This is a genomic window from Uliginosibacterium sp. TH139, from assembly GCF_002855595.1.
Taxonomy (GTDB): domain Bacteria; phylum Pseudomonadota; class Gammaproteobacteria; order Burkholderiales; family Rhodocyclaceae; genus Uliginosibacterium; species Uliginosibacterium aquaticum.
The window spans coordinates 454,403-511,055 of the sequence record NZ_PKRR01000001.1 but is presented as its reverse complement, the minus strand read 5'-3'; the positions used below and the strand labels follow the sequence as shown (position 1 = coordinate 511,055).

Sequence of the window (56,653 nt, the reverse complement as noted above, 5' to 3'; positions counted from 1 at the left end):
CTGGGCCTGCCCAAGGCCAGCGTTTCGGCCGCCGTGCAGCAGCTCGAGAACCTGCTCGGCACCCGCCTGCTGCACCGGACCACGCGCCGCGTCCAGATGACCCAGGACGGCCAGGTGTTCTACGAGCGCAGCCGCGACATGCTGGCCGACATGGAAGAGCTGCAGGGCCTGTTCCGCGCCGGCCCCACGGAGCTGCGCGGGCGCTTGCGGGTGGACATGCCGCAGGCTGTCGCGCGCGATCTGGTCATCCCGCAGTTGCCGGCCTTCCTCGCCGAGCACCCGGGGCTGGAGATCGAGCTCTCTTCCACCGATCGGCGCGTCGATCTGGTCCGCGAAGGTTTTGATTGCGTACTGCGGGTGGGCACCCTGAGCGACTCCAGCCTGATCGCGCGGCCGCTGGGCCACTACCGCATGGGCAACTTCGCCAGCCCGGCCTACCTCGCCCGCTACGGCACGCCGCACACGCTGGCCGAGCTGGCCGGCCACCAGCTGGTGAATTACGTGCCGACCCTCGGCGCCCGCCCGGACGGTTTCGAGTATGTGGATGCACAGGGCCACACCCAGAGCATTCCCCTGCCCGGCGCGTTGAGCGTCAACGCCACCTTTTCCTACGAAGGCGCCTGCCTTGCCGGGCTGGGCATCATCCAGGTGCCGCGTGCCGGCGTGCGTGGCCACCTTGAGGCCGGTCGCCTGATCGAGATCCTGCCGGCCTTCACGGCGCCGGCCATGCCGGTCTCCCTGCTCTACGCCAATCGCCGCCACCTGCCGCGCCGGGTCCAGGTGTTCATGCACTGGCTGGCCGGCCTGATGGCCGAAAGACTGGCAGTCGACTGATCCAGCGCAAAGCTTGCAGCGCGCCACCAGACTGACACTAAAGTCGTAGCAGGCAGGGTCGATATACCTGCCGGCAGCGGCCAATGAGCGCGCGGCTACAAGCCCCCGCCGGATCGCCAGAGCGGGTGACGACAAGAACGCAGGACGAGTTGCAGACGGGGGGAAAGCGGCGGCCAGGGCCAGCCGCTTTCGGCAGCAATGAAGGAAAGCATCAACTACTGGACGGTGGCTTGCCACAAGCCGCAGCAGGGCAACAAGATGCCTCGCCTGAGCGACTGCCGCTTCATCTCGGTCAGCGGCGAAGTGCGCGACTACTCTGCCCACGCCATGATCGACAACGCCCAGGTCGCGCTGAACTTTGCCGAAGCAATCCGGGCCGAAGGGCTGCCGGCATCAGTGGCGGGGCAGCAACTGGTGGTCGAGCCGGTGCACATCCTGATCTGCCCGCAGGAAAAACGTCGCCTGCTCAAACGCATCGAGGAGCAGTCCAAAGCCGTCGATGGTTTCCTGACCCGCCGCGCCCTGGCGATGCTTTAGAAGCTGTTCACGATCTGTCGCGAGAGGCCGTCAGCAGAGTGAAGCGCCGCACAGGAACCGGAGTTTATGTTGATAAATCAGGATTCCGAGCAGCGCATGAGCCCTGATCACGGCCTCGCAGTAAGATCGTGAAGAGCTTCTTAGGGTCGCCTTCAGCCGGCCGGACGAGGACGGAAAAAGGCCTGCGGCTCAGCCGCTGCGACGCATCCGCCGCTGTGTTCTGCCGCCTCCAGGGCCCGAACGCCTGCTTCAGGATGAGCGCGCCGCCCTGTGGCAGAACGCCCGGCCGCCTCACAAGCGGAACTGGGCGACCAGCGCCTGCAGTTGCTGCGAGAGCTGATGCAGTTGCGCGGCATTGCCCGCGGCCGACTGGACGGCCACATCGGTCTCCGTTGTCATCCGCGTCACCTGCTCCGCCGCCCGCGCCATCTCGTTGGTGGCGGCCGACTGCTCGCGGGTGGCCTCGGCAATGTCACGGATGCCGCGCACCACCTGGTTCATCTGCGCATCGATGCCGCCCATGCGCTGCGCCACCTGGTGCGAGGTGCTGACGCCCTCCACCACCGAGCGCCGCGTGCTGTCCATGTCATCGAGCGCCGAAGCGATCTCGCGGTGATTGGATTCGATGAGCTGGCCGATCTCCACGGTGGCCTTGCCGGTGCGCTCGGCAAGCTTGCGCACTTCATCGGCCACCACGGCAAAGCCCCGCCCCTGTTCGCCCGCGCGTGCCGCCTCGATGGCCGCATTCAGGGCCAGCAGATTGGTCTGCTCGGCGATCTCCTTGATCACGCCGATGATGCTGGTGATCTGGGTGGAGCTGGTGCCAAGGCGGCCGAGCGTGGCCGAGAGCTGTTCGACCGAGCCGGATATGCGGTCGATGCCGGCCGCCAGTTCATCCACAGCGGCGGCCGATTCCTGCGAGATGCGACCCGTGTTGATGGCGGTCTGCTCGGCTTCCTGGGCGTTATCGGCGATGTGGTTGATGCTCACCGTGATTTCTTCGATCGTCGCTGCCGTCGAGGTCGACAGATCTGCTTGCTTCACCGAATCGGTCGACAAGGTGCGGGTCGCCTGCTCAAGGCTGTGAACGGCACTTCCCATCTGGGTGGATTGCTCACGCACGGCGAGGAACATCTCGCGCAAGCTCGCCGTGAAGCGGTTGAAGGCCTCCGCCGTGAGGCCGATTTCATCGCGATGCGCAATCGGCAGGGTGCGCGTCAGGTCGCCGCCGCCGGAGGCGATCTCGATCAGCGCATCGCGCAGGCGGTTGAGGCCTCCCAGCAGACGTGCCAGGGCCAGATTCGCCACGCCTACCGCTACGCCGCCAAGGATCACGCCCAGCGCCAGCAGCAAGACCAGCATGCCCTTGAGCGGCGCGAAGATCTTGTCGCGGTCGATCACCGTTCCCAGCAGCCAGTCCGTACCAGCGACCGGCGTGATGCTGACGAGGCTGGCACGGCCATTGATCTGCATCTCCTCCAGCTTCCGGGCGCCGGCAAGGCGCAGCAGATCCTCGCTCGCCAGCCCTGGCAGAATCTCGCTCACCGGCTTGAGCGTGCTTTCGCCGGCCGGGTGCGCCACGATCTTGCCGTCACGCGTCACGAGGAAGGCATAGCCCTCGCCGTTGAGCTTGATGTCCTGGGTCAGCTTGATGATGTCTTCGAGCGCTATATCGCCGCCCACAACCCCCACCACACTCTGATTCTCAAGCACCGGCGCAGCGAAGGTCACGCCGAGCTTCTTGGTCGACGAGAACACGTAGGGCGCGGTAAGAACGGCCGTTTTCTCCTCACTGGCCTTCTTGTACCAGGCGCGCGAAGTCGGGTCATAGCCTTCGGGAGGCTTCTTCTCCGGGTTGTGATAGTGCATGCGCTTGTCGGCAAAGCCCGCGAAGGTCTGGTCAAAACGCCCGCCCTCCTTGCCGATCTGGAGCGGCAAATAGGGTTCGGTGCTGCTGCTGACATGGCTGGCCGCGGCCTGGATCGCATCGCTGCGCTGCACGGCCCAGCGGCTCAGCGCCTCGCCACTGCCCACCACAGCAGCCTGGATCTCGCGTTCGACCCCGTTGGTGATCTCCTCCTGCATGCGCAGATAGGCCGCGGTGGACAGGATCAGGATGATGGCCGTCACCAGTGCGGTGACGAAGAGGATCAGGCGGGAGCGGAGAGTCATGGCTGTACGCGGTGAATTGAACATACGGGGAAGCATGTATTCACGGCAGCACCTCATCCTGCCTTGAGCAGAATCGTCGCCTTTTTTGGCTGCCGATCCTCCCCCCACAGGCCAGCGCCGCGCAATTGCGGCGCATGAGCGAGAATGCAGCCCGCGACTTCTCCTCCTGGACACCATGAACCAGACCCCACCCCTCCCGCCGGACAGCCTGCAAGCCTGGTCCGCCCGCCCGCTGAGCAGCGCCGAGCGCGAGGGCTATCTCGACTGGGCGCTGGATTTCTTCACTGACGAGACGGTGGCGCAGGACCCCTTCGTCGACATCACCCTGCAGCTGGACGTTACTGAAGCACATGCCGCCTATCGCGCGCAAAGCCTTGCCGGCCTGAGCTTCTTTTCCTTCCTCATCTGGCATCTGGCCCAGGCGATGCAGGGCCAGCCCGATTTCCAGCTACGCCGGTTTCATGCCGAATGGTGGGTGCTGGAGAATGCCCCGATCGTGGTGCCGGTGGCCATCGGCGGCGCCCAGCGCTTCACCGAACTGCTGCTCGAGAACACCACCCGCCTCAGCCTTGCCGACTTTGCCGGGCACTATCGCCAGCAGCTCGATGCAGCCCGGCGTGGCGAACTGCCGCGCCTGCCAGAAACCACCTTTCTCGCGGCCTGCTTCATCGGCAATCTGCCGCAGCTACGCTTCAGCGGGCTGAGCCTGCACTGGCGCCAGAGCCGGATCCAGTGTCAGCCCGGCTTCTACTTCGGCCAGCGCTACGAGCAGGGCGGCCGCCTGCTGATCCCGATGGCCGCCAAGCTGCACCACGCCTGCACCGATCCGCACGTGCTGAATGCACTGATCACGGATTTCCAGCAGCGCTTCGCCTGAGGCCGCAGAATCCGCCTGAAAGGCGGAAAAATTCCGCCTTTCAGGCCTCATTGCGCCGCATGTTGATGGCTTGAAAACGATATATTCACGGCAAACACCGAATCCGTCAGTGTCCGCCGGAAGCTCCTGCGCAGGGCATCTCGACTTTTTGATCCAGACAGGTCTGCACATGCCCCAGGAAAAGACGCTTTACGATTTGCTCGAAGTGAGCCAGAGCGCTTCGGCCGATGCCATCGAATCCGCCTATGACCGCCTGAAAGCCAGGTATCTGGAAGGCAAGCTGAAGTCGGACACACTGGATCCGGACACCCACTTCAATCTGATCAAGGACGCCTGGCAGACCCTCTCCAATCCGCAGCGCCGTGAGCGCTACGACGCCCGCCGCAATCCACCTGCGCAGGAAGTGGCCTACAGCTATGCACCGGTCGAACCAGAAGCAGGCATTGGCAATGGCCTCAAGTGGGCGGCCGTGATTCTGCTAGCCATTGGCGTGGGCAGCTACTTCTACTTCAACCACAAGGTCGAACTTGAGCGGCAACGCGTGGCCGCCGAAGTGCTGAAGCTGGAACAGCAAAGGCTGGAGGACGAAGCCCGGGCACGCGCCGAAGCCGCAGAGCTGGCCGCCCAGCGCGATGCGCGCCGCGCTCAGGAACAGGAAGAGGCGCGCCGCCTCGCCGAGCAGCGCCGCTTCGAATCCGAAGCCCGCAGCATCAGCCGGGAAGTGGACCGCAACCTCGCCAGCCAGGAATCCCAGCAACGCCGCGAAGAACTCGCCGCCCAGCGCTCCCAGCAACGCCTCCAGAGCGAGCAGGAATCCCTGCGCCGGCGGGAGGAAAGCGATGCCAGAAATCGCCTCGCCAAGGAGCAGGCCTATCTGCGCCAGCTCGAGCGGGATAACCGGCGCACCTCGGGCGGCATCCCGAGCAGCCAGTCCTCATCCTCGCCCTACGGCTATTACCCGCGCTGAGTGAAGGCCAGACGGGCGCGCGAGCGCGCCCCTTGCCTGCCTCCTATACCCCGATATCCTCGTTCCACAGCTCCGGGCACGCCGCGATGAACTCGCGCATCAGATGCACGCAGCGTGCGTCCTGGCGCACGTCCACCTCGACCCCACGCGCGCGCAGCCAGCCTTCCTCGCCCATGAAGGTCTCGTTCTCACCCACGATCACCTTCGGAATGCCATACAAGGCAATCGCGCCGCTGCACATCGGACAGGGTGAAAGCGTGGTGTAGAGCACAGCCTCGCGATAGACACGGGCCGGCAAGCGGCCGGCATTTTCCAGCGCATCCATCTCGCCGTGCAGGATCGCACTGCCCTGCTGCACTCGGCGGTTGTGCCCGCGGCCGATGATGCGGCCCTCATGCACCAGGACCGAACCGATCGGAATGCCGCCCTCGGCACGCCCCTTCTCGGCCTCTTCGATGGCGGCCTGCATATAGATATCCATGGCAATTCCTTTCACGCTGCGGGGCTGAAAAACCTGCTCACGGAATGATTGTGCCGCAGCCTGCTCCAGCTGTGCAGCAGATCGACGCCCGCGCTTCCTGCGCTGCACGCAGAGCTCACTCATCCGCGCCGGGCAACAGGTCGTAGCATGATCTGGAAAAGCTCACTCAGCGGGCGGCGTCTTCGCTCGTGCAAAGCAGAATGATCCTCGCCACCTGCGCGCTGGAGGGCAGGAAGGTGTGGACGACCGGCATCAGGACGGTTTCGTTGATCCAGGGCGCTGAAGTTTCTGCACACGCCACCACGCCATCGTTGGGCTCGCCGCCAAAGCACCGTGAAGTCAGCGCGATCCCGCGATCTCCGCAGATGCGGGTGGTGGGCGCCGCCACCGGCGACAGGGCGCCCATCCGATCATCTGAAGCCAGCAGCTGGCCGCAATCACCGGTCGCGATCCGGAAGACGACATTGCGTTCAAGCATCCGGGCCAAACGCGCAGCCCGGGTGGGAGAGCCAAGCAGAAAGACCCTCAGAGGCTGGCGCGTGGCGGCCGGGAGCGAAGCCAGTGCCGAACGGAGCAACACGCCTCCCAGTGAATGGCCGATCAGGATGTAATCGCCCCTGGCGGCGAGCATCTGAATGCGTTCGGAGAGCCGGCGGGAGATCTGTTCAAAATCCTGCAGCGCAGTCGAGTAAGCAAATGTGCCGGTTGCGATTCCGTTCGCCTGAAGCGTGCGCAGCATCCGCCATCCCGACAAGGGGGTGCGCCCCATGCCGTGGATGAACAATGCCTGCAGGGCGTCCGCTGGCGCCCTCGCGGCGGGGCGAATAGCCTGCGACGGCGCGCAGCGTTCATCGCTCACTGACGGTCCTCAGCAGCGGAGATTCGAAGATGGCTGCCGGCGCGATGACGGGCTCGGCAAGCGGCAGTCTGTTTCCATAGCGCTCCTTCAGTTTGGTTTGAACCGAAGGGTGGCTGAGATCAAAGTCGCCCAGTTTCGACAGCGGCGCCAGTTCAATTCCGGCCGCCGATTTGTAGAGTTTCCACACCAGTTCGGAACAATAGATCCGGTTGTCAGACCATTCGAAAGCGAGGTCATAAGGCTTGCCTTCATAACGCCTGCTGTCCTGCTGCAGCCTCTTGATGGCCGCCTCCGACCAGGGGGTCTTGAGCCGTTTGATGACATAGCGGCGGTCCTTTCCTCGATCCAGCCACTGCTGTAAGGGGGTGTATCTGACCGGCTGTACCGCCTCCAGGACAAACGCTTGTCCATTGCGGAACAGCACAATCCCCATATGGCTGTAGCGGGATTTTGTCGCCAGCTGCACCGCTCTGCTCTGACTCGACAGGGAGGTGTGAAAAACGATGTCGCCTGCTTGTGGCGAATAGCCCTGGACAGATTGCCCCATCAGCAGAGCGAACAAAACGAAGGCTGTGCGACCCATCTGATACTCCTGATTCAAGGGCAGACAGGCCGACTTCTCCCTCTGCACGGGCTGCCTCATGTGGCAAGTGCCGGATGCTCGGCCACAACACATGACGCGTCAAACCTCCGCTCGCCTGGACGCAGGCTGCGGCCAATACGTCCGCCACCTCAGGCGGGGTGCTCCAGCCGCCGGCTCCAGCGCAAGCACACCACCAGGCTCCGCCACCACAGCAGCAACAGTCCGCCCAGAGCACCTGCCAGATGCATCAACGGCACGCTGGGCCAGGCGGTGCTAACGACGAGGGACTGACCGGCGCTGATCTCCAGCAGCAGCTTCACGACCAGCCCGCAGCCTGCGAGCACGAACACCGGATGCCGGTGCGTCCACCACAGGTCGGCCAGAGCCACCACGAACAATCCATTCAGCATGCCGGAGAGGCCGCAGTAGCGCGCCAGCTCGGGCATGCCGAACCACAGGCCGAGATCCACTGCGAGCAGGCCGAGCACGGCGGCGACCAGCATGCGGCAGCGGCCGTGCGTTTCCATCAGGCTGCCGATGATCGCCAGCGCACTGATATCCCAAAGCGCGTGGCCGCCATCGCTATGCACGAAGTGCGCGGTGAGGAGGCGCCACCACTCGCCATCGGCGATGGCGCCCCGGTCATACACCAGGGCCGCCGGGGCCGGGCCGAAGCCCAGCCACAGCAGAATGGCCAGCGCCACCCCGAGGGCACTGAGCCAGGGCCAGCCACGCCAGCCCGGCTCTGCTTGCGAAAGGGATGACTCGCTCATGCCGCGCGGCGCAGACGCAGGCTCAGGACCAGCAGGCCCAACAGCGCAGCCACGCTCCAGCCATCCAGCGCACCGCCGCCACTCCCCCCACCGCTGTGACTGGCACGCGGAGCCTGGCTGATCGGCTGCTGGGTATCGACCCGGCGCGACACCGGGCCACCCTGTGCGCGTTGCTGGCGCGCCGCGTCCTCCGCCGCCACGCGCGCCTGATTGCGGCGCTCGATCTTGTTGGCGGCGAACTGGTCTTCGCGCAGCACCAGCATCGAGGTGTAGTCGGTCACCAGCGAGTACTCCAGGGCCAGATCGGTGGCCGCACGCTTGAGGTCGGCCTTCTCGCCGAAGTCCGCCATCTCGGCTTGCAGCGCTTCGATCGAAGCATAGGCCCACAGGCGTTCCAGCTCCGGGTGCTGAGCCGTTTTCGCCGGGAAGGCGAATTCGGTGCGATAGGTTTTCGGGTTGCCGGAAACGCGCCCAGTGAGCTCCACCTTGGCCGGCCCGTCGCCCCAGTAGTGGCCGATCAGCACCAGTTGCTGGCCACGGTAGAGGCTGCCGATCTGGGCCGGGGTGAGGTCGTCCGTCTTCACGCCGTTGATCTTCACCTGCACGCCGTGCAGGGCTTCGTGGCTCACCTTGCTCACCGCCGTCAGCAACTGGCCGACGATGTCGTCGCTGTTCGAGATGCTGATCGCAAAGCCGTTGGAGGCACGGGTCAGTGCTTCGAGCAACGGGCGATTGGCGCTGTTGCCCATGATGAAGGTGAACAGGCGCACATCCTTCTTCTGGATCAGCTCGATGAACTTGCGCTGCGCGGTTTCACCCACGTTGGCTACGCCATCGGTGACCAGCACGATGGCGCTGGTGCGGTCGGCTTCCAGCGCGTCCATCCCGACTTGCAGACCCGCAAAGAGATTGGTGCCGCTGCTCGGGCGCACCGCGGCCACTTCGGCGCTGTAGCGCTTGACCATCTCCGGCGTGGCATTCACGTAGCCCCCGGTCAGCTCGGTGGCGCGGTCGTTGAACAGCACGATGCGGAAGCGATCATTCGGGCGCAGCTTGCCCAGCGAGCGCTGCACGCCATCAGCCAGGGTGGCGTACTTGCCCGTCATGGAGCCGGACACATCCAGCACGAAAATCCAGTCACTGCCCTCGGTGATCGGCTTGAGGTCGTCACCCGGCGTCACGGTCAGCATGAAAGTGCCACGCTTAGCCGCATCCGGCTTGTAGGTGACCAGATCGACACTGCCCGGCAGGCCAGCCTTGTGGCGCCAGTACACCACCAGGTCCTTGTCCAGCGAAAAGGCCGCACCGCCGCTCTGCGGGTTGAAAGCCGCTGGCGCCGAGGCGCTGGCCGGCTTGCCGCTCTCACTGGCGGCCGGGCCGGTAGCGCCCTGGCTGCTGAGGCTCACCTTCCATTCGCCGGGGCCGATCTGGCTCACCTGCGCCGCGCCCTGGTTCGGCACGCGGATGCCATCCACCGGATAGCTGGATTTGAGGTGCAGGTTGAAACTGAAGCTGCTGCTCACCTTCGGATTGGCGGTCCAGAAAGCCAGCTTCTGCTCATCCACACCGCCCTCTTCGAGCGGATACACATAGCGGCCGATGCCGGTATCCACGGCGGCGGTCTGCAGATAGACGAGGCGGATGCGCGTGTCCTGGCCGGCGCGCACCGGCGCCACGCTGATGTCGAAGGTCTTGTAGCTGTCCTTCTCGGTCAGGCCGGCATCACGCCCGGCCTTTTTTTCCTGCTCGTAGAGCTGGCGGGCCTGCTGCTTCTCCAGCACTTCGCCGGTGACCGGCTTGCCGTCGATCCACAGCGTGAATTCGCCCACCGCGCCATGCTCCGGCACCGGGAAGGAGTAGATCGCTTCCAGATCCTTGTCATGCGGGTTATGGAACACCTGCTCCACCGTGGTGACTGCAAAGCCATCCTCGATCACCACCTTCACATGCTGCTCGCGCAGATCAAGCGGCGGCTTGCTGCCATCAACAGGGGTCAGCAAACCCGCCGCCTGCGCCGCCGCCCCTGTCAGCATGCCGAGCAGCAGGATCAGCATCCGCCACATTCCCAAGCGACTCTTCCGGATCATGTTCATCTTCGCCTCGCGTAATAAACACCGTTCAATTAACGGTCTGAAAAAAGAACCTGTTCATTTGCGGGGCGCACCAGCCAACGCACCCAAGCTCAATTGAACATCGTTCAAATGCGTTTGTAACACACAAATGAACGTCGTTCAATAAACAGGTAAAATCTTCTCCAACGACATCAGCACCCACGCGGAGACAGCCAGGATGGCCAGGCGCAACGATCACAGCAGGGAAGAAATCCACCAGATGGTGCTGGATGCAGCCGAGCGCATCGTCGTCGCCGAGGGCTACAAGGGCCTCTCGGCACGCAAGCTGGCCGCTGCCATCGACTACACCGTGGGCACCCTCTACCTCGTCTTTGAGAACCTCGATGACATCGTTCGCCAGGTGAACGAGCGCACGCTGGACAAGCTCTACGCCTGGTTGCAGGCGCGCAGCGGCGCCTCCACCCGCCCCGAGGACGCGGTGTTCGCGCTGGCGCGCGCCTACATCGCCTATGCCGAAAACGACGCACCGCGCTGGAACATGCTTTTTGAATACATCGCGGCACAAGGCGGCGCCCTGCCGGCGAGCCACCTGCAGAAAGTCGGCAAGGTGTTCGGGCTGGTCGAAACCGCGCTCGCCCCGCTGGCGGACCGGGCCAGTGCCACCGAAGTAGAGCAGGCCGCGCGCGTGCTGTGGGCCAGCGTGCACGGCATCTGCCTGCTCAAGATCAGCCAGCGCATGGAGCTCGCTGGCGGGCAGGATGCCGAAGCCATGAGCCACATGCTGATCGAGAACTTCCTGCGCGGTTTCCGCAGCACCCACCAGGCCGTCTGAATACCAGGCGGCTTGGCCCGGGAAGGCAGCCCACTCAGCGCTCGAAGGCGCCCAGAGCCGGCGCGGAGCCGGTGTAGCTGAGGCCTACATCGCCCCCCTTTTGTTGATGAGGTCGCTGCTACTGGCCAGGCTCAACTTGCTCAACACCGGCAGGCAGCCCATGCCTGCCAGCGTCGCCTCGATGGCCTCGTCCAGCGGGGTATGCGGCTCCTCGCCCAGCACTTCCAGCAGACGCGCGTTCGTCATGCGCACTTCGGTCTGCCACAGGTAGCGCATCTCCAGCAGCTCGCGCAGCGTCGTCACGAAGGGCGCGGCGAGCCGCATCAGCCACCACGGAAAGGCTTTCAGCCGCGGAACGGCCAGCCCCCGGCGCTGCAACACGCGGCACACCGCCTGCGCCAGGGCACGGCCATCCGGATCCCAGTGACCGGCCATGTTGAAGCGGCTGAAGGCCGGCAAGCGCTCGCGCACTTCGAGCAGACGCCGCATCGTGCGTGCCACATCCGGCAGATAGGCGAACTGGTGGCCCACACCGGGGCGGCCCGGCCATTGCACGACACTGGGCACCCGCCCCGGCTTCAGCATGCCTTGCGAAAACCAGCTGTTGCGCGCCTGCGGCCCGAAGAAGTCGCCGGCCCGCACGATGATCACCCGCAGCTCGCCGGCCTCCGCCGCCGCCTGCAGACGACGCTCAAGCTCGACCCGGATCGCCCCCTTGCGGGTGATCGGCGCCTGCGGCGCATCCTCCGCAATCAGCGGGAAAGTGTCCGGGCCATAGTTGTACACCGTGCCCGGCAAGAGGATCGTGGCGCCCTGCTGACGCGCCGCCGCCAGCGTATTGGCCAGCATCGGCAAGACCAGCTCGCCCCAGTTGCGGTAACCCGGTGGATTCACCGCATGCGCAATCACCGCGCAACCCTCAGCGGCAGACAACACATCGGCCTCCTTCAGCGCATCGCCGTCCAGCCATTCAATTCCGTCACGCAACAGGCGTGGCACGCCCAGCCCGCGCTTGAGGCCACGCACCTGCCACCCCGCCCGCAGCAGCTCGCGCGCCAGCTCACCGCCCACCCCGCCCGAAGCCCCCAGCACCAGCGCCCGCTGGGGCATCTCGCCTTTCCCTGCCGTTTCGTTCTTGTCCATCACGCCGCTCCTGTTCGCCTCGCAGACTTGCGATGCGCTGCATTCTGGGCGCCACCCGATCAAACGGAAATTGCCTTAATGCGTAGCGCAGCTATACATTTATGCATGACTACCGCCATCCCCTGGGATCTCTACCGCAGCTTCCTCGCCGTATTGCAGGAAGGCTCACTCTCCGGCGCCGCCCGCGCGCTGGGCCTGACCCAGCCCACCCTCGGGCGACAGGTCGCGGCACTGGAGCAGCAACTGGGCGTGGCGCTGTTCACCCGCTCGCAGACCGGCCTTGCCGCCACCGATGCCGCCACCGCCCTGCGCGGCCACATCGAAGCCATGCACAGCATTGCCGCCTCACTGGAGCGCGTGGCCGGCGGCCTGGGCGAAAACGTCCGCGGCGCGGTGCGCGTCTCGGCCAGCGAAGTAATGGGCATCGAATGGCTGCCACCGATCCTCGCCCGCCTGCGCCAGACCCATCCCGAACTCGAGATCGAACTGGTGCTCAGCAACCGGGTGCAGGATCTCGTCCAGCGCGAGGTGGACATCGCCGTACGCATGACCCCGCCGCGCCAGGATGTACTCCTCGCCACCCGCGTCGGCAGTGTGACCGTGGGCCTGCACGCCCACCGCGACTACCTCGCGCGCAAGGGCGAGCCGGCGAGCGTGGCCGAGCTGGCGCAGCACGACCTGATCGGCTTCGATCTCGAAATCCCTTTCATCCGGGCCGCCGGCAAAGGCTTCGCGCAATGGCGGCGTGAAGCCTTTGCCCTGCGCTGCGACAGCGATCTTGGTCAGCTCGCCCTGCTCCGTGCCGCGGCCGGCATCGGCTTCTGCCAGCACGGCGTGGCACGCCGCGATGCCCAGCTGCAGGCGTTGCTGCCCCAGATCAGCATAGCGCTGCCGACCTGGGTCGCCATGCACACCGATCTGCGCAACAGCCCGCGCTGCAAGGTGGTGTTCGACGCGCTAGCAAGCGGCCTGCGCGCACTCATAGGCTGAGGCGCGTGCCCCTTGCGTAAGGCCAAACGCGGCTGAAGGCGCCGCTACGGCGTCTGCGCCATCATCTCGTCGAGCAGGCCCTGCATCGCATCGGCCCAGATCGCATAGCCGCGCGCGCCGGGATGGAGCTGATCCGGCATCAGCTCGGCCGGGATACGGCCCTCCACCAGAAAGCGCTCGCCGATATCCAGATAGCGCAGGCGCTGGCCATCATCAAGCTGCGCGAGGCGCGCATTCACGGCGCGGATCACGTCCATCCGCCGCAGCCCGTCATCCATGCTGCCATCGGCATTGCGACGCGGCCCGCGCGGCAGCACGCCGAGCAGCAGCACCCGGCTCTGCGGCGAGCCCGCCTGCAGCGTGGCGAGAATCTCCTGGATGCCGGCCACAATGTAATCCGCGCCCTGCGAAGCGCTGTTGTTGGTGCCGATCATCAGCACCACCACACGCGGCCGGGTCTGTGCCAGCAAGCCATGGTCGAGGCGCCACAGCACATGCTCGACGCGATCGCCGCCCACCCCGCAGTTGGCCGTGCGCCAGGCGCCGTAATGCTTTTGCCATAGCGCCGGCTGCTTCGCCCAGCCTTCAGTGATCGAATCGCCAAGGAAGAGCAGCTCCACATCGCCACGCTGCGTCTGCTGCAAACAGGCCGCATGTTTGCGCAGGAACACGCCGCCATCCTTCTTCTCCAGCGCCGGCACGCTGCGCGCCACGCCCGGCAAGCTCGGCGGCGATTGCGGCGGCAGTGCCGCACAGCCCAGCAGCAGCCCGGCCAGTACCACGCCCACCAGGCCGTGCCGGAAGAAACCACTGCGCACCGCCCGCCTCATGGCAGCAAGGGCGCCGGCCCGAAGCCTGGCAGCAACAGCTCGCCCGCCTCGCCCGACCCGTCGGCACGCTCCCGCGCCAGGTGCTTGGTGGCCGCTTCCGCCACCAGCGGGCGCGCAAACAGATAACCCTGGAAGATCGGGCAGCCCAGCGCGCGCAACCACTCGGCCTGGGCCTGGGTCTCGACGCCCTCGGCGATGATTTCGAGGTTCAGGTTCTGCGCCAGGCGAATCGCGCTGGCGCAGATTTCAAGGCTGGTCTCATCCTTGCCGAGCCCGTCCACAAAGCTGCGATCCAGTTTGAAGGCCTGCACCGGCAGCACCCGCAGATAGCTCAGCGAGGAGTAACCGGTACCGAAATCATCAATGGACAGGCGCAGGCCCAGCTGGCGCAGGGCGTTGAAGCGCGCCACGGTCTGCTCCGGATCCTGGATCAGCACCGATTCGGTGATCTCCAGCTCCAGATCCGCCGGCACCAGACCATGGCCGGCGATGGCGCCGAGCAGCGTGTCTTCCAGATAGGGATCAAGCAACTGGGTGGCCGAAAGGTTCACCGCCATGCGCAGATCGGCATGCCCCGCCTGCCGCCAGGCCGCGAGCTGAGCGCAGGCGGTGTCGATCACCCAGGCGCCGATATGGCCGATCAAGCCGTTGGCCTCGGCCAGCGGAATGAAATGCAGCGGGGAGACGAGGCCCAGCTCCGGGTGTTGCCAGCGGATCAGAGCCTCCATGCCCAGGGTGCGGCCCGTGCTGGCGCTCACCTGCGGCTGATAGCAGAGGAAGAACTGCTTCCGCTCCAGCGCTTCGCGCAGCGCCGATTCGAGGCCAATGCGCTGACGGAAATTCTCTTTCAGCGCCGGATGGAAGCTGCGGATCTGGCTCACCCCGGCATTCTTCGCCTCATGCAGGGCGAGCTCGGCGGCGGACAGCAGCTCGCCGGCGTTTGTCGCGTCATCCGGATAGATCGCCAGCCCGATGCTGGCGCTGAGCTTGAAGTGCTGGCCCTCTACCGCCACCGCCTCGGTCAGCGTGCCGCGGAGCTTCTCGCAGAACACCCCGACGCCCGAGGCCGTCTTGATCTGGCTGGCAATCAGCGCGAAGCCATCGCTGCGCGAGCGGGCCAGCACATCGCTGTCACGGATCCGGCCGCGCAGGCGCTGGCTCACCTGCAGCAACAGCTCATCACTGGTGGCGAGGCCGTGGGTACCCTTGAGCGCGCCGAGGCGGTCGATATCAAACAGCAGCACTGCGATCTTCGTCTCAGGGCTGTGCTGCGCGATCATGTTTTCGAGGCACAGGATGAAGCCAGCCCGGTTCGGCAGGCCGGTCAACGCATCGTGATGCAGGATCTGATCGGCCCGCGCATCGGCCAGCCGCCGCCCCTGCACCTCCTTGGCCAGGGCCCGCGCAATGCGCTTCTCCTGCAGCTCGCGGACCCGCATTTCCTTGCGCACCACCAGCGAGAACGAACCGGCCAGAAACACGAAACCGAAGCCGCCGAGGTAGGGCACGCTGATCACCCCCGAATCGGACATGCTCGAAAGTGCCAGCGTCACCAGCATGATCGCCAGCCCGATCCAGATCAGCGTGCTCGAGAGCCGATCCTTCATGCGCATCAGCGCGAAAGTCACCCCCAGCGTGTAGACCATCACGATCAGCGATACCAGACGCGCTGCCCGGTACACCAGATTCGCCTGGCCCTGAATCATCCGGATGCTCTCGCCCCAGGGCAGGGTCAGCAGCTTGTCCGGGTCCAGCGCATAGAAACGGTAGCCATAAGGCATGAAGAAGTTGTAGCCGATCACCAGCAGCACGAAGCCCATCAGCCACACAAACGGCTGCCGCGAACGCTTCTTCGGATCCAGCGCCGCAGCCGCCAGCGCAATCGGCGGAATCACCAGCACCGAAAAGAAATTCACCCACAGATGCGCCGCCAGTGCGCGCTCGTGATCCGGTGCCGAATACTGCAGCGCATTGCAGAACTGGAAACCGGCAAAACCCACGCAGATCGCCGCGAAGGACCAGTTCACGCGCGCATGCCCGCTGCCCCGCGCCAGGATCGCCGCATGTGCAGCGGCCATCAGCAGGATGCCAACGGAAATCAGATAAGCACTGATCAGTGGGGAGCTCATCGTTAGGGCCTTGAAAAGGCGGGATCTATCTGCCCCGCTCAGGAAGTGAAGAATACTTCCAGATCCGTACGAAAAGGCGAACGACGCAACATCGCCGGCCAGACGGGCGAGCTCCCGGCGCAGTGCAAGCCAGGCAGAACGCAGCCCCGGCGGCTCCAGCGCCTGAGCGGTCTTGATCGGGTTTTAACTGTACGGGATAGGCCCTCGAGCCGATCCGGAAGCCATCGCGCAAGGGGCGCGTCCAATGCCGATGGCAAGAAAATTGTTGGCGGATTTGATATTTCTCACACTTTTAGAGGAAATGGAATTGACGCCGGAATGCGCTGGGCATGATGCTGATTGGGTTGTTGGCTCAGGATGCTCTGATGGTGGCTCAAAGGCCGGGTGGATTGGCTTTGATGTGTGAAGGGGCAGACCTGATCCATTTTCAAAGCTGGTTGTTCTAACTAATATTCCCTCGTTTTGAGGGGTATTTCACGTTATGCGTAAGGTGTTTTCATGAAGCTCTGCTACTGCGATGAAACAGGCACGGGAGAAGAACCATATGCAGTTCTCCTCGGAGTCGTTGTTGACGCAACGCGAATGCACGTTACAAAAGACGACTGGGCTGATTTCCTTAGGCAACTCTCTGAAATTGTTGGCCAAGAGTTTCACGAACTTCATACACGAAATTTCTATTCAGGCTCCGGGATTTGGAAAAACTTAACAGGACCTCAACGATCCGAAGTAATTGATTTTTTTATTAATTGGTTTGCTGATCGAAAACATCACGTTGTATTTAGCGCTATAGACAAGGCGGCACACAAAGACAAGCTTGAGTCTGGAGAGCTGCCCGAAGAAATTAACACCGTCTGGAAGGCAATGGGCTTCCACGTCGCGCTAGCGATACAGAAGTACTTTCAGGGCGAACAGAAAAACAAAGGAAACACCATCTTCATCTTTGACGAAGAAGTAAAAGAAGAAACTCGATTCCAAAAGCTAATACTCAACCCTCCTGAATGGAGCGACAACTATTACGGAAAGACAAAAAAGCAAAAAAGACTTTGCCAAATTGTCGACGCCCCATATTTTGCCGACTCAAAGAATGTAGGGCTTCTTCAAGTAGCGGATTTTCTTGCTTATTTTGTACGCCGATACATAGAAATCGCAGAAGGTGACATCCCCGAGAAATACAAAGGCGAGGGAGAAAAAATCAAAGGGTGGTTTAGTAAGATCAAAGCCAGAAGCATTCCTTACCAAAGCATGTATCCAAAGAAGCAAAGAAGCGAGGCCGCTGATGTTTTTTAGGAAATCGCTCCAAATAGCATACGAAACGCATAACAATTCCGTCGAGATGGACCGCCCACAAGCTGCGCTTGGGGGCTCCCTTCGCGGCTTCGCCGCTATGGCGGCCCCTCACGCCAAACGTTAGCTTTCACATCATGACCATCATTACGCCGAAGAATGCCATCGAATTGGTCCTCGCTAAGAAGACTAAGGAGGCAAAGTTTCAGCCATACGAGACGGCAACTCAAAAGTGGTGCCTTAGAATTTCACTTGGAAGCTTTTGCATAGGTATTGTTCTCGCGCTGAGTACGCACATATGGGAAAACAAGTATTTCTTGCTTGGAGCCTTGCTTTCTGTGCTTGCTTCATCGCTGTTTGCCATGGCGTATCAGATCGCATCCATCGTGCCGGAGCTTGAGAAGCTTCGAAACGTTGAGCGGGAAATATCTAAGCCGTTCTTAGCCGTGTTCAACGATGATATCGATCTCATAAGCGAACTCTCACAGACCTACGAGGTTCACCATTTAAGTTTTGCGAAGGCAAATTTCACTCTGATGGCGAAACAACTTCGCGAGAGAATCGGAATTTTGGTTGGTGCACTTGAGAAAGTTGGACTTATACCAATCGCGACTTCCGCTTACTTTGCCTTTATTAAATTTAGAAAAGATGGATTGGAACCATTCAACGGAATTGACTGGGTATTCGCCGCCTTTGCGTTCTTATACATTCTTGCGGTCAGGATGACGGGAGCCGCTCAGTGGATGGAAAAAATTTCTGAAATCTACGAGCAAGCGATTGCGCTCAAATCGAAACGTGAAAGCTAATCCTACGGCCAAGCAGACAGCAAACAGCTGTGCTGTTGGCTCCCTCCGCGCTCCGGCAGCCGGCTACCTCTACGTTAGGAGTTAATACATTCTGTCTGGAGTAAAACTCCACCGCATGCCTGAATATAAATGGCGGAGTTGGCACTCCGCCCTACGCCACACGACTCACGGTTTTTCACGCTGCTCGCCATTCAATCCATGAGAAAAGATTCCGCACGGGTGTGGGCGATTGTCGGGGCCATTGCAGTGCCACTGGCGGCGCTGCTGGGGCTGGAATATCTGGGGCGCATGCCTGCATCGCCGGAAATCTCCACGCCGCCTGCTGCAACGGCGATGGCAAATCCGCGCAGCCCCCTGCCCGAACCCGCCTTGCTTGCACCGCCGCCCGCACCGGCAACACCGCGCTATGCGCCCGGTACCTACCGCTGCATGAGCCAGGGGCACGCCGTATATACCGACAAGCCGGAGCGCGATTGCGCCGCCAGCGCTGAAGTGAGGCCGGTGAATGCGGCGCCGGCGGCTGCCGGCATCGCGCCCGCTAAGCCTTATCAGCAGCAGCTGGCCGAACTGGAGCAGGCCCAGGCTGCGGAAGCGGCGCGCACCGCCGTGGCCGCCCCGTCGCCGCCCCCTGCGTCGCAGCCGCCGCGTGCGGAGCGGTGTCAGGCGCTATGGGCCGATATCCAGCGCCTCGATTCGCTGCTGCGCTTGCCACATTCCGCCGCCATGGGCGATCACTGGACGACTGAGCGCCGCAGGCTCTCGGACCTGCGCTACGCAGAGCACTGCTGAGCAGCCTGCAGCGCCAAAGCGGACACCCCCGGTACCCGTTGCGATATGCGTCAGAGGCGAGCCCTGTAGGCAGACAAGCCGGAGTGGGATTGCGCTGCCAACACTGAAGGCAGGCGGGGAAGTTCCGTGCCGGCCGCCTCCGCCGTGATGCCCCCGGCACGCTCCTGCGCCAGATGCGCGGTGGCCGCTTCCGCCATCAGCGGGCGTGCAAACAGGAAGCCCTGGAAGATCGGGCAACCCAGCGTGCGCAGCCACTCGGCCTGGGCGGAGGTCTCGACGCCTTCGGCCACGATATCGAGGTTCAGGTTCTGCGCCAGACGGATCGCGCTGGCGCAGATTTCGAGGCTGGTTTCGTCCTTGCCGAGCCCTTCCACAAAGCTGCGATCCAGTTTGAAGGCCTGCACCGGCAGCACGCGCAAGTAGCTCAGCGAGGAGTAGCCGGTACCGAAGTCGTCGATGGAGAGGCGCAGACCCAGCTTGCGCAGGGCGTTGAAGCGCAGCACCGTCTGATCCGGATCCTGGATCAGCACGGATTCGGTGATTTCCAGCTCCAGATCGGCCGGCACCAGGCCATGACTGGCGATGGCGCCGAGCAAGGTGTCTTCCAGATAAGGGTTGAGCAACTGGGTGGCCGAGAGGTTCACCGCCATGCGCAGATCGGCGTGCCCGGCCTGCCGCCAGGCTGCGAGCTGGGCGCAGGCGGTGTCGACCACCCAGGCGCCGATGTGGCTGATCAAGCCGTTGGCCTCGGCGAGCGGAATGAAATGCAGCGGGGAGACGAGCCCAAGCTCCGGGTGCTGCCAGCGAAGCAGCGCTTCCATGCCCAGGGTGCGGCCCGTGCTGGCGCTCACCTGCGGCTGATAGCAAAGGAAGAACTGCTTCCGATCCAGCGCTTCGCGCAGCGCCGATTCGAGGCCGATACGCTGGCGGAAATTCTCTTTCAACGCCGGGTGGAAACTGCGGATCTGGCTCACCCCGGCGCTCTTCGCCTCGTGCAGGGCCAGCTCGGCGGCAGACAGCAGCTCGCCAGCGCTGCTTGCGTCATCCGGATAGATCGCCAGGCCAATGCTGGCGCTGAGCTTGAAGTGCTGGCCTTCTAGTTCCACCGCTTCGGCCAGCATGCCGCTGAGCTTTTCGCACAAGACGCTGACGCCCGTTTTGGCCTTGATCCGGCTCGCTATCAGCGCAAAGCCATCGCTGCGGGAGCGGGCCAATACATCGCGGTCGCGGATCCGGGCACGCAGGCGCTGGCTCACCTGCAGCAACAGCTCATCGCCGGTGGCAAGGCCATGAGTGCCCTTCACCGCACCGAGGTGGTCGATATCAAACAGCAGCACGGCAATCTTCGTTTCAGCAGATCCGTGCTGCTCAATGGCGTGTTCGAGGCGCTGGATGAAACCGGCCCGGTTCGGCAGGCCAGTCAGCGCGTCGTGATGCAGGATCTGATCCGCCCGTGCATCGGCCAGCAGCCTCTCCTGCACCTCCCTGGCCAAGGCCAGGGCATTGTGTTTTTCCTGCAACTCGCGCACGCGCATTTCCTTGCGCACCACGAGCGAAAACGTCCCCGCCAGAAACACGAAACCGAAGCCGCCAAGATGGGGCAGGCTGATCACCCCGAAATCGGACAGACTCGAGAGCGCCAGCGCCACCAGCATGATCGCCAGCCCGACCCAGATCAGCCTGCTCGAGAGCCGGTCCTTCATGCGCATCCGATCGAAAGCCACTCTCAGCACGTAGGCCAATACGATGAGCCAAACTAGGCGTGTCGCCTGGTACACCAGGCTCGCCGGGCCCTGGATCACCCGGATGCTTTCGCCCCAAGGCAGACTCGCCAGTGCGTCCTGCTTCAGCGCAAGGAAACGGTAGCCGTAAGGGGTGAGGAAGTTGTAGGCGATCACTAGCAGTGCAAAGCCTGTGAGCCAGAGAAAGGGCTTCCGGGAACGCTTCTTCGGGTCCAGCGCTGCAGCGGCCAGCGCAGTGGGCGGGATCACCAGTACCGAGAAGAAATTCACCCACAGATGCGCCGCCAGCGCACGCTCGTGATCCAGCGCTGAATACTGCAACGCGTTGCAGAACTGGAAGCCGGCAAAGCCCACGCAGACCACAGCGAAGGACCAATTCACGCGCGCATGCCCGATGCCTCGCGCCAGAATCGACGCATGTGCAGCGGCCATCAGCAGGATGCCTACGGAAATCAGGTAGGCGCTGATCAGTGGGGAACTCATTGTTGGGGCCTTCAGAAGGCGGGATCTATTTGCCCCGCTCAGGGGGTGAAGAATACTTCCAGATCTGTACGAAAGGGCAAACGACGCAATATCTCGGGCGGGCAACTTCGGATTCCGCCCAGCCACATGCGATACGCGGCTGGGTGCCTGTGGCTTGCCGCAAGCGGGCTGGAGTCCAGTATTGGCAGGGCTGCCGTGGGTGGATGCCGACAATTCCTTTCGTTGCCCAGGTGGCTTTGCCACAAGCCTGTCGGCTTGGCGACAGGCTTGTGGCGCCTGACGTCGAAGCCTGAGGGGCTGCCCGGCCCGCTCTTGTCGCTGCAGAGGCCCGAAACGGTCTCGTTGCACGCCACCATCATCCCCGCAAGCCTTGTGCCGTGGCCGTTTCCGGCTCATGCGGATTCCCGCAGCCGGGGTATAAGCCATCGGGCATGGCCTCTGGCATGGTGGCTGCGTGGTGTAGGGCGGTGCTGTTCACCATGCATGCATGGCAATCACCGTGGTTCCCGGCCAGGAGTTGGTACTGCCAGTCGTAGCGAATCAGGTGGAATTGCGTGCCGGCCGGTTCTGCCTGAACCCGCTGCGCAGGATGACAGGCCGCCGGCGCCCTCCCCAGCCGTTGTAGCAATCAGGAGCTTCCTGCTCCTGAAGGGAATGAGCGCCGCCCATTCCCGTTTTCTCATGCCTTTTTTCGGGGGCCTCATTCCGCTTTGAGGCCCCGGTGTGTCTGTAGCTTCTGCGATTCCTTCCGTGTGTGACGGCTCCGACTTTGAACCATTCAGACGAGGAAGAAGAATCATGGAAGCAGTACGACATCATTTGGTCATCCGGGTCCTGCACTGGGCCGTGGCACTCATGGTCACCGCCGCGCTGGTGATGAGCACTTTCATCATGTCGCAGATTCCGGACGATGATCCGGAGAAGATGGCCTCGGCCCTGCGCCACATGAGCGTGGGGGTGCTGATCTGCGGCGGAACCCTGCTGCGCCTGTTCTGGCGGCGGCGCAGCAAGCGCCTGCCGGGGCTTTCGTCCGGCATGGGTTGGGCCGATGTGCTGGCCGGGATCGTGCACCGCGGGCTGGATCTGCTGGTGCTGACGATGATCGTGAGCGGCGCAGCGATGGCACTGCAGACCGGCCTGCCGCTGATGGCCCTGCGCGGGGAGGCGTTCCCGGCGGAGATCGTGTCGCTGTTTGCGTTCACGGTGCATGTGGTGGGGGCCTGTGTGCTGAGCGGGGCGCTGGTGCTGCACATCGGCGGCGCGCTGTTTCACCAGTTCATCCTGAAGGATGGCCTGCTCTCGCGGATGGGCTTCGATCTGCCGCAGCCGCAGCGCCGTAGCGTGCCGCAGACCGAGGGGCGGGACGCCTGAGGGCTGTCAGGGGATGGCTCTGGGTGGGGTTGCCGTAGGTGCGGCTTCAGCCGCATGTGCCCCACGCCACCCCGGGCCCCGCCGGCTGAAGCCGGCCCTACGGGGCACTGATCGGAGACGAGTGGGTTTTCGTAGGTGCGGCTTCAGCCGCATCTGCCCCACGCCACCTCGGGCCCCGCCGGCTGAAGCCAGCCCTACGGGGCATTGATCAGAGACGGGTGGCGTTTTTGTAGGTGCGGCTTCAGCCGCATGCGCCCCACGCCACCTCGGGCTCCGCCGGCTGAAGCCGGCCCTACGGGGCACTGATCGGAGACGGATGGGTTTTCGTAGGTGCGGCTTCAGCCGCATGTGCCCCACGCCACCTCGGGCTCCGCTGGCTGAAGCCGGCCCGACGAGGGACTGATCGGAGACGGGTGGGTTTTTTGTAGGTGCGGCTTCAGCCGCATATGCCCCACGCCACCCCCGGCCCCGCCGGCTGAAGCCGGCCCTACGGGGCATTGATCGGAGATGGGTGGGTTGTCGTAGGTGCGGCTTCAGCCGCATGTGCCCCACGCCACCTCGAACCACGCCGGCTGAAGCCGGCCCGACGAGGCACTGATCGGAGACGAGTGGGTTTTCGTAGGTGCGGCTTCAGCCGCATGTGCCCCACGCCACCTCGGGCCCCGCCGGCTGTAGCCGGCCGGGATGGCGGACAAAGGCGTAAGCTTTCGGCTGTTTTTCTGCTCCAGGAGTGAGGCATGTTTTACGGTGTGACGGATATCTGGACCTATGCGCTGGGCGCGCTGTTCATCGTGCTGCTGCCCGGCCCGAATTCGCTGTACGTGATGGCGGTGGCCTCGCGCGAGGGCGTGGCGGCGGGTTATCGCGGCGCCTGCGGGGTATTCCTGGGCGATACCGTGCTGATGATCCTGTCGGCAGCCGGCGCGGCCTCCTTGCTGAAGACGCATCCGGCGCTGTTCATGCTGGTGAAGTATGCGGGGGCGGCTTATCTGGGCTGGGTGGGGCTGAGCCTGTTGCGCCAGGCGCTGGCGAACTGGCGTGGCGACGCGCCGGCCGGGAGCGAAGCGCAGGCGGAGGCCTCGAAACCCTTTCAGCGTGCGCTGGTGATCAGCCTGATGAATCCGAAGGCGATCCTGTTCTTCATTTCCTTCTTCATCCAGTTCGTGGATCCGCAGGCGGCGCAGCCGGCGGTGGCTTTCCTGATCCTGGGCGTGATCCTGCAGATCCTGAGCGCGCTGTATCTCTCGGCGCTGATCTTCGGCGGGGCTTATCTGGCGGCCCAGTTCCGCAGCCGTCAGCGCCTCGCCGCCGCCGGCACGGCGAGCGTGGGCGGGGTGTTTCTGGGCTTCGGGGTGAAGCTGGCCACGGCCAGCCTGAGCTGATCGGCAGCAGACAGAAAAAGGCCCCGCACTGGCGGGGCCTTTTTCATGCGCTTGCAGTGGCTCAGTAGCCGACCGATGTGGCGTAACTCAGCAGGCTGGAGGCGTAGGCGCCGCCCCAGGAGTAGCCGTAGCGACGCTCGGCTTCGATGGCCATGATGTCGTACTGCTTGCCGGTGCAGGTAGCGAAGGGAGCCGGGGTGCTGCAATCGCTGCCGTTCGGGGTGCGGCCGCTGAAGAAGCCGACATCCTTGTCCAGATCATAGAAGCGGTACCACATCACGCTGCCCGCCTGAGTCTGGATCGGGTTGTAGGTGATGTCGGTGCTGCCGGAGGCACGATTGACGTAGGCGGTATTGGCCACCTGCACGGCGCTGCTGCGAAACCAGGCCAGGCCCGCCTGCACGGCTGCCTTGATCTCGGCGGTTTGCGGCCGGCTCATCAGATAACCGATCACGCCGACCGACTCCTTGCCGCTCTTGGAGGGCCATTCATAGGCGCGACCCTCGCGTGCCACGTAGCTCACCGGGTCGTGCTGGGCGCACCACACCGTTTTCACCCCGTTCTGCACGATCTGGGATTTGAGGATGTAGTCCACGCCCTTGTCGATGGCGGTGGCCAGCTTGGCGTACTGCTCGGCGGTGAACAGGTCGGTGGCATCCAGCGGGGCCGTCTTCTTGGCGACCTGATCGAGCACCAGCATCACCCGGGCCATGGCGTCGTCATTGAAGGTGACGTAGTTGGAATAGGGCGTGTCGCCTGAGCGTGCCGGGTACACCTGTGGAAAGCCACCCGTGGGGTATTGCATCAGGAGCAGGAAATCGAGCGTTCTGCGGGCCGCATCGCGGTATTTGGTATCGCCGCTGCGCTTGTACACGTCGGCCAGGAAGAAGAGCTCAGAGGTAGTGGCGTCGTTGTCGATGGTGCCCAGATCTTCGCCATTCACGCCCAGCCAGGTGGAGGATTTGCTGCCGGCGACCCATTTGGTGACGTACAAGGCGGTCTTGCTGGTGCTGGCGGTGTTCTTGTAGTCAGTGAGGTGCTTGTAGAAGCCACCCTCGGTGGTCTGCCAGGTCAGCATGACGTCGGCCTTGGCCATGTCTGCGGCGAGCTTGGCCGCTGCATCGCCGGTGGTGCTGAGCAGGATCTGGTAAGTCGTCATCTCGCCGCTGGCGGGGTTGCCGCTCTGGCTGAGGATCGGAGCAGCACTGCTGACCGCGGCACTGCTGCTGGAGCTACTGGTGGTGGATCGGTTCGCGCTGCTGCTGGCAGCCGAGCTCGAAACCGCTGCGCTGCTGGCGGCACTGCTGCTCGCCGGGTTGCTGGATGTGCTGGCGGATGTGCTGCCGCCGCCCCCGCAGGCACTGAGGCCGGCGCAAAGCAGCAGGGCAAGCACGCTGTGGCGTGTGGTGATCATGGTTCTCCTCCCAAGGATGTTTCTTGTTTGATCGGGCCGTGCCGGATTGCGGCCAGCCCAGCCGCATTCTGACCATGCGGAGGGCTTCGGGGGCTTCTTTTTTCTGCCGGCCCCGCTTGCGATCTTGAACTGCCGCGCAGCAAAAAGGCCTCGCTTGCGCGAGGCCTTCCGGGTGATGCGGACAGCGCGTCAGGCGGTGAGGCCGCCTGTCATGTGATTACAGGGTGTAGCCGAGCACCTTGGCAAAACCCGAATCCTTGGCCGGACGGGTGAAGGCTTCGCGGGTGAGGCGCGACATCGGCACTTGCAGGCTGGAAGTGTTGAACCACTTGTCGTAGATGCGGTTGATCTCGCCGCTGGCGTAGAGCTCGACGAGGGTCTTGTCGATGGCGCTGCGCAGTTCGTTGTCGTCCTTTCGCACCATGATGGCGTAGGGCTCGATCGAGAGGTAGTCACCGGCCAGGGCGTATTGATCGCGATCCGGCAGGGTGGACAGCAGGCCAGAGAGGAGCACATCGTCCTGCGGGAAGGCGACGGCCTTGCCGGCTTGCAGGGCCTTGAGGGCTTCGGTGTTGCTGGGGTAGCTCTTGAGCTCGGTGGTGCGCAGCTCCTGATCACGCAGCTGGCTGAAGAGCTTCTCGGAGGTGGTGCCCTTGCTCAGTGCGATGCTGCCATTGGTAATGGTGCGCAGATCGGTGATGCCGGAATTCTTGCGAGTGAGGATCTTCATGCCGGCCACGAAGATCGTGTAGGAGAAGGAGACCTGCTCCTGACGTGCCTTGGTGTTGGTGGTGGAGCCGCATTCCATGTCGGCTTCGCCGCTCTTGATCTTGGGAATGCGCTCGGCGCCGCTCACGGTGATGTACTGGGCCTTGAGGTTGGGCAGCTTGAGATCCTTGCGCAGGCGCTCGACCACGCGCTGGCACAGCTCGACGGAGTAGCCGCTGGCCTGACCCTTTTCATCGACGAAGGAGAAGGGGCGCGAGGCTTCGCGATTGGCAATGGTGATGGTCTGGGTCTGGCGGATGCGGGCCAGCGAATCAGCGGGGGTCTGGGCATACGCAACGGAACTGGCAACGAGCAGGCCGGCAATCGCCAGGCCGGAAGAAAGACGGGAAAGGATGTACAGCATCGGGAACCTTGATCTTCAAAAATACAGGAGATGGCCTGGTGCAGACGGATCAATCCGCCCGACAGGCAAACGCACATGCTCAACCGGGGCGGTGAGCAACTGCGAACTGGTTCGATTCTAAAACATACCCTTTCGTACGGCTTGTATATCTTCTTTCTGTGAAACCTTATTTTTCACAAGCCTGCCCGGCTCAAGGGCCATTGCTGCGGCGCGCCCAAGTCCGTCATCCTGTGCTTTGACGCTGTGCCGGCTGCAGCGGGGCGCCCCGGCGGGCGCCCTGCCCCACTGCGTTCAGCGCCAGCCTTCGAGCACGATCTTGCCGCGGGCCTTGCCCGATTCGAGCAGAGCATGGGCGCGCTTGAGGTTGGCCGCATTGATCGGGCCGAAGTGCTCGCCGAGGGTGCTGCGGATCTGGCCGGCGTCGACCAGGGCGGCAAGCCGGTCGAGGATCTGGTGCTGGGCGACCATGTCCGGCGTGTTGAACAGGGCGCGGGTGAACATCAGCTCCCAGTGCAGGGACACGGACTTGCGCTTGAGCAGCTTGATGTCGAAGGGCGCCGGATCGTCGATGAGGCCGAAACGGCCTTGCGGTGCGAGGCATTCGGCAATCTGGGCGATGTGCTGGTCGGTCTGGGTGAGGCTCACCACGTAGCGCACCTGGGGGATGCCGATGCGCTTGAGTTCCTCGCTGAGCGGCTGGCTATGGTCGATCACATGATGGGCGCCGAGCTCGCGCACCCAGGCCTGGGTTTCAGGCCGCGAAGCGCTGCCGATCACGGTGAGGCCGGTGAGCTGGCGTGCCAGCTGGGTCATGATCGAGCCGACGCCGCCGGCTGCACCGATGATCAGGATGGCGTCGTCGCTCGTGCCGCCCTGCTTCACTTCGAGGCGGTCAAACAGCATTTCCCAGGCGGTCAGGCCGGTCAGCGGCAGCGCCGCGGCCTGTGCATCCGGGAGAGACTGCGGGGCATGGCCGACGATGCGTGCGTCCACCACATGGCGCTGGCTGTTGGCACCCGCGCGGGCGATGGAGCCGGCGTACCAGACTCGATCGCCGGCCTTGAACAGCGTCACCTCGGCGCCCACGGCGAGCACCCGGCCGACGGCGTCCCAGCCCAGTACCTTGAACTCGCCCGCCGCCGGGGTCGCACTCTTGCGCACCTTGGTATCGACCGGATTGACGGCGATGGCACTCACTTCAACCAGCAGATCGTGCGGGCCGGGCTGCGGCTCGGGCAGTTCAAGGTCCAGCAAGGCATCGCTGTGCTCGATGGGGAGGATGTTCTGGTAGGCAACGGCTTTCATGGGCGGTTCTCCTGCTTGTGGTGGGAATGTTGCGAAGCGTGTGTCAGCTTCGGGCGGGGCGTCTGGGGGGCTGCGTGGCCAGCCGGGTGGGCACTGCGGCTGCATAGGGGCGGGCCTGCAGGACGACGATCTGCTCGCCCTCGGTGGTGGCCCATTCGATGTCCTGATCGCGACCCCGGAACAATTGGCGGATGGCGCTGCCAACGCGCGCGAGCCGCCGGGCGCTGGCTTCGTCGAGCACGGTTTGCTGCTGATGGGCCTCATCGATGGCGCGCTCGCGCACGCCACCGGATTCATCGAGGGTCAGCTCGCTCTGTTCGTCGGCATGGCTGAGCAACTGCACAGCGCCGCTGCGCGCGTCGACCATGACTTGCTCGGCGATCCGGCGGCCCTCGACGACCTTGATGCCAATGCCGCGCTTGGCGGCGATGTAGCTGGCGCCGCGATGCGCCGGATCGAAAGGATCGCGGGTGATCATGACACCGGAGCGGCGCGCATCGATGGCGGTCTGGACGAGCACGCCCATGGCCACCGCCTCCAGCGGGATGGCGCCGGCGCGGCGGGCTTCGAAGGCTTCACTGTTGAAGACCGAAGCCCAGACGGTCTTGACGGCCTCGGGCAAGGCCTCGGCGAGGCGCACATTGGGCACGGTGGTGTAGAGGCCGGCGCCACTGAAACCAGGCAGGTCTTCCGAGTTGGAGGAGCTGCGCACGAAGACGCCCGTGCCGCCCAGCTGCTGTTGCCACTGCGCCTGCCACTCAGCCAGCCAGGCAGCCGGCAGCGGCAGGGCGATGAGCTGGCTGCGCAGGGTCTCCAGCGCGGCATGGCGCACGCGGGCATCGTCGTCAAAGTGCGGTGTGGCCAGCGCGGCCTGGATCAGGGCCTGGGCATCGGCACGCTTGATGAACGCGGCGTAGCGCGCAAAAGGGATGCAGAAACCATCCGGCACCTGCACCGAGGGAATCTTTGCTGCGCGGATTTCACCCAGATTGGCGGCCTTGGCGCCGCAATGCGCACGATCCCGGGCGTGCAGCTGGCTCAGCGGCGTCAGGCTCTGGTGGCTGAGATCGGGCCGCGGCAGCGTGCGGGCCTTGTGCGCGACGACCAGCGTCTGCGGCGGAATCGGCTGGATCGTATAGCCGGTGCGCGTCACCCGCAGTTCCACCCACTGACGGTCGTAGCCGGACAGCTCCGAGAGCGCGTTGCGCAGCCAGGCATTCGGAATGCCCCAGCCCTTGGCGAGCAGATTGACATGCGAGATGGCCGTCGAGGGACGACTGGTGATGACGCCCGCCACCGGCGGCAGGCTGATCGGCACTTCGTCGAGCACCAGGATGTCCTGTGGATCTGCATCGGCCACGATGCCGCCCGCCGGCACCACACGCACCCGGCCCCTTGCCACGCCCTCGTTGAGGGGCAGAAAAGCCTGCTCGCGGATTAGCTGCTCCTGCGACACGAAAGCCACGCCGGCGGCTGTCGCCACCCGCTCATGGGCCTGCGCGTTGGCCTTGAACAGCAAGGGCGCGAAGAAGGCTGCCTGCAGGCTTTGCTGCACGGTGCGCAGCAGGTTCGTATCGAGCTGGTCGCCCTCCCAGCATTCGAAGGTCCATTGCTGCGTGCTGTTCTGCCAGCTCAGGGTGCCGAGGATGAAGCGCCGGTCCGGCGCACGGTAGTTGGCGGCCATGGCGGCGCGCCCGAGCTGCAGGTGGAGTGGCCCGCGGGTCAGGAATTGCTCATGCAGCCCATAGCGTCGGGTGTTGATGAAGTAGGGCTGGTCGCCGTGCTGGCGGTCAATCAGGAACAGCAGGTGCGGCAGCTCCAGCGGTGTGCCGAGGTTGTAGCGCCGCGCCAGGCGATCGAAGTCGGCACGCTGGCTGATGTGATGGCGATAGGCCTCGCTCGCCGGCGGCAGGGGATCGACTTCTCCTGCCGCGCGGAAGGCCGAGGGCTTGGCTGCCAGCTGGGCCTGGGCGGGCAGCGTGCCAAGGGAGAGCAGGCACAGCGCCGCTAGGACGATTCGGCGGAGGCGGCAAGCCAGGGAGGAAACGGACGCAGTGCAGCTCATGCGGGATGAAGATGCCAGGGTAATGTCAGGGCCCCCATCATGCCACCGGCCTTGGGCCACAGGTCTGCCAACCGGAGCACCTGCGGGCCACTGATCCGGCCATCTCGCGCCTTCATTTGGGCGTTGCCAGCGCCGGGCGCAGGATTGAAGAAGGCTTGGCCCCGGCCTGCCCGCCCAGCTGGTTGAGCACCAGACTCACCAGCACCAGTGCCGCCCCGATCAGTTCGCCATTGCCCAGCGCGTGGCCACGCAACACACCGATCAGCAGCGCGGTGAGCGGCACCACATTGATGAAGAGCAGGCCACGCTGAGCGCCGATCTGGCGCATGCCCTGATTCCAGCACAGCACCGCCAGCACGGCAGCCAGCAGCACCAGAAACAGCAGGGCCGGGGCCAACGCGGGCAAGGCTGCGGCGGAGGGCAGACGCAGCGCACCGAAGGCGCCCGCCAGCAGCCAGAAAGCCACCAGCCCGAGCGCCCCCCCGCTGCTGCTGAGTGCGGTGTAACGCAGCGGCGACCAGTGCGGGAAGGCTGCCGCGCCCATCGAATACAGCACCCAGCACATTCCGCCGGCAATCATCATCAGGGTGGGCAGCAGCGCCGCATGTTCGGTGAGCCGCGCCGGGTGGCCGTCGGTGGTCAGCAGGAGCACGCCCACCACCGCCAGGGCCAGGGCCACGAAACTGCGCGCCGCCGGGCGCTGGCCACTGCGGACCCACTGGATCAGCACCGCGATCAGGGGCTGGAGGGCCATCACGATGGCACCGAACTCCGGCCGCGACATGCCCACGGCGTAGAACATGAGCAGGTTGAAGCCCGCAAACCCCAGGGTGCCGAGGCCCAGCAACTTCCAGCCCTGGCCTTCGAGGCGCAAGGCAGCCGCACCTTCGCGCCAGGCCAGCAGGGCCATGAAGACCGGCGCAGCGATGCCATAGCGCCACAGGCTCATGCTGATCGGGTCCATGTCAGCCAGCACGGCTTTCGAGACCGGGAAGGCGGCGCCCCACATGACGGTGGCGGTCAGCAGGGCGAGCCCGCCCCAGGCAGCGGGACTCAAACGGGGCGGGAAGGCGAACATGGCGTGATCTCGGTTGCAGCGGGGGATGGCTGCAGTTTAGGGTGAGTCGATCTGTCAAAAAAGCGCTACAGTCGAACATGATTGTTTCTCAATAAACGCAAATCATGGAACGCCTGATCAATATGGCCAGCTTTGCCGAAGTGGTTGAAGCGGGTGGCTTTTCGGCTGCGGCAGACCGCCTCGGCTGCTCGCGCGCCGTGGTGAGCAAGCGCATCAGCGCACTGGAGAAGGATTTCGGCCTCACCCTGCTGCATCGCACGACCCGCCGCCAGAGCCTCACCGAGGCCGGCGAGGCGCTGTATGCCTACTGCCGCCGCGTGCTTGACGAGATGAACAGCGCCGAGGCGCATCTGCAGGAGCTCTCCAGCACGCCGCGCGGCACCTTGCGGATCACGGCGCCGCATTCCTGGGGCAACCACGTGCTGGGTCCGCAGATCGGGCGCTTCCTGCTGCGTTACCCGGAAATCCGGGTCGAGCTGCAGCTGAGCGATCAGCTCGCTGATCTGGCGGCCAGTGCGGTCGACATCGCCATCCGCCTCACCAACACCCCGGCACCCGGGCTGGTGGCGCGCCACCTGGCCGAGCTGCCCTATGTGATCTGCGCTGCACCGGCCTACCTGAAGACGCATGGCACACCGCTCCAGGCGCAGGAGCTGGCGCGCCACAACTGCATCTTCTATGCCGGCGAAGCCCGCCTCAACAACTGGCAGCTGCGCACCCCGCAAGGCGAACTGCTGACGCTGGAAGTGGCTGGTTCGCTGGCTGCCAACAGCGTTGAAGTGATGCGCAGTGCGGCCCTCGAAGGCCTCGGCATCGTCGCCCTGTCGCGCTACCTGGTGGATGCGGAGTTGCAGCGCGGCGAACTGATCGAGATCCTGGCCGACTGCCAGATGCCACCACGCCAGATCCACCTCGTGACCCTGCCGGATCGCCTGCTGCCCGCCAAGACCCGCGCCTTCATCGACTTCCTGCTGCCGGGGCGGCTGGCCTGAGTAAGCCCGCGGCTTTGGCCGCAGAACCATGCTCCACCCGGGCCCCGCCGGCTGAAGCCGGCCCTACAACAACCCCGACAAGCTCCCCCGTGCCCAGCACCTGCCATAACCCGGCCACGACCGTAGGTGCGGCTTCAGCCGCAAAACCACATTCCACCCGGGCCCCGCCGGCTAAAGCCGGCCCTACAACGGCCCTACAACAACCCCGACAAGCGCCCCGGTGTCCGGCGCCTGGCACAACAGGCACGAGCGTAGGTGCGGCTTCAGCCGCAGAACCACACGCCACCCGGGCCCCGCCGGCTGAAGCCGGCCCTACAACGGCCCTACAACAACCCCGACAAGCGCCCCGGTGCCCAGCGCCTGGCACAACAGGCACGAGCGTAGGTGCGGCTTCAGCCGCAAAACCACACGCCACCCGGGCCCCGCCGGCTAAAGCCGGCCCTACAACGGCCCCAACAGCCAGCCCCATCACAGCGCCAACGCGCTCAGCCTCGGCCACAAGGTGAGGGCGCCCAGCACTGCGGCGGTCAGCGCGCAGACCAGCACCGCGCCGGCAGCCAGATCCTTGGCGCGCCGGACGCGTTCATCATGCGCAGGCGAAACCAGATCGCAGACGAACTCGATGGCGGTGTTGATCAGCTCGGCCAGCCACACCAGCGCCATTGCCACGAGCAGCCAGCGCCAATCCGCCGCGCTGATTCGCAAGGCCAGCCCCAGCGCACCCACCACCAGGGTGCAGGCGAGATGGATCCAGGCGTTGTGCTGGGTGCGCAACATGAAGGCGATGCCGCTGCCGGCGTAACGGAAACTTTGCAGGCGCTGCCGCAGCGAGAAGCGGCCATCCGCCCGGCCCTCAGCGCGGCGCATGCGGAGGCCTCCGTGCGGGCTGCCAGCGCAGCGGATCCGGCGCTGTACGCCGAGCCCGCCCCGGCAAGGCGCGCAAGGCAGCCAGCACGAGGCCGCAGGCAGCGGCAATCAATACGCAACAAGCCATTTCTGTCTCCTCAGGTGTGGGGCTGGATCAGGATCTCGCGGCGCGCGTCGAGCGGCACCGTCACGCGCGCCGCACCCTGCGCATCGGCACGCACCCGGGTTTCGACGCAGCCGCTACAGAGATAGATCTGCCCCGGCCGCAACCCGGCCAGATCGAGCGTCTGCAGGCCGGGGCGCAGGCCCGGATAGAGGGTGGCCATGAGCACACCGGCGTGCTGCACGGCACGCGCCACCCGCACTTCGGGATAGGCGGCGCGGCTGATATGCGGCTGGCTGGCGGGCAGGTTCGGCTGAGTGACCAAGCGCCGGAAAGCACCTGCCTCACCACTGCGCGCCATCAGCTCCACGGCATGCGCCCACACCGAGGCGCGCGGGCGCCAGAATGGGCCGCCCTGCGCAGACTCGTCCCGTGCCGGGCACGTTTGCTCAAGGGCGTCGAGACACACGCCCGCAACTTCACGATCGCCCATCTCCACCGCTGCGAGCGCCGTGGCCGCCAGGGCCGCAGCCGGCGAGTAACCGTAGTTGCCGGTATCGATCGGCCAGAAGCGCGTCAGGCGCAGGGCGCCGCGCGCATCGAGCAGGCTGCGGCGCAGCAGCAGCCACTGACGCAGGGCGATGTCCGGCAGGCTGGCGTTCAGGAATAAGCTCGGCAAGGCCTGCGGCATGGCGCCGCCGATGCCCGGCAAGGCCAGCCCGGTATGACTCGAACGACACGGCACGAAGGCTCCGCCAAGGGTGATGAATTCGGTTTCAAGCGCGGAGCGAAAGCGCGCGGCAAGGCCGGCCCAGTGCCGCTCCCCACGCTGGGCATCGCAGGCCCGGATGCCGGCTACGCCAATGGCATTGCAGAGCGGATAGATCCAGTTCGGCTCGCAAGCCATCAGGGTGAAGGGAGAATCGCCGAAGCCGCGCTGCAGCGCAGCCGTCAGCGCCGGCAGATCGGCCTGGTAAATCCTGCCGTCGGGATGCCTGAGCGGCAGGCTGCCGGGTCGGGAAAACTCGCGGCGCCCGGAGGACGCCTGGTAGAGCGCCATCTGGGTGGCCAGAAAACCGGTGTACATGATGTTTTCGCGCGCAATGGGGTCCGGATCACAGCGCAGGTTGCCCCACAGGTTCTCGAGTGCCCAGTAGCGCCAGACGCGGTGATCGGCCTGCTTGTGGATCAGGTTCTGCTGGGCCTCATCAAGGTAGCCGCTGAAGGCCGACAGGCGGGTGCTGCGCGCCATCGCCAGAGCGTAGCCCATGAAGTGCAGCTGGTAGCGCACGGCCGCGGTCTGAAACTGGTCGCGCCATTCGATGCCCTCGAACTCCGCCACCGGCTGCAGGGCTCGGTCGAGCACAAAGCCCATCAGCTTGAGCTCCTGCGGGCTCAGCTCGGCAGGCAAGACTTCGGCGGGCCGCTCGAACCGGCAAGCAAGTGCTGCGGCCTCATGAATCAGATAGTGATTGGCCTGTGCCCGCCGCCGGCGGCCACGCCAGGCATGCAGCACGCTCAGCAGGAGCGCGCTCAGCAACCCGCACAGCGCCAGCAGGCACAGCTCGCGCAGCGAATCCGCGCTGGCCCCGCCGGGCTGCATCCACGCGGCCATCAGTGCGGCCAGCAGCCAGGCCGCCGGGGGCGCCAGCAGATTGCCGGTGGCGAACCACAGCAGGCACGCCGCAGCAAAAATCAGCAGGCTGGCAACGAACAGCCCAGCCTGCAGCAGCCCCACTGCGGAGGCGCAATCGGCGCGTGCAAAGAAACCACCGCCAGGCAGGATCAGGCCGAGGCCGGAGACCTGCCAGAAACGCTCGCCAGCGCCCCAGGCGAGGGCCGCACCGCTCAGGCACAGCAGGCCATAGATCGCGCCCAGGCGCAGCAGGCGTGACAGGCTCAGCGGGCCACAGGGCAGACGACGATCAGGCAACAGGCAGGGGCTCACACGTACTCCGGACAGGCATCAGGACAGGCGCCCAGTCTGGCCGGCCTGTGTGAGGCGCGTGTGAGCCCGGTGTGAAGTCAGCCCGGCCGCGCGAACCAGCTCGCCAGAAAGTCCAGCATCGTGCGCAGGGTGGCGGACTGGTGCTGGCGCGAGCTGTAGATGCCGTAAATGCCCAACTGCTGTGGCACTTCCTGCGGCAGCAGGGCGACCAGTTTGCCACTGGCAATCAGGGGCGCGGCCGAATACACCGGCTGCATGCTGATGCCCGCGCCTTCCACGGCGGCCTGCAGCAACACGACCGAATCATTGGCGCTGAGATTGCCACTCACCGGCACACTCAGCTGCTCGCTGCCGCGCTCGAAATTCCACAGGCTCTTGCCGAAATAGGCGTAGGTCAGGCAGTTGTGCAGGGCCAGGTCCTCAGCACGCTGCGGCGTACCCCGCGCCTGCAGATAGGCCGGTGCGGCGCAGATCACCGAAGGGCACTGGCCAAGCGGGCGGGCGATGAGGTTCGGATCCAGCTGATTGGTGATGCGGATCGCCAGATCGATGCGCTCCTCGACCAGATTCACCGCCTTGTTGCCGATCTGCAGATCGATCGCGGTGCGCGGATAGCGCGCAAGATAGGCCGCCACCGCCGCCGCCAGACTCGCCAGGGCCAGTGAGGGCGCGCAGGCGATGCGCAGCATGCCGGCCGGCTCATCCGCCAGCGCATCGGCCGCGCGCGGCATCTGCCCGGCCAGCGCCAGCATCTCGCGGCAGCGCACCAGGGTGGCCTCTCCCGCAGAAGTGAGGCCGAGGCGGCGTGTGGTGCGATGCAGGAGGCGAGCGCCGGCCCAATGCTCCATCTCGGCGAGGTAGCGCGTGACCATGGCGCGCGACATCTGCAGCGCCTCGGCCGCCGCGATCAGGCTGCCTCGCTCGGTGATGGTGACAAACACTTCGGCGGCGATGATGCGATCCACAATTCGTCCGATTCAAGCAATCAATCATTGCAATATAACGGGTTTTTCGTGCGATCCAAGCAACCTATTCTTCACTCACTCCAACCGCACAGGAAGCCCGACATGCTCCGCAAGCCTCTCCTCATCGCCCTCGCCACCCTCGGTTTCACGGCGGCCGCCCAGGCTGCGCCGCTCACGCTGGAGGTCTACAACCCCGGCGAGAACGCCATTTTCCCGGTCAGCTCCAGCATTCTGAGTGGTGAACACGAAGCCATCCTGATCGACGCCCAGTTCCAGCGTAACGATGCCGAAGCCCTGGTGCAGAAGCTCAAGGCCAACGGCAAGACCCTCAGCACCATCTACATCAGCCACAGCGATCCGGACTACTACTTCGGGCTGGACGTGATTCAGGCCGCTTTCCCGGCCGCGAAGATCCTTGCCACCGCGCAGACCGTGGCACACATCAAGGCCAGCATGGACGGCAAGCTCGCCTACTGGGGCCCGATCCTCAAGGACAATGCGCCGCAGAAGTTGGTGCTGCCCGAGGTGCTGGCCGGCGATACGCTCAAGCTCGAAAGCCAGCGCATCCAGATCAAGGGCCTCAAAGGCCCCAGCCCGGAGCGCAGCTATCTGTGGATTCCCTCGCTCAAGACCGTAGCCGGGGGCGTCGTCGTCTCCAGTGGCATCCATGTGTGGGTGGCCGACACGCAGAGCGCCAAGTCACGCCAGGACTGGCAGGCCACCCTCAAGGCCATCGCCGCGCTGAAGCCCTCCGCAGTGGTGCCCGGACACTATCTGGGCGCTGCGCCCAAAGGCCTCGGTGCGGTGAGCTACACCGGCGATTACCTCAAGGCCTTCGAAAAGGAAGCCGCCCGGGCCAAGGACTCCACCACACTCATCAAGGCCATGAGCGCGAGCTACCCGCAGGCGGGCGAAGCGGCCTCGCTGGAAATTTCGTCCAAGGTCATCAAGGGCGAAATGAAGTGGCCGCAGTGAGCGCAACGCGCAATACTTGATGACCCGGCTCCGCCATTCCCGCGCAAGCGGGAATGGCGTGTCATGAATACCAAAAACAGACGCAGGAAATCCCCATGAGCACGCTCCACTACATCTTTGATCCCCTTTGCGGCTGGTGCTATGCCGTCGCCCCGCTGCTCCGCGCGGCGCGTGAAGTGCCTGGCCTCAGCATCGCCCTGCATGGCGGCGGCATGATGACCGGCGCCAACCGGCGCAGCATCACTCCGCAATGGCGCGACTACGTGCTGCCGCACGACCGCCGCATCGCCCAGCTCACCGGCCAGCCCTTCGGCGAAGCCTATTTCGAAGGTTTGCTGCGTGACACCACGGCCGTGATGGACTCCGCTCCGCCGACCACCGCCATCCTCGCTGCCGAGGAGCTCGCCGGCCGTGGGCTGGACATGGCACACCGCCTGCAACACGCCCATTACGCTGAAGGTCGCCGTATCGCCGATCAGGCCGTGCTGCAGGCGCTGGCTGCCGAACTCGGGCTGGAGGTCGCTTCGTTCACTGCCGCGTTCGAGCGACTCGCGGGTGAAGCCACCGAGCAGCACTTCCGCGACAGCCGCCACTGGCTCGCCCGCGTCGGCGGCCAAGGCTTCCCGACCCTGGTGCTGGAACAGGCCGATGGCGCACTCACGCGCATCGATGTCAGCCCCTTCCTCGGCCAGCCGGACGCCTTCGCCGCGGCACTACGCCAGCAAGTGCCGGCAGCAGATGCGGCTGAAATGATTCCGCATTGCGGGCTGGATGGCTGTACGGACGCCTGAAGCAAGCGCGTCCCTATTGTTCAACCAACCAGGATCCCGCGCCGCTCGGCCAGGCTGATGGTGGCGCGGGTGCCGGCATTGAACTGCAGGTAGTCGCTCTCGATGCCGTCACTGAAAATGACGCCGTTCTCCGCCATCTGCGAAACCAGAATTAGCGGCGCCTCGCGTGAGACTTGTCCGAAGCTGATGCTGCTGGCCGAAGTCTTGCTGGGCCAGGGCTCGCGCACCGAAAAGTACAGATAGTCCGACTCCCAGCGAAAGTCTTCGAGTACGCCAGCATTCGCATCCCCACCAAGCGCAGTGGCGATGCCGCTGGCACCGGCCAGCACGCTGCGCAACCAGCCACTGCCGCCCATCCCGGTCGACACGATGATGCCGCTGGAGGACTGGCGCTCGGTCACCCCGCCGCAGCTGATTTCGTAGCGTGCCGAAGTGTGCGTGCGTGGCCCGATGAACAGGTCATTCACCGCACACAGGGTCTCTCCGGTATTGAGGCTGGCCTGCGCCATGCTCACCTCATGCAGCGGGCGCCGGGCAGCGAATACCTCGGGCAAGAGGCGATCCAGATCACGCACAACGAAAGGCAGAAGCACACCTTCCCAACGCGCCGGATCCGGATTCACACCAATCAGCGGCTGACCCTCGAGATACTTCAGCACATTGGCCACCAACCCGTCCTGCCCCAGCGCGACAACCGTATCGTGCGGGCCAAACACGAAGTTCGGCACGAAGGCTCGGTCCAGCACCTGCAGGCGTCCGTGGCGGGCCAGGGCCTGACTGGTTGCCGTCACCGCTTCACGGTAATGACGATGCTCCAGCTGATAGTCGGAAAAGTCCGCACCGAGATGTTCGACGTAGAAGCGCGCCTGCCCCTCGGTATTGAAGCGCTGGATCAGCTCTTCAAGCCGGGTGCGCCGCGTCACCAGCACGATCTTGTTCTCGCTGCTGCGCTCCATGCTCAGTTGCGCTCGCGCTCAAGCAGGCCCTGCAACAACTCGGAGGAGATATTGAGCTCACCGATCTTGCCGGCGTTCTCGGCCAGCTCCTTGAACGACAGGGCAACCAGTTGCGCCGCATCGAGGCGGGCACTGGTGAGTGCCTGCAAGACCTTCGGATCGGTTTCGGAGAGCGCACGCATCATGGCCGAAATGCCATAGGCCTTGGCATCGGCTTCCTCGCGGGTGTTGGCCGTGGAGAGTGCCAGCAGATCCTTGTTCTGCTCTTCCAGCGCGATCTTGGTGGCCATCTCCGCTTCGCGCAGCTCGCGCTTTTTCTGCTGCACGGATTTCTCCGCGTCCATCTGCGCTTCCTTGATCTGGCGCTTCTTGTTCTCCACCGCAATCTCGGTATTCAGCTCGTTCTCCTTGATCGAGCGCTCCTGCTCCACGGCAGCATTGCGCCGCGCAAACACTGCCTCGTCGGCCTGGCGCAGGATCGCCTCACGCGCCTCGGCTTCGAGCGCCCGCGAGGTCTCCGGCGTTGGCTTGATGGCCAGGATGGAGAGCCCAAGCACCTCGATGCCCAGCGAGGTAATCACATCGGCAGCCTGCATGCCGACCCGCACGCTGCCCACCAGGCGGTCTGCCCCGCCCAGCGCCTCACGCAGGGACATCACGCGCAAGGACGAACTGGTCAGCACCTGGGCGTGGTTGATGAGGCGCTGCGGTAGCTTCTGCGGATCCTCCGAGGCGTAATCACGACCATTCGCCGCCAGGGTGAAATTCATCAACTGGGCCAGCTTGCGCGGGTCTGTGACGCGATAGGAAAGCTGGCCCTGCACAGTGACCGACTGAAAATCTGCCGTGGCCTCTTCGAAGATGAAGGGCACATCGACACTGCCCACCGGCACGCGCACCAGCGAGCTGGTGGGCCCGTAATAGAAGAAGGACAAGCCCACGCCCTCGCGTACGACCTTGCCGCTTTTGTACTGCAACAGGAAGTCGGTCGGGCCGACCTTGATGAAGCGGATACCGAACATATGTGTGTTCCTCCTTTGGTCGCAGAGTCAAACCTGCAGGTTTTTCAGGTAATGCTCCTGTACTGCTGTTTAGATGGCCCCCCGCCGCACGGCCCTGATCGCGGTCATCGCCTCGGCGACGCCCATGCCACGTTCCATCAGGATCTGCGCAGCGATCGTGCCGGTCCGTCCGATACCGCCCATGCAATGGATGAGGATTTTCCCACCCCGCAGCAGGCAGGCGTGCAACAGCGGCCCGGCAATTTGCCATTGCGGCGCAAAACTGGCGGTCGGCGAATGTTTATCGGGGATAGGCAGATGTAGCCAGTGCATGCCCAGCTTCTCGACTTGCGACCCGAGTTCCTCCACGCCGACCTGCGTAAACTCGAAGTCCTCCAGCAAGGTCAGCACTATTTCGGCGCCCCAGTCCTTAACGACCTGAAGGTCGAGGCCGAGGTCACGATCCCAGTCCCCAGAGATCGAGCCGGGTCGCTTCTTGCCGGGGCAGATCGTCATGCCGATCTGGCCGCCAGTGTCCGGCAATATATGGCTGTCAATTCGCAGAGGAGCGTTCTGGCTGGTCAAGATTTTCACGGTTTCATTCATGGTGAGCAATTGTGGAAAGCGACAAGAGCCATTGTTACGGCAACGCAATCGGCAAGTCATGTTCTATCAGACGCTCTGCCAACGACCACCGCTCCCCCCGGCATCTGTCGCAAAACATCTCAACTTCACGACGGCTTTGTGTGCCACCCCCAATACGAATCAGGCAATCGATGTAGCTGGTAAAGCATCGGGACTCGTCACCAAAATCAAGGCCTTCGATTATCTGAAGATCAACCGGCCACAAGCCTGACGGATGCAACAAAGCACGCTCAGCCGCAATGCCCACCGTCCCGATCCCGTGCTCCGTTGCGTAAAGATAAGCAATGCGCGGCATTCCAACATTGGTCAGGCCGCTGACCATCACCACTTGATCGAGTGGCGTGTGGAAGCGATCAAGGCACGTTTGCACAGCAAACAGCAGTAGCTGCGTGGCATGCGTCTGGTCGAATTCCGGGCGACTGAACCCGACCACCCCTATACGGAATTCAGTACACTCCGCTGCTGAAGTTCGCGGAATGTCGAACATGAGACTCAAGCGAATTTGTCGAACAGCTGTGTGCAGTGGCAGTCAGCACAAAAGCGCGACCTTTTGTCACGCCTCATCTGCCGGAAGCTTTGCTCCACGGCATCGAGCTCTTCCGGAGAGCTGATCGCATCTACATCGATGGCATATTCATAGCTGGTGTAACTGCAGGGGCTGATCAACCCGTTTTCATTCACAAACCAGAACCAGGCTCCCGGCGCACAATCTTCGACCGGAATTTTCTCGTCGCGACAGGAATACTGGAACCGTTTGAGATACGCATCGTTGCCATGAATGCGCAGACCTGCTTCTGAAAAATCGTTTTTCCAGCCAGGAAGGGCATCTATAAAACGGGCAACCTGCGTCACGAGAAGCCTGTTGTCCGGGAAAAACTCCGGTCGGTCATAGCCTCCCAGCTGATTGAAGGTCAGCTCATTCACGCCCCAGTCCCGCATCAGCTCGCAAAACGTGCCGAACTCATCAATGTTATTGCGCATCAGGATCGTGTTCACTTTCACGATTAGCGCCGATCCCCGCTTTTCTTTCAGCTCGCACAAAGCCGAGACATTCCGCTTCAGTTCCTCAAACAAGCCCGGTTTCTGGCGCACACGGTCGTTCTCGCCCCCGAACCCATCAATGCTGATCACGATCTCCGCAAAGTCATCGACAATGCGCTCGATGACTTTTTCAGAGCGCAGGGGCACGCCGTTGGTTGTCGCGCTGACGCTGAGCCCGAAGTCATGCACGAACCGACTGGAGACGTCCAATAACGAGGGCCACAGCAAAGGCTCGCCGCCGATCCAGCTGACCAGCACTTCCCGCCCTGTCTGCCTTGAATACTCGTTCAATATCCGGCCAAGACGGAGGACCTTGGCCGGATCCGCATTCTGACGAATTCGCTCGAGCGACTGACTGTATGAACAGAACTGGCAATCCAGATTGCAATCCTGCGTCACTCTCCAGACAATCACACGACGCGCCTGATTCATCATGCCCCCTCAGTCGGTGCCTGGATGTCCTGGTGTGACAAGGCGAGGAAGTGATCAAGGATGTTGAAGTGATCCTCAAAGAACTCGCCTTCCATGCCGGCGAGTTGGGCGACCGGGAACCACTTCGCCTCGGCCGCATCATCGGCACCTTCCACTTCGGGCGGGCGGGTGTGCTTCAGGTCGAAGAAGTGGGCATGGGTGATGGTGCGGGCGCGGGTGCTGCGATCCGGATGATCGAACACAGCCGTCCCCGCCAGCGCCTCTTCCAGCGTGGCATCGAGCAGGCCAAAACCGGTTTCCTCGCGCAGTTCGCGGATCGCGCCCTGCAGCACACGCTCACGCCCGTCCAGAAAACCTCCGGGCAGCGCCCAGGTGCCTTTGCCCGGTGCCCGGCCGCGCTTGACCAGCAGGATCTGTTCCGACGCCTTGACCACCGCGTCGACGGTGATGAAAGGCCCGTTGCCCCAGACCCTGCGGCTCTCCTCGACAGCGAAGTGCTCGTCGCGCAGATGGGCGAACATCGGCAAGGCCGCCCAGCCGCGCATGTAGTGCAGCGCGGCGGCGGGCAGCAGCGGCGCGAGCAGGGCGCGGGTCACCTCCGGGTCTTCGCCTTCAAACCAGATGCGGCGCAGGGCGGTAGCATCGATCTCGCCCTGCCGTGGCATGCCGATGAATTCCCAGTCCGGAAAGCGGTTCAGGTACTGGCTGGAGGCATCTTTCAGGTAACCAATCAGGGCCACGCGGGCCTTGCGCCCAAGCGCCTGCTCGACCAATGCCGCGGCAGCCGATGCCCAGCGCGTATCGTCGTAGTAATCACGCATCGGCAGGAAGCTGACGCGGGCATGCTGCGCCTCGCTCAAGGTGCAGCCAATCATTGCGGCACGCTCTTCCCAGCTGAAGGGATTCTTGGCGTTGCGGGCGGAGAAAGCCGAGCCGAGCAGGACGATCACGCGCGGCGCGGTTTCCAGCGCCTGGGCGAGCAAGGCGGCATGGCCGTTGTGAAAGGGCTGAAAACGGCCGATCAGGACGGCGGCATCGAATTGACTCATCTGTTTCTCCTCAGAAATCGTATTTCGCCGCAATCGGCATCTGCCGCCCGCTACCGAAAGCGCGCCCGCGCAGGCGCAGGATCGGCGGAGCCTGACGGCGCTTGTATTCGTTGCGGGCGATCATGCGCTTGATGCGTGAAATCAGCGCCCTCCCCTCCTCGCTGGCCTGCTGCCGGGCGAAAGCAGCGGCTACCGCAGCGCGCTCATCCTCGCCAAGGCGTTCGCCCTCGATGAGCTGCTTGAGGATCGCGTCCAGCACCGGATAAGGCGGCAGGCTGTCGGTATCGCGCTGGTCCGGTGCGAGCTCGGCGGAGGGTTCCTTGTCGATGATCGCAAATGGAATCAGCTCGCGGCCGGCGGCGGCGTTGAGATGGCGGCACAAATCGAAGACTTCGGTCTTGTAGAGATCGCCAATCAGCCCGAGGCCACCGTTGGTGTCGCCATACAGCGTGCAGTAACCCACCGAGATCTCGCTCTTGTTGCCAGTAGTGAGCAGGAGGTGACCGAAGGCGTTGGAATATTCCATCAGGATGGTGCCGCGCACGCGCGCCTGCAGGTTCTCCAGCGGGAGGCCCTGCAGTGGCGCCGAGAAGGCTGCGGAGAAACCCGCGCCGTAAGTTGCCACGAGATCGCGGATCGGATGCTCGATCAGGCGCACACCGAGATTGCGGCACAGGGTCACCGAGTCGTCGACGCTACCGGCACTGGAGAACTTCGAGGGCATGGTGATGCCGACGACGTTCTCCGCGCCCAGCGCCTCGGCCGCCAGCGCCAGGGTCAGGGCGCTGTCGATCCCGCCGGAAGAGCCAACCACCGCTCGCGTGAAACCGCAGCGGCGGGCGTAGTCGCGCAGGCCCAGCACGATCTGGCGACGATAGAACTCCATCGCCGGCAGGCCTTCATCGCTGCTGGGTGGCAGGCAGGCGCCACTGGCCTCGCAGAAATGGCCATCGTTGAAAATCAGGGTCCGGATCGCCTCGCTGAAGCGCTCCGCCTCGAAGACCACCCCGGCCTGCGGCTCCACGGCAAAGGACGATCCATCGTAGATGATCTGGTCATGCCCGCCGACCTGATTCACGTACACCAGCGGCAGCTGATGACGAGCGCTCGCCGCCGCGAACAACTTGCGGCGCAGGGCATGCTTGCCGATGCTGGAGGGTGAAGCATTGATCGACACGACCAGATCCGGCGCGGCATCGGCAAGGCGCTCAAAGGGGTTCACTGCATAGTCGCGCCCTTCATCGTTCCAGCCATCCTCACAGATCAGGAAGCCGACCTGCTGACCGCCCACGCGCAACACGCGGGCCAGGTCCGGTCCCGGTTCAAAGTGGCGGCGTTCATCGAAGATGTTGTAAGTCGGCAGGAGCTGTTTGGCATACCGCAGGCGCACCGCGCCATCGGCCAGCACCAGCAGGCAGTTCTGCAGTGCCTTGCCCGGCCCCTCGCGACGCTGCGGCGCCCCCACCACCCAATGCAGACCCGGTGTGCTGCGGGTAGCGCTCAGCAGGTCCGCCAAGCCTTGCTCGATGCGGGCGAGGAAGTCCGGCTCGTCGAGCAGGTCACCGGGGTAGTAACCGGTCAGCGAGAGTTCAGGGAAGACCACCAGGCTGGCGCCTGCGGCCTGGGCCCGGGTGGCCGCAGCCTGCATCAGGGCGCAGTTGCCGGTAATGTCCCCAACGGTCGGGTTGATCTGTGCGAGGGTGAGTTTGAAGCCGGATGTCATGAACGGGATCTGCCTGAAAATTGTTGCAAACGGGTGCGCACCTGCATCAGCACCTTGCCGAGGCGGTTCTCACCCTGCCACTGGGTGGGATCGAGCGCGCGCGGGTCTTCCTCTTCCAGCCCGATGCCCCAAATCGGATCGTCCGGGCTGGCTTCGACGAGCAGGCGCTCGCCGGTAGCGAGCAAGGCTTCGCCGAGCACCGGGTTCTGACGGAATTTCTCGAGCAGCCCGATGGCCACCAGGGCCTCGCACTCATCAGACCAGCGCACGCTGTCGAAACCGCGGATCTTGCGACCCAGCAGCTTCTGCCGCCGCGGATGGACTTCGGCCAGGATCGCCGCAGCCATCTCTGCATCGCCGAACAGGCGGGCCTTGGCAAACATCATCCATTGCTCGCCGCAATTGAAGCGCTGCCCATCGATCTCGAACACGCTGGGATACCAGTTCGAGTAAATCTCGTTGGCTCGCCAGAACAGCAGCATCTGCGGAGTAAGGCGCATCGGGCTACGGCCTCAGAGCGAATGATCGAAAACCTGACGCAGGTAGGCGAGGAAGGTTTCGTCCTCGCACAGCGTCTTGCCCGGTGCATCGGAGAGCTTGGCCACCGGCTGGCCATTGCAGGCGGTGATCTTCATGACGATGTTGAGCGCCTTGTGCGGCGTATCGTTGGAGAGATCGGTACCGATGCCGAAACTGGTCTGGATGCGGCCGTGGAAGTGCTGATATAGCTCCAGCGCGCGTGGAATGTTGAGACCGTCGGAAAACACCAGACGCTTGCTGGCCGGATCGATGCGCAGCTTGTGGTAGTGGGCGATGGCCTTCTCACCCCACACGACGGGATCGCCGGAATCGTGGCGCAAACCATCGAAGAGCTTGGCGAAATACAGATCGAAATCGCGCAGGAAGGCATCCATGCCAACGACATCGGTCAGTGCCACGCCGAGATCCCCCCGGAACTCCTGCACCCAGCCCTCCAGAGCGGCCTTCTGGAAGTCCCGCAGACGGAAGCCGAAGGACTGGTAGGCCTGCAGATATTCATGGGCCATGGTGCCGATCGGGGTCAGGCCAAACTTCTTCGCCAGGTAGACGTTGGAGGTGCCCCGGAAGTGCTGGGGCGCCACCTCGGCAAAGCGCTGCACCACCTCCTCCTGCCAGGCACCCGAGTAGCGGCGGCGCAGGCCGAAGTCGAAGAGCACGAAGGGAGAGGCCGTGTTCGCCGGAATGCTCTGCAAACCGGCCTGCAACACGCCGATCTTGGCCTGCAGACGTTCGCGGGCCACGGTCATCACCCCTTCATGCGGCAGCCGGCGGAAGTACAACTCGTTCACGATATAGAGCACGAAGATCTCGAAGCCCATCACGTGCACCAGGGGGCCGCGTGCCACGATCTCCAGCGTTTCGCCCACCGCGCGCACTTCGATGAAGCGGCGCTGGAAACGGAACAGGGAAAGGAAATCGACGAAATCGCTCTTGATGAAGCGCAGACTGGCGAGGTAATCCAGCTCATCCTGGGTGAAGTACAGGCTGCACAGGTGATCGAGCTCGCGCTCCACGTCATCCTTCAGCTCGGCGAGCGGAAAGGCCGGCCGGTTGCGGCAGACAAACCGGTACTCCGCCTGAGCGCCCGGGTTGCTGTGCAGCAAGGCCTGCCACATCGTGAATTTGTAGAGGTCGTTCTCCAGCAGGCTGCGTACGACTGGTGTCTGATTGGCTTGCATGTGTGTGGCTCCGCCGAGGGTCTTGCCTGTCATTTCAACGCGCATTGTCCAGCAGTTCTGCACGCACTTCGCTGGCGTTCATCAACTGCACGCCGCGCTCGCGCATCGCGGCGAGGAATTCCGCATACGCGGTCTCGAAACCGCTTACCGGGCTGATGCAATCCTCGATCAGCACCAGCTTGCCCAGCTCGGCGGCCGGCCAGTGCGCCACGATATGCTCGGTAGTGGCCCTGACGCAGTGACTGCCCGCCTCGCCAGCGATGAAGACGCGCTCTGCACCGCGCAGCCGGGCCAGCAGCGCCTGATTGAGCTGGGTGGCGGCATCCGCCGGATCCGGCACCTCGGCCTGCATCGCGCTGTAGTGTTCGGTCAGCGGGTTTTCGCCCTTGCTGACTTTGGCGACGATGGCCGTCCGGGCCTCTTCCCAGCGATTGAGCGCCAGGCGCAGAGCATGGTGAATGTTGTGACCCCAGCTGCCGATCTCGCAATGCACCGGCCAGATCATGTGGGTATAACGCCCCGCGGCCTCCAGTGCATCGAGATAGCTTTGCGCGCGCGCCTGCCACTGCGGCGCGCGCGGCAGGTAGCGGCCTGCACGCAGCTCGGCGGCCGTAATCTGGGTGAAGGGTGCGACGCCCTGGCCATCGGCATCCTGCCAGAAGGTCGGGTGAGCGATGTCGAGGTGCTGGTGCGAATCGAGCGTGACCGTGATGGCTTCTAGCCCCGCGCGGCCGGCATCGACCAAGGCAGCAAGGGCCTGCATGTCAGCGTGTGCGCCGGGCACCGGCAGGCTCGGTGCAAAACGGCCGCCGAGCGGATCGAGCGGGCAATAGTCGGCGGGCAGATCACAGAAATCGTTCTGCGGGTCGATGATGAGCAGATGAAGATTGCGCTGAGCCATGAATTTCTCCTGGATCACCCGCGTTTTCCGGCGGGTATGGATCCACTCTAAACAACTTAGATGCGTTTTGCAACTAACACTCTATCGGAGTCGTAAAAATCATGGATAGTCGCTAGACTGTTCGTGTCTTTTTGCAACTAAGCAGGGATTCCTGATGCCTCAGAAGGCCATCATCTGCACTGTCGACGTCGTACTGTTGTGCCTGCGCGGGGCGGTCTTGAACGTAGCGCTGTGGCGGCGCGAGCGCGCGCCCTTCGAAGGCAGTCCGGCGCTCCCCGGCGGCTATATCCACCCCGAGGAAGACGTGGATACGCTGGACGCCGCAAGCCGCATGCTGCGCGAGAAAACTGGCATTGCCAGCCCTTACCTGGAGCAGCTCGGCACTTTTTCCGGCACCAGTCGCGATCCGCGTGGCTGGTCCATCTCGATCGCCTACTACGCCCTGCTTCCGGCCGAACTGATCGAACAGGAGCCGGCGCCGGGCCTGGTGCTGCAAGCCGTCGAGCAGCTCAAGGGCCTGCCCTTCGACCACAAAGACATCGTGCAGGCTGCAGTGCAGCGGGTGCGCAACAAGAGCAGCTACTCCTCGCTGCCGGTCTATCTGTGTGGCGAGCAATTCACCCTGCCACGCCTGCAGGCCGTCTATGAAGCAGTGCTCGGTGAGCCGATCAACAAGGTCAGTTTCCGCCGCAAGATGGAAGAGCTGGACATGCTGGAAGCGGTAGAGGGCGCCATGGAAACCGGCCGCGCCAACCGGCCGGCCCAGCTCTATCGCCTCAAGCACGAGTTCCAGCAATGTCTGTCCGTTTCGCCCCGCTCCCTGACGGCTGCCGCAGGCTAAGTCCTGCGTCTGCCGGGTTTTCACTCCCGGATATCTCATGCCCGAAGCACGCACCCAGACCCGCGTCATCCGCAGCCTTTCTGCACTCCTGACGAGCTGCCTTGGATTTACCAGCGCTCATGCGCAGGACGCCCAGCCGCTGTTTGACCAGCCCATCCAGGAACAACACCTGCGCCTGCCTCCCGACCCGCTGAATCCACACACGAAGCCGGAAGTGGCGTGCTTCCATTACCCCGGCCTGATGATCAAGCAGGTCGATCTGGGCGAGAAAGGCGCGGCGCGTCTGGCCATCATTCCAGTCCCGCCCGACAAGAAAGCCCCGCCTTGCACGCGCCAGAAAGCGCGCGGGGAGCGGGTCGTCGATAGCACTGACTGGGCTGGCTATTTCGAGGGCGTGAAAGCCCCCTTCGTGTTCTTCACCAGTGACGATGGCCGCAATGATGGGCAAGGCTTTGCCGTCTTCACCCAGGAGGGCCGGAAAATATTTGCGGACCTGAGCAGCGGGCTGCACCGCATCGAGCTGCTGAGCCCCCCGCAACGACCGGAGGACAGGCCCTGGCATAGCAGCCTGTTGAAGCTGCGCTACGAGCGTATCCACCTGGCCAGCTGCTCGCTGCGTGCCGCTCCAGAAGCTTGCTGGCAGACCATTCGCCAGGCCACCGGCCTGAGTGCCTCGCAGCCGCCGGATTGCAGCGCCTCCTACGAAGCGGAGGAAAAGCGCGTACCCGCAGGGCTCCGCGAGCAAGTGGCCGCCGATCCCAGCGTGATTGCCTACGAAGTGGAAGTCGTGCTCGATGACGGCGGCACGGTACAGCGGGTCACGCCTGTGTCCGACGCCAGGGGCTGCTGGGCAGCACAATAGACGGGCACAAAGCCACCAGCCTGAAGCGCCGCTCTGAGCGGGAATCCAGCGCCGTCGAACGACGCTGGATTCCCGCTTTCGCAGAGACGACTAAAACGTAACGCCAAACGCCTAACTAAACGCTATCGCGCGCCGATCGGGTTCCTTCAAACCGACGGGTGCGAGGCTGTGTCAGGAGTCGGACGACGCATGCGTCTCGTCCACGCCAGGTTTTCTTCTGCGCATCAGCAGATACGCCGCCGGCACCAGAAACATCGACAGCAGCGGCGCGGTGATCATGCCGCCGACCATCGGTGCCGCAATACGCTGCATCACTTCCGAACCGGTGCCGCCGCCCCACATGATGGGCAAGAGGCCGGCAAGGATCACCGCCACGGTCATGGCCTTGGGGCGCACGCGCAGCACCGCACCTTCGCGGATTGCGTCGAGCAGGGCTTCGCGATCTGACAGGCCTTTTTCCAGACGTTCCTCCCACGCATGCTTCAAGTACAGCAGCATGATCACGCCGAATTCGGCCGACACGCCGGCCAGCGCGATGAAGCCGACCGCGCCGGCCACCGAGAGGTTGTAGCCCAAGAGCCACAGCAGCCAGATGCCGCCGACCAGCGCGAAGGGCAGAGTGGCCATGATCAGCAGGGCTTCGTCGACGCGGCGGAAGGTGAGGTAGAGCAGCAGGAAGATGATCATCAGGGTGAAGGGCACGACGATCTTCATCTTCGCGGCGGCGCGCTCCATGTACTCGAACTGGCCGGACCAGGCCAGGGAGTAGCCCGCCGGCATTTTCACCTGCGCGCTCACGGCCTGCTGCATGTCATGCACCGTGCGCGCCAGATCGCGACCGCGGATGTCCACATAGACCCAGCCGGACAGGCGCGCGTTCTCGCTTTTCAACATGGGCGGGCCGTCGCTGATGCGGATCTGTGCCACATCACCGAGCGACAGGCGCTGGGCGCGCGGGCCAACGATGGGCAGCTCGCGCAGCTTCTGCACCGAGTCGCGCAGCTCGCGCGGATAGCGCACATTGATCGGGTAGCGGGCGAGTCCCTCGATGGTCTCGCCGACGTTCTCGCCGCCAATCGCCGCGCTGACCACGCTCTGCACATCGGCGATGTTCATGCCGAAGCGTGCAGCGGCGTCGCGATCAATATTCACGTCGATGTAGCGCCCGCCGGTGAGGCGCTCGGCCAGCGCCGAGCTGACACCGGGCACCTCCTTCACCACGCGTTCGATCTGCGTGGTGAGGCGTTCGATCTCGGCCAGCGAGGCTCCGCCGACCTTGATGCCCACCGGGCTCTTGATGCCGGTGGCGAGCATGTCGATGCGGTTGCGGATTGGCGGTACCCAGATGTTGGCGAGGCCCGGCACCTTGACGATGCGATCCAGCTCCTCGATCAGCTTCTCGGTCGTCATGCCCGGCCGCCATTCGCTCTTCGGTTTGAACTGAATGGTGGTCTCGAACATCTCGATCGGCGCGGGATCGGTCGCCGTTTCGGCACGGCCCGCTTTGCCGAAGACACGCGCGACTTCAGGCACGGTGCGGATCAATCGGTCGGTCTGCTGCAGCAATTCGCTGGCCTTGCCGGCGGAGAGCATCGGCAAGGCGGTCGGCATGTAGAGCAGATCGCCTTCATCCATCGGCGGCATGAACTCGCCGCCGATGTGCTGTAGCGGCCACAGGCTGAGCGCCAGCAGCACGAGTGCCCCGGCCAGCGTGGCTTTGGGCCAGGCCAGCACGCCATCGAGCAGCGGGCGGTAGAGCGCGATCAGGAGGCGGTTGAGCGGGTTGCTGTGCTCGTCCGGAATCTTGCCGCGAATCAGGTAACCCATCAGCACCGGGATCAGCGTTACCGCCAGCAGGGCGGCAGAGCCCATGGCATAGGTCTTGGTAAAGGCCAGCGGCGAGAACAGCCGTCCTTCCTGCGCCTCCAGCGTGAACACCGGAATGAAGGAGAGGGTGATGATCAGCAGCGAGAAGAACAGCGCCGGGCCGACTTCGGCGGCGGCTTCCGCGATGATCTGCCAGTGCGCCTCGCCGCGCGGCTCCGCGCCGGGATGCGCATGCTTCCATTTTTCCAGATGCTTGTGGGCATTCTCGATCATCACGACTGCTGCATCCACCATGGCCCCGATGGCAATCGCAATGCCACCCAGTGACATGATGTTTGCATTAACCCCCTGCCAGCGCATCACGATGAAAGCCATCAGGATTCCCAACGGCAGCGAGATGATCGCCACCAGCGAGGAGCGCAGGTGGAACAGGAAGATGAAGCACACCAGCGCGACGACGATGAACTCCTCCAGCAGTTTGTGGCTCAGGTTGTCCACCGCGCGCTCGATCAGGTCGCCGCGATCATAGGTCGGCACGATCTCCACGCCCTCGGGCAGGCTGGATTTGAGGGACTCCAGCTTGGCCTTCACCGCGTGGATGGCTTCCAGCGCATTCTTGCCGGAGCGCAACACCACCACGCCACCCGCGACTTCGCCCTCGCCATCGAGCTCGGCGATGCCGCGCCGCATCTCGGGGCCGATCTGCACAGTGGCCACGTCGCCGAGGCGCACCGACACGCCGGAGGCCTCGGCCAGCAGCGGGATCTTGCGGAAGTCGTCGAGGGTCTGCAGATAGCCGGAGGCGCGCACCATGTATTCGGCCTCACCCAGCTCCAGCACCGAGCCGCCGGTTTCCTGATTGGCGCGGCCGATGGCGTCGATCACCATCTGGTGGCTCAGCCCGTAGGCGCGCAGCCGGTCGGGATTCAATACGATCTGATACTGCTTGACCATGCCGCCCACCGAGGCCACCTCTGCCACGTTCGGCACGGTCTTCAGCTCGTACTTGAGGAACCAGTCCTGCAGGCTGCGCAGCTGCGCCAGATCGTGCTTGCCGCTCTTGTCGACCAGCGCATAGCTGTAGATCCAGCCCACGCCAGTGGCGTCCGGGCCCAGCGCGGTCTTGGCGGACGGCGGCAGGCGCGACTGCACCTGATTCAGATACTCCAGCACGCGCGAACGCGCCCAGTACAGGTCGGTGCCATCCTCGAACAGCACGTAGACAAAGGAGTCGCCGAAGAAAGAAAAGCCGCGCACCGTCTTTGCGCCCGGCACCGAGAGCATGGTGGTGGTGAGCGGATAGGTGACCTGGTTCTCGACGATCTGCGGCGCCTGCCCCGGGTAGCTGGTGCGGATGATCACCTGCACGTCGGACAGATCCGGCAGCGCATCCAGCGGGGTGCGCAGCGCAGCGTAGAGGCCCCATGCGGTGAGCATCACGGTGGCGAGCAGGACGAGGAAGCGGTTGCTGATCGACCAGCGGATGAGTTTGGCGATCATGACTCAGCCCTCACGCGTAGCCCGGATGCAGCGCAGCGGAATCCGGGGCTGGCCTGTATGGCGCCACTTGTCCCGAATTCCGGCCTTTGGCCTGCATCCGGGCTACGAAAATGGAGGTGCGCGTTCATTTCCCACCCCCGATCACCATCACATGGGTGAGCTGCGGCTCGCCGCTGGCGGGCGTGGTGAAGGCGATGTGCACTTTCTGGCCGGGCTTCAGATCCTTGGGCAGGCCGTCCTTGGGCAGCTTGAAGCCCATGGTCATCGCGCCCCACTTCAGCTCGGGAATAGCCGGGTGCGAGAGCATGATCATGTCATCGACGACAGATTCGAATACCGCTTCGACCTGATACTCCTTGGCGCTCAGCGCTACCGGCTCGGTGACGCGAGTACCGACCGCACGCACGCTGGCCTCCGAATCGAGCAGGAACTGGCCAGAGACGACGACCTTTTGCCCTGCGGCGAGGCCACTGCTGATCTCGATCTGGCCGTTGGCTTCCTGCCCGGTCTGCACGTCCACCGGGCGATACTTGCCCTCACCCTCGGCGAGCATCACCACGCTGCGGGTGCCGGTGCGGATCAAGGCTTCGCTCGGGATCACCAGTCCCGACTTCGCCGTGCTGCCCAGCGCAATCCGTACAAACATGCCCGGCGACAGACGCCCGCCGGGGTTGGCGAGCTCGATGCGCGCCTTCAGCGTGCGCGTGCTGGCTTCCACCTCGGGCAGGATGGCCTGCACTGTGCCTTTGAACATCTGCCCGGAGAAGCCCGCCAGGCTTGCCTCTACAGGCATGCCAACTTGCAGCAAAGCGGCCTGGCTTTCGGGGATTTCGGCATTCACCCACACGCTGTCCAGCGCGTTGATGCGGAACAGCGTGGCACCGGCCATCACCGTCATGCCTTCGCGCGCGGCGAGTTCGATGACGCTGCCCGCAGCGGGCGCCGTGATCGTGATGCGCGCCTGCACCGCGCCGGATTTCTCGACCTGTGCAATCAGAGCCTCGCTCATGCCGGCCTGACGCATGCGCTGGCGTGCAGCATCAAGCAGTGCGGCCATGCCTTCGCCCTGCATCTTCTTCACGGCGAGGAACTCTTCCTGCGCGGCAACCCAGTCCGGCACATACAGCTCGGCCAGTGGCTGACCCTTGGCCACGCGATCCAGGGTGGCACGTACGAAGAGCTTTTCGACGAAGCCGGTATTGCGTGCCTGTACAACCGTGAGGCCGCGCTCGTTCCAGGCTACGCTGCCGCTCACTTCGATCTGCGGACTGAGGCTGCCCTGTGCGACTTCAACCGTGCGCAGGCCGAGGTTCTGGGTCTGGCGTGGGCTCACGCTGATGCCGCCGGCATCGGCCGCCTCATCAGCGAAAACCGGCACCAGCTGCATGTCCATGAAGGGCGACTTGCCCGGCTTGTCGAACTTCTGGCCGGGCACCATCGGGTCGTGCCAGTACAGCACGCGGCGGCCCGTACCCGGGTCAATCTTCGCGTCGTGGCTTTCTGCTACAGCCGGTGCGGCGTGGCGACTGCCGAGTTGGTAAGCGCCGTAGCCGACCGCGCCCAAGGCGAGCAGGACGGCAAGGACGATGAGTTTCTGACGGTGATTGTTCATGGTTGTACTCCATGCGCGGCGGAGACAGACGCCTCCTGCGGATTCAGGAAATTAAGCTGGGCCCAGGCGCGGGCGGCTTCCAGCGCCACGCGCTGGTGCTCCATGCGGGTGTCGAGCGCCATGCGGCGGGCTTCGAGCACGCGGGTCAGCGAACCGCTGCCGGCACGGTAGGCAGCGAGCGCCGCTTCGACCTGCTGCTGGGCCAACGGCAGCAGTTGCTGGTCGTAGCGTTGCAGGCGTTCGCGCGCGTTATCGAGCACGGCCAGATTGCCGCGCAGCTCGGCGCGGTAGGCGCGTTGCATGTCGGCCTGCTGGGCACGCGCCTGATCGAGCTGAGCCAGGCGCGCCCCATGCTCGCGATCCTGCCGGCTGGCTCGATCCCAGGGCAGCGGCATGGACAGGTTCACAGAGACGAGGTTGGAAAAGCCCGGGCCGCGCTGGCCATACATCAACTCGACGGCGATATCCGGGGTGCGATTTTCACGCGCCATGCGGGCATCCGCTTCCGCCAGAGCGACCAGGGCCTGCTGGCTCGCCAGCAAGGGATGTTGCTCGGCAGACTCGGCCAGTGCCGGATGCACTTGCAGCTGGCTCTTCAGCTCAGGTGGCGGCGCCAGCGGGCGCTCCGCGTCCTCGCCGATCCAGCGCGCCAGTCGTGAGCGGGCCATGAGGATGTCGCGCTTCATCTGAGCCAACTGATCCTGGCTGCGGGCAATCGCCAGCTGGTTGGCAAACACATCGGCCTGCTCGCCACGGCCGGCGCGAAAGGCCGCGTCAGCCGCCTGCTGCTGCAGATGCAGTTCGGCGATCTGGCTCTCCAGCAAGGCCTGCATGCTGCCCTGATAAGCAAGATCGAGCCAGGCCAGAGTAGTGTCGCGACGTGTGTCAGCCAGGCTCTGGCGCTGGCTCACATGCGCCAGTTCAGCCTCCCGCAGGGCCTTGTCAGCGCGCGCCTGGCGCTTGTCGCCACGCGTGAACTCCTGCATCACACCGATCTGGCGCATGGTCATGCTCTCCTGAGTCAGGCTCCAGGCCATCTCGCCATCGGTGGGCACGTTGCTGAGGCCCAGCTTGAGCACCGGATCCGGCAACTGACCAGCCGCCACGGCCATCTCGCGCGCCGCCATCTCCTGTGCACGCAGGGCTTCGATCTGCGGCGCCCGCGTCTCGGCGATCCGGCGCGCCTCCTCCAGGCTGAGTGGCTCGGCCGCCAGCAGCGGAGCGGCCAGCAGCAAGGCCAGCCAGGGCAGGACTCTTTTCATGGCGTCACCTCGACCATGCCGCGCATGCCTTGTGCGTAGTGATTGCCGACCAGACAGGCAAACTCGAAGCTGCCAGGGCGATTGAAATGCCATAGCAGCTCGCCGCGCTGACGCGGCAGCACATGTGCCATCCAGGCGTCGGCATGCTCCATCTTCGGGAATTTCTTCATCAATGCAGCGTGCTCGGCAATTGCGCCGGGTGTGCCGATCACCATTTCGTGCAGCTTGCGGCCGGCGTTGCTGATGACGAAGCGGATCGTTTCGCCCTGCTTCACGCGAATGCTGGCAGGGGTGAAACGCATGTCATCGGTCATGCGGATTTCAATGCTGCGCACGGAGGCATCGGTGCTGCCGGCGATGCCCCAGGCAGTCTGCTCGGCGGGCTGAGTCGCTGCCTGCGCCGGGGTATGGGTATGGGCGAGTACTGGCGGTGCCACCCCGGCAAGGGCGGCACTCAGCCAGACCATCTGGAATGGTCTGCGGATCATGGCGGTGACCTCAGCGCTTGAGGGTGGTGACGGTCAGGACGCCGCCGAGGTCTTCGACCCGGACCTCGACCTTGTCGCCGGCCTTCAGATCGGCAGGCAGGACAAGCTTCTTGTCGAGCGTGAAAACCATGGTCATGCCGGGCATACCGAGGTTCTTCAGGTCCCCATGCTTGAGGGTGATCTTGCGTGCTTTCAGATCGAGGGCGCGTACTTCGGCGGGTACCAGTTCCTGACCCATGGCATGACCAGCATGCATGTCATGGCTCATGCCCTGGGCCAGAGCGGGTTGCGAAAGAGAGGCAAGGGCGAGCAGGACGCTCGCGAAGGCGATACGGATGTTCATGGCAATTTCCTGAATTGAGTACAACGACAATGGCGGGCAGAAGGCTGCCAGCGCTTGAGGCGGAGTTCAGGAAAGGCGTCTGGGCGGACGCTCGAGGCCGTCCGGAATATGGCTCGGCGGAATGCCTGCCGGCAACAGCAGGTAGCTGCTGCCAGCCTGCGTCGGCAGAGCGGACAGCACGGCACTGGCGTCAAGCATGGCTCCGCAGCAACTGCCGCAGGCCTTGAGCTTGAGGGGGGCATGGTGCTGGCCGCGCTCTTGCTGCGCGCTGCCGCCATCCGCCGCGGTACTGGCGCCATGGCAGCTGGCGTGCAGGTTTTCGGCCACCGGCTGATCCTGCCCAGCCACCGGCAAGAGCAGGCTCATCTGTACGGCCGCCAGGCCCTGAACGGGAACGCTCAGAGCCAGCAGGCAGATGCAGAGGAAGCGGAACAGGGCACGCATGGCCGGAGTTTAGTACGAAATTGCGCGCCAGGCGCCAGCCCTGTTCAGCGCGCGGCCGCCCCCGGCCCGTAATTGTTGTACTCCCACAGGCGGTTGAAGCCCGGGTCATCCAGATCGCGCGCCGGATCGGCATTGCCGCGGTGCGGCCGGCGCGTGGTGGCGGCGTGGTCCCAGGGGCTGTCGGCGCAACAGGCGACGTCTATGAAACTGTCGCGGATCACGAGCTGGCCGTTGGCCGTCTTGCCCGGCAGGTAGCCGGTATTGCCGGCGCCCTGATCCCAGCTGCGGCCAAGGAAGCTGCGGCCATCCTGTTGTAGCCAGGCGTCTGCGGTGAAGCGGCAGTCCAGCGCGAGGAAGCCGAAGCGCTTGCCCGGATGTGTGTCCGGCGCAAACACGATAGTCGGTGCACGGCGCCGGCTCGAAACGGAATGAAACTC

51 protein-coding genes (2 of these 51 cut by a window edge) are annotated in these 56,653 nt (G+C 64.3%); 16 read left to right on the top strand and 35 right to left on the bottom strand.

Annotated features, from left to right (window positions below):
- Both C0V76_RS02380 and C0V76_RS02375 read left to right on the top strand, forming a co-directional pair.
- Window positions 1–834, top strand: the 3' portion of a protein-coding gene (locus C0V76_RS02380) for a LysR family transcriptional regulator (RefSeq protein WP_101940740.1). The gene continues 75 nt to the left of window position 1, outside the view; 834 of the gene's 909 nt are visible here — the last part of the coding sequence; its start codon lies beyond the left edge, outside the window; the stop codon is at window positions 832–834.
- 198 nt (window positions 835–1,032) lie between these two features.
- The gene (locus C0V76_RS02375) at window positions 1,033–1,371 is read left to right on the top strand and encodes a hypothetical protein (protein WP_101940739.1); all 339 of its coding nucleotides are present in this window, start codon (window positions 1,033–1,035) and stop codon (window positions 1,369–1,371) included.
- A 291-nt stretch (window positions 1,372–1,662) separates the two neighbouring features.
- Here C0V76_RS02375 and C0V76_RS02370 read toward each other — a convergent pair whose 3' ends face one another.
- Complete coding sequence (locus C0V76_RS02370) at window positions 1,663–3,543, bottom strand: methyl-accepting chemotaxis protein (RefSeq protein ID WP_101941028.1); 1,881 nt, start codon at window positions 3,541–3,543, stop codon at window positions 1,663–1,665.
- A 175-nt stretch (window positions 3,544–3,718) separates the two neighbouring features.
- On the opposite strand from C0V76_RS02370, the gene C0V76_RS02365 reads away from it, so the two are divergent.
- Window positions 3,719–4,420, top strand: coding sequence for a CatA-like O-acetyltransferase (locus C0V76_RS02365; RefSeq protein ID WP_101940738.1), 702 nt, complete (start codon window positions 3,719–3,721; stop codon window positions 4,418–4,420).
- 169 nt (window positions 4,421–4,589) lie between these two features.
- Window positions 4,590–5,387 (top strand): DnaJ domain-containing protein, encoded by a 798-nt coding sequence (locus C0V76_RS02360; protein WP_143707328.1) that lies wholly within the window; start codon window positions 4,590–4,592, stop codon window positions 5,385–5,387.
- Window positions 5,388–5,430: 43 nt separating this feature from the next.
- Here the strand turns inward: C0V76_RS02360 and C0V76_RS02355 are convergent, their stop codons facing one another.
- From C0V76_RS02355 to C0V76_RS02335, 5 genes are all read right to left on the bottom strand, one after another.
- Entirely contained in the window at window positions 5,431–5,868 is a 438-nt protein-coding gene (locus tag C0V76_RS02355; protein WP_101940736.1) for a nucleoside deaminase, read from the bottom strand.
- Window positions 5,869–6,034: 166 nt separating this feature from the next.
- Window positions 6,035–6,727 carry a lipase family protein gene (locus C0V76_RS02350; RefSeq protein WP_216821622.1) on the bottom strand — a complete coding sequence of 231 codons (693 nt, stop codon included), beginning with the start codon at window positions 6,725–6,727 and terminating at the stop codon, window positions 6,035–6,037.
- Complete coding sequence (locus tag C0V76_RS02345) at window positions 6,717–7,310, bottom strand: YiiX family permuted papain-like enzyme (protein WP_101941026.1); 594 nt, start codon at window positions 7,308–7,310, stop codon at window positions 6,717–6,719. Before C0V76_RS02345 ends, C0V76_RS02350 begins: the two co-directional genes overlap by 11 nt.
- A 149-nt stretch (window positions 7,311–7,459) precedes the next feature.
- Window positions 7,460–8,083, bottom strand: a complete 624-nt coding sequence (rrtA, locus tag C0V76_RS02340) for a rhombosortase (protein WP_101940735.1) — start codon at window positions 8,081–8,083, stop codon at window positions 7,460–7,462.
- Window positions 8,080–10,170, bottom strand: coding sequence for a VIT and VWA domain-containing protein (locus C0V76_RS02335; RefSeq protein ID WP_101940734.1), 2,091 nt, complete (start codon window positions 10,168–10,170; stop codon window positions 8,080–8,082). The genes rrtA and C0V76_RS02335 overlap by 4 nt, the downstream gene beginning before the upstream one ends.
- A 202-nt stretch (window positions 10,171–10,372) precedes the next feature.
- Here C0V76_RS02335 and C0V76_RS02330 point away from each other — a divergent pair, with 202 nt between their 5' ends.
- On the top strand, window positions 10,373–10,987 hold the full coding sequence (locus C0V76_RS02330; RefSeq protein ID WP_101940733.1) for a TetR/AcrR family transcriptional regulator: 615 nt from the start codon (window positions 10,373–10,375) through the stop codon (window positions 10,985–10,987).
- 84 nt (window positions 10,988–11,071) lie between these two features.
- Here the strand turns inward: C0V76_RS02330 and C0V76_RS02325 are convergent, their stop codons facing one another.
- Window positions 11,072–12,130 (bottom strand): NAD-dependent epimerase/dehydratase family protein, encoded by a 1,059-nt coding sequence (locus C0V76_RS02325; protein WP_101940732.1) that lies wholly within the window; start codon window positions 12,128–12,130, stop codon window positions 11,072–11,074.
- A gap of 105 nt (window positions 12,131–12,235) precedes the next feature.
- On the opposite strand from C0V76_RS02325, the gene C0V76_RS02320 reads away from it, so the two are divergent.
- Window positions 12,236–13,120, top strand: a complete 885-nt coding sequence (locus C0V76_RS02320) for a LysR family transcriptional regulator (RefSeq protein ID WP_101940731.1) — start codon at window positions 12,236–12,238, stop codon at window positions 13,118–13,120.
- A 44-nt stretch (window positions 13,121–13,164) separates the two neighbouring features.
- Here C0V76_RS02320 and C0V76_RS02315 read toward each other — a convergent pair whose 3' ends face one another.
- Complete coding sequence (locus C0V76_RS02315; protein ID WP_101940730.1) at window positions 13,165–13,950, bottom strand: GDSL-type esterase/lipase family protein; 786 nt, start codon at window positions 13,948–13,950, stop codon at window positions 13,165–13,167.
- On the bottom strand, window positions 13,947–16,079 hold the full coding sequence (locus tag C0V76_RS02310; RefSeq protein ID WP_101940729.1) for a bifunctional diguanylate cyclase/phosphodiesterase: 2,133 nt from the start codon (window positions 16,077–16,079) through the stop codon (window positions 13,947–13,949). The genes C0V76_RS02315 and C0V76_RS02310 overlap by 4 nt, the downstream gene beginning before the upstream one ends.
- A 498-nt stretch (window positions 16,080–16,577) precedes the next feature.
- Between C0V76_RS02310 and C0V76_RS02305 the strand changes: the two genes are divergently transcribed.
- The 3 genes from C0V76_RS02305 to C0V76_RS02295 all read left to right on the top strand — a co-directional run bounded on the left by C0V76_RS02305 (window position 16,578) and on the right by C0V76_RS02295 (window position 18,958).
- Window positions 16,578–17,366 (top strand): DUF3800 domain-containing protein, encoded by a 789-nt coding sequence (locus C0V76_RS02305; RefSeq protein WP_101940728.1) that lies wholly within the window; start codon window positions 16,578–16,580, stop codon window positions 17,364–17,366.
- A 134-nt stretch (window positions 17,367–17,500) separates the two neighbouring features.
- Window positions 17,501–18,169 carry a hypothetical protein gene (locus C0V76_RS02300; protein ID WP_101940727.1) on the top strand — a complete coding sequence of 223 codons (669 nt, stop codon included), beginning with the start codon at window positions 17,501–17,503 and terminating at the stop codon, window positions 18,167–18,169.
- Window positions 18,170–18,367: 198 nt separating this feature from the next.
- Window positions 18,368–18,958, top strand: a complete 591-nt coding sequence (locus C0V76_RS02295) for a hypothetical protein (protein ID WP_143707326.1) — start codon at window positions 18,368–18,370, stop codon at window positions 18,956–18,958.
- 50 nt (window positions 18,959–19,008) lie between these two features.
- Here the strand turns inward: C0V76_RS02295 and C0V76_RS02290 are convergent, their stop codons facing one another.
- Window positions 19,009–21,183: a bifunctional diguanylate cyclase/phosphodiesterase gene (locus tag C0V76_RS02290; RefSeq protein WP_158239112.1), complete on the bottom strand. Its 2,175-nt coding sequence runs from the start codon at window positions 21,181–21,183 to the stop codon at window positions 19,009–19,011.
- A gap of 798 nt (window positions 21,184–21,981) precedes the next feature.
- Between C0V76_RS02290 and C0V76_RS02285 the strand changes: the two genes are divergently transcribed.
- A complete protein-coding gene (locus C0V76_RS02285) occupies window positions 21,982–22,554 on the top strand; it encodes a cytochrome b (RefSeq protein WP_101940724.1) in 573 nt (190 codons plus the stop codon).
- A gap of 737 nt (window positions 22,555–23,291) precedes the next feature.
- Window positions 23,292–23,936, top strand: coding sequence for a leucine efflux protein LeuE (gene leuE / locus C0V76_RS02280; protein WP_101940723.1), 645 nt, complete (start codon window positions 23,292–23,294; stop codon window positions 23,934–23,936).
- Between the two features lie 61 nt (window positions 23,937–23,997).
- On the opposite strand, the gene pelA is transcribed toward leuE, so the two are convergent.
- The 5 genes from pelA to C0V76_RS02255 form a co-directional block, all read right to left on the bottom strand.
- Window positions 23,998–25,350, bottom strand: coding sequence for a pectate lyase (gene pelA, locus C0V76_RS02275; protein ID WP_101940722.1), 1,353 nt, complete (start codon window positions 25,348–25,350; stop codon window positions 23,998–24,000).
- 217 nt (window positions 25,351–25,567) lie between these two features.
- On the bottom strand, window positions 25,568–26,482 hold the full coding sequence (locus C0V76_RS02270; RefSeq protein WP_101940721.1) for an amino acid ABC transporter substrate-binding protein: 915 nt from the start codon (window positions 26,480–26,482) through the stop codon (window positions 25,568–25,570).
- Window positions 26,483–26,773: 291 nt separating this feature from the next.
- Window positions 26,774–27,787, bottom strand: a complete 1,014-nt coding sequence (locus C0V76_RS02265; protein WP_101940720.1) for a zinc-binding alcohol dehydrogenase family protein — start codon at window positions 27,785–27,787, stop codon at window positions 26,774–26,776.
- A gap of 43 nt (window positions 27,788–27,830) precedes the next feature.
- Window positions 27,831–29,852: a PEP/pyruvate-binding domain-containing protein gene (locus C0V76_RS02260; RefSeq protein ID WP_101940719.1), complete on the bottom strand. Its 2,022-nt coding sequence runs from the start codon at window positions 29,850–29,852 to the stop codon at window positions 27,831–27,833.
- A 112-nt stretch (window positions 29,853–29,964) separates the two neighbouring features.
- Window positions 29,965–30,930: a DMT family transporter gene (locus C0V76_RS02255; protein WP_101940718.1), complete on the bottom strand. Its 966-nt coding sequence runs from the start codon at window positions 30,928–30,930 to the stop codon at window positions 29,965–29,967.
- A 104-nt stretch (window positions 30,931–31,034) separates the two neighbouring features.
- Between C0V76_RS02255 and C0V76_RS02250 the strand changes: the two genes are divergently transcribed.
- Entirely contained in the window at window positions 31,035–31,922 is an 888-nt protein-coding gene (locus C0V76_RS02250) for a LysR family transcriptional regulator (protein ID WP_101940717.1), read from the top strand.
- Window positions 31,923–32,390: 468 nt separating this feature from the next.
- On the opposite strand, the gene C0V76_RS02245 is transcribed toward C0V76_RS02250, so the two are convergent.
- The 3 genes from C0V76_RS02245 to C0V76_RS02235 form a co-directional block, all read right to left on the bottom strand.
- Complete coding sequence (locus C0V76_RS02245; protein ID WP_101940716.1) at window positions 32,391–32,789, bottom strand: diacylglycerol kinase family protein; 399 nt, start codon at window positions 32,787–32,789, stop codon at window positions 32,391–32,393.
- Window positions 32,790–32,926: 137 nt separating this feature from the next.
- Entirely contained in the window at window positions 32,927–34,840 is a 1,914-nt protein-coding gene (locus C0V76_RS02240) for a hypothetical protein (protein WP_101940715.1), read from the bottom strand.
- A 77-nt stretch (window positions 34,841–34,917) separates the two neighbouring features.
- The gene (locus C0V76_RS02235) at window positions 34,918–35,805 is read right to left on the bottom strand and encodes a LysR family transcriptional regulator (protein ID WP_101940714.1); all 888 of its coding nucleotides are present in this window, start codon (window positions 35,803–35,805) and stop codon (window positions 34,918–34,920) included.
- A gap of 102 nt (window positions 35,806–35,907) precedes the next feature.
- Between C0V76_RS02235 and C0V76_RS02230 the strand changes: the two genes are divergently transcribed.
- Complete coding sequence (locus C0V76_RS02230) at window positions 35,908–36,780, top strand: MBL fold metallo-hydrolase (RefSeq protein ID WP_101940713.1); 873 nt, start codon at window positions 35,908–35,910, stop codon at window positions 36,778–36,780.
- A 95-nt stretch (window positions 36,781–36,875) separates the two neighbouring features.
- Entirely contained in the window at window positions 36,876–37,571 is a 696-nt protein-coding gene (locus C0V76_RS02225) for a DsbA family protein (RefSeq protein ID WP_101940712.1), read from the top strand.
- Between the two features lie 20 nt (window positions 37,572–37,591).
- On the opposite strand, the gene C0V76_RS02220 is transcribed toward C0V76_RS02225, so the two are convergent.
- The 10 genes from C0V76_RS02220 to C0V76_RS02175 form a co-directional block, all read right to left on the bottom strand.
- Window positions 37,592–38,527: a sugar kinase gene (locus C0V76_RS02220; protein WP_101940711.1), complete on the bottom strand. Its 936-nt coding sequence runs from the start codon at window positions 38,525–38,527 to the stop codon at window positions 37,592–37,594.
- 2 nt (window positions 38,528–38,529) lie between these two features.
- A complete protein-coding gene (locus tag C0V76_RS02215) occupies window positions 38,530–39,549 on the bottom strand; it encodes an SPFH domain-containing protein (protein ID WP_101940710.1) in 1,020 nt (339 codons plus the stop codon).
- Window positions 39,550–39,618: 69 nt separating this feature from the next.
- A complete protein-coding gene (locus C0V76_RS02210; protein ID WP_158239111.1) occupies window positions 39,619–40,134 on the bottom strand; it encodes a cyclin-dependent kinase inhibitor 3 family protein in 516 nt (171 codons plus the stop codon).
- 34 nt (window positions 40,135–40,168) lie between these two features.
- Window positions 40,169–40,660: a hypothetical protein gene (locus tag C0V76_RS02205; RefSeq protein ID WP_101940708.1), complete on the bottom strand. Its 492-nt coding sequence runs from the start codon at window positions 40,658–40,660 to the stop codon at window positions 40,169–40,171.
- A 5-nt stretch (window positions 40,661–40,665) separates the two neighbouring features.
- Window positions 40,666–41,649, bottom strand: coding sequence for a radical SAM protein (locus C0V76_RS02200; protein WP_101940707.1), 984 nt, complete (start codon window positions 41,647–41,649; stop codon window positions 40,666–40,668).
- Window positions 41,646–42,695 (bottom strand): bifunctional nicotinamide-nucleotide adenylyltransferase/Nudix hydroxylase, encoded by a 1,050-nt coding sequence (locus C0V76_RS02195; protein WP_101940706.1) that lies wholly within the window; start codon window positions 42,693–42,695, stop codon window positions 41,646–41,648. The genes C0V76_RS02200 and C0V76_RS02195 overlap by 4 nt, the downstream gene beginning before the upstream one ends.
- A gap of 10 nt (window positions 42,696–42,705) precedes the next feature.
- Window positions 42,706–44,418 (bottom strand): NAD+ synthase, encoded by a 1,713-nt coding sequence (locus C0V76_RS02190; RefSeq protein ID WP_101940705.1) that lies wholly within the window; start codon window positions 44,416–44,418, stop codon window positions 42,706–42,708.
- Complete coding sequence (locus C0V76_RS02185; protein WP_101940704.1) at window positions 44,415–44,918, bottom strand: NADAR family protein; 504 nt, start codon at window positions 44,916–44,918, stop codon at window positions 44,415–44,417. The genes C0V76_RS02190 and C0V76_RS02185 overlap by 4 nt, the downstream gene beginning before the upstream one ends.
- A gap of 12 nt (window positions 44,919–44,930) precedes the next feature.
- Window positions 44,931–46,136 (bottom strand): nicotinate phosphoribosyltransferase, encoded by a 1,206-nt coding sequence (gene pncB / locus C0V76_RS02180; RefSeq protein WP_101941025.1) that lies wholly within the window; start codon window positions 46,134–46,136, stop codon window positions 44,931–44,933.
- A gap of 34 nt (window positions 46,137–46,170) precedes the next feature.
- The gene (locus C0V76_RS02175) at window positions 46,171–47,037 is read right to left on the bottom strand and encodes a cysteine hydrolase (protein WP_101941024.1); all 867 of its coding nucleotides are present in this window, start codon (window positions 47,035–47,037) and stop codon (window positions 46,171–46,173) included.
- 154 nt (window positions 47,038–47,191) lie between these two features.
- On the opposite strand from C0V76_RS02175, the gene C0V76_RS02170 reads away from it, so the two are divergent.
- A complete protein-coding gene (locus C0V76_RS02170; RefSeq protein WP_101940703.1) occupies window positions 47,192–47,878 on the top strand; it encodes an NUDIX domain-containing protein in 687 nt (228 codons plus the stop codon).
- 37 nt (window positions 47,879–47,915) lie between these two features.
- A complete protein-coding gene (locus C0V76_RS02165; RefSeq protein ID WP_101940702.1) occupies window positions 47,916–48,740 on the top strand; it encodes a hypothetical protein in 825 nt (274 codons plus the stop codon).
- A 171-nt stretch (window positions 48,741–48,911) separates the two neighbouring features.
- Here C0V76_RS02165 and C0V76_RS02160 read toward each other — a convergent pair whose 3' ends face one another.
- From C0V76_RS02160 to C0V76_RS02130, 7 genes are all read right to left on the bottom strand, one after another.
- Window positions 48,912–52,067, bottom strand: coding sequence for an efflux RND transporter permease subunit (locus C0V76_RS02160; RefSeq protein WP_101940701.1), 3,156 nt, complete (start codon window positions 52,065–52,067; stop codon window positions 48,912–48,914).
- Between the two features lie 124 nt (window positions 52,068–52,191).
- Window positions 52,192–53,679 (bottom strand): efflux RND transporter periplasmic adaptor subunit, encoded by a 1,488-nt coding sequence (locus C0V76_RS02155; protein WP_101940700.1) that lies wholly within the window; start codon window positions 53,677–53,679, stop codon window positions 52,192–52,194.
- Complete coding sequence (locus C0V76_RS02150; protein ID WP_158239110.1) at window positions 53,676–54,941, bottom strand: TolC family protein; 1,266 nt, start codon at window positions 54,939–54,941, stop codon at window positions 53,676–53,678. Before C0V76_RS02150 ends, C0V76_RS02155 begins: the two co-directional genes overlap by 4 nt.
- The gene (locus C0V76_RS02145) at window positions 54,938–55,429 is read right to left on the bottom strand and encodes a plastocyanin/azurin family copper-binding protein (RefSeq protein ID WP_101941023.1); all 492 of its coding nucleotides are present in this window, start codon (window positions 55,427–55,429) and stop codon (window positions 54,938–54,940) included. Before C0V76_RS02145 ends, C0V76_RS02150 begins: the two co-directional genes overlap by 4 nt.
- 10 nt (window positions 55,430–55,439) lie before the next feature.
- The gene (locus C0V76_RS02140) at window positions 55,440–55,772 is read right to left on the bottom strand and encodes a copper-binding protein (protein ID WP_101940698.1); all 333 of its coding nucleotides are present in this window, start codon (window positions 55,770–55,772) and stop codon (window positions 55,440–55,442) included.
- A gap of 66 nt (window positions 55,773–55,838) precedes the next feature.
- Window positions 55,839–56,216, bottom strand: a complete 378-nt coding sequence (locus C0V76_RS02135; protein ID WP_101940697.1) for a hypothetical protein — start codon at window positions 56,214–56,216, stop codon at window positions 55,839–55,841.
- A gap of 44 nt (window positions 56,217–56,260) precedes the next feature.
- Window positions 56,261–56,653 carry the final stretch of a putative acyl-CoA thioester hydrolase gene (locus C0V76_RS02130; protein ID WP_101940696.1) on the bottom strand. Its footprint extends 873 nt past the window's final position, so 393 of the gene's 1,266 nt are visible here — the last part of the coding sequence; its start codon lies off the right edge, out of view — the gene reads right to left on this strand; it ends in the stop codon at window positions 56,261–56,263.

Bases quoted from the DNA above. Each gene is read 5' to 3' on its own strand.
- C0V76_RS02375 (WP_101940739.1), top strand. From the start codon at position 1,033: ATGAAGGAAAGCATCAACTACTGGACGGTGGCTTGCCACAAGCCGCAG.
- C0V76_RS02370 (WP_101941028.1), bottom strand. From the start codon at position 3,543: ATGACTCTCCGCTCCCGCCTGATCCTCTTCGTCACCGCACTGGTGACG.
- C0V76_RS02365 (WP_101940738.1), top strand. From the start codon at position 3,719: ATGAACCAGACCCCACCCCTCCCGCCGGACAGCCTGCAAGCCTGGTCC.
- C0V76_RS02360 (WP_143707328.1), top strand. From the start codon at position 4,590: ATGCCCCAGGAAAAGACGCTTTACGATTTGCTCGAAGTGAGCCAGAGC.
- C0V76_RS02355 (WP_101940736.1), bottom strand. From the start codon at position 5,868: ATGGATATCTATATGCAGGCCGCCATCGAAGAGGCCGAGAAGGGGCGT.
- C0V76_RS02345 (WP_101941026.1), bottom strand. From the start codon at position 7,310: ATGGGTCGCACAGCCTTCGTTTTGTTCGCTCTGCTGATGGGGCAATCT.
- rrtA (WP_101940735.1), bottom strand. From the start codon at position 8,083: ATGAGCGAGTCATCCCTTTCGCAAGCAGAGCCGGGCTGGCGTGGCTGG.
- C0V76_RS02335 (WP_101940734.1), bottom strand. From the start codon at position 10,170: ATGATCCGGAAGAGTCGCTTGGGAATGTGGCGGATGCTGATCCTGCTG.
- C0V76_RS02330 (WP_101940733.1), top strand. From the start codon at position 10,373: ATGGCCAGGCGCAACGATCACAGCAGGGAAGAAATCCACCAGATGGTG.
- C0V76_RS02325 (WP_101940732.1), bottom strand. From the start codon at position 12,130: ATGGACAAGAACGAAACGGCAGGGAAAGGCGAGATGCCCCAGCGGGCG.
- C0V76_RS02320 (WP_101940731.1), top strand. From the start codon at position 12,236: ATGACTACCGCCATCCCCTGGGATCTCTACCGCAGCTTCCTCGCCGTA.
- C0V76_RS02315 (WP_101940730.1), bottom strand. From the start codon at position 13,950: ATGAGGCGGGCGGTGCGCAGTGGTTTCTTCCGGCACGGCCTGGTGGGC.
- C0V76_RS02310 (WP_101940729.1), bottom strand. From the start codon at position 16,079: ATGAGCTCCCCACTGATCAGTGCTTATCTGATTTCCGTTGGCATCCTG.
- C0V76_RS02305 (WP_101940728.1), top strand. From the start codon at position 16,578: ATGAAGCTCTGCTACTGCGATGAAACAGGCACGGGAGAAGAACCATAT.
- C0V76_RS02300 (WP_101940727.1), top strand. From the start codon at position 17,501: ATGACCATCATTACGCCGAAGAATGCCATCGAATTGGTCCTCGCTAAG.
- C0V76_RS02295 (WP_143707326.1), top strand. From the start codon at position 18,368: ATGAGAAAAGATTCCGCACGGGTGTGGGCGATTGTCGGGGCCATTGCA.
- C0V76_RS02290 (WP_158239112.1), bottom strand. From the start codon at position 21,183: ATGAGTTCCCCACTGATCAGCGCCTACCTGATTTCCGTAGGCATCCTG.
- C0V76_RS02285 (WP_101940724.1), top strand. From the start codon at position 21,982: ATGGAAGCAGTACGACATCATTTGGTCATCCGGGTCCTGCACTGGGCC.
- leuE (WP_101940723.1), top strand. From the start codon at position 23,292: ATGTTTTACGGTGTGACGGATATCTGGACCTATGCGCTGGGCGCGCTG.
- pelA (WP_101940722.1), bottom strand. From the start codon at position 25,350: ATGATCACCACACGCCACAGCGTGCTTGCCCTGCTGCTTTGCGCCGGC.
- C0V76_RS02270 (WP_101940721.1), bottom strand. From the start codon at position 26,482: ATGCTGTACATCCTTTCCCGTCTTTCTTCCGGCCTGGCGATTGCCGGC.
- C0V76_RS02265 (WP_101940720.1), bottom strand. From the start codon at position 27,787: ATGAAAGCCGTTGCCTACCAGAACATCCTCCCCATCGAGCACAGCGAT.
- C0V76_RS02260 (WP_101940719.1), bottom strand. From the start codon at position 29,852: ATGAGCTGCACTGCGTCCGTTTCCTCCCTGGCTTGCCGCCTCCGCCGA.
- C0V76_RS02255 (WP_101940718.1), bottom strand. From the start codon at position 30,930: ATGTTCGCCTTCCCGCCCCGTTTGAGTCCCGCTGCCTGGGGCGGGCTC.
- C0V76_RS02250 (WP_101940717.1), top strand. From the start codon at position 31,035: ATGGAACGCCTGATCAATATGGCCAGCTTTGCCGAAGTGGTTGAAGCG.
- C0V76_RS02245 (WP_101940716.1), bottom strand. From the start codon at position 32,789: ATGCGCCGCGCTGAGGGCCGGGCGGATGGCCGCTTCTCGCTGCGGCAG.
- C0V76_RS02230 (WP_101940713.1), top strand. From the start codon at position 35,908: ATGCTCCGCAAGCCTCTCCTCATCGCCCTCGCCACCCTCGGTTTCACG.
- C0V76_RS02225 (WP_101940712.1), top strand. From the start codon at position 36,876: ATGAGCACGCTCCACTACATCTTTGATCCCCTTTGCGGCTGGTGCTAT.
- C0V76_RS02220 (WP_101940711.1), bottom strand. From the start codon at position 38,527: ATGGAGCGCAGCAGCGAGAACAAGATCGTGCTGGTGACGCGGCGCACC.
- C0V76_RS02215 (WP_101940710.1), bottom strand. From the start codon at position 39,549: ATGTTCGGTATCCGCTTCATCAAGGTCGGCCCGACCGACTTCCTGTTG.
- C0V76_RS02210 (WP_158239111.1), bottom strand. From the start codon at position 40,134: ATGAATGAAACCGTGAAAATCTTGACCAGCCAGAACGCTCCTCTGCGA.
- C0V76_RS02205 (WP_101940708.1), bottom strand. From the start codon at position 40,660: ATGTTCGACATTCCGCGAACTTCAGCAGCGGAGTGTACTGAATTCCGT.
- C0V76_RS02200 (WP_101940707.1), bottom strand. From the start codon at position 41,649: ATGATGAATCAGGCGCGTCGTGTGATTGTCTGGAGAGTGACGCAGGAT.
- C0V76_RS02195 (WP_101940706.1), bottom strand. From the start codon at position 42,695: ATGAGTCAATTCGATGCCGCCGTCCTGATCGGCCGTTTTCAGCCCTTT.
- C0V76_RS02190 (WP_101940705.1), bottom strand. From the start codon at position 44,418: ATGACATCCGGCTTCAAACTCACCCTCGCACAGATCAACCCGACCGTT.
- C0V76_RS02185 (WP_101940704.1), bottom strand. From the start codon at position 44,918: ATGCGCCTTACTCCGCAGATGCTGCTGTTCTGGCGAGCCAACGAGATT.
- pncB (WP_101941025.1), bottom strand. From the start codon at position 46,136: ATGCAAGCCAATCAGACACCAGTCGTACGCAGCCTGCTGGAGAACGAC.
- C0V76_RS02175 (WP_101941024.1), bottom strand. From the start codon at position 47,037: ATGGCTCAGCGCAATCTTCATCTGCTCATCATCGACCCGCAGAACGAT.
- C0V76_RS02170 (WP_101940703.1), top strand. From the start codon at position 47,192: ATGCCTCAGAAGGCCATCATCTGCACTGTCGACGTCGTACTGTTGTGC.
- C0V76_RS02165 (WP_101940702.1), top strand. From the start codon at position 47,916: ATGCCCGAAGCACGCACCCAGACCCGCGTCATCCGCAGCCTTTCTGCA.
- C0V76_RS02160 (WP_101940701.1), bottom strand. From the start codon at position 52,067: ATGATCGCCAAACTCATCCGCTGGTCGATCAGCAACCGCTTCCTCGTC.
- C0V76_RS02155 (WP_101940700.1), bottom strand. From the start codon at position 53,679: ATGAACAATCACCGTCAGAAACTCATCGTCCTTGCCGTCCTGCTCGCC.
- C0V76_RS02150 (WP_158239110.1), bottom strand. From the start codon at position 54,941: ATGAAAAGAGTCCTGCCCTGGCTGGCCTTGCTGCTGGCCGCTCCGCTG.
- C0V76_RS02145 (WP_101941023.1), bottom strand. From the start codon at position 55,429: ATGATCCGCAGACCATTCCAGATGGTCTGGCTGAGTGCCGCCCTTGCC.
- C0V76_RS02140 (WP_101940698.1), bottom strand. From the start codon at position 55,772: ATGAACATCCGTATCGCCTTCGCGAGCGTCCTGCTCGCCCTTGCCTCT.
- C0V76_RS02135 (WP_101940697.1), bottom strand. From the start codon at position 56,216: ATGCGTGCCCTGTTCCGCTTCCTCTGCATCTGCCTGCTGGCTCTGAGC.